Below are 57,671 nucleotides of genomic sequence, written 5' to 3'. Positions count from 1 at the left end.
AATGCAATTCCCATTCATGCAACATTTGAAATAACGCCTCGATGTGGTTTTAATTGTCGGATGTGCTATGTACATCTACCTGTAGACAGAATATCTAAAGTTGGAGATGGTAGAGAGTTAACTGGTGATGAATGGTTAGAAATAGGTCGACAAGCCGTTGAAATGGGTGTTTTTTCCATTTGTATAACTGGGGGGGACCCAGTGTGCCATCCAGATTTTAAAAAAATATGGATTGGCTTATCACAAATGGGATTTTTACTTACACTGCAAACAAATGCTTCACAGCTTAGTGGTGATATCCTGGATGTATTAGAAGAATATCCGCCTGAAACAGTTAAAATAACTTTATATGGTTCAAATGATGAAGTTTATCAAGATGTTTGTTGTATTGAAAATGGTTTTACTAAAACAAATGCTGGAATTCAAGCTTTAAAAGATAGAAACATGAATATTCAGCTTGTAACAACATTTATCAAAAACAATAAAAAAGATATTCAAAATATTATGCAATATGCAAAAGAAAATAACTTACCGTGGTATTATAGTGCATCTTGTTATCCATCATTGAGAGGTGTTCAAAGTGAAGCAAAAAAATGTGCAATAGAAATATGGGATCCAGAAGGTATTGAACAAACTTCAAAACTATGGAATGAATTACCGCCATCCAATGATGATATACCGGCTAAAAGATGCTCAGGTTATCATAAAGAATTTAATATTACTTGGGATGGTAATATGAGATTCTGTTTGTTTTTAGATGAGCCACATATATCTGTTGTCAATCAATCACTTGAAGAATGCTGGAAAGAACTTTTAAATTATCAAGAAAAACTAAGATGGCCAGATGAATGCTATACATGTGAGTATAAAAAACAGTGTAAAAAATGTTTAGCTCATCTAGCATGTTTCAGTGGTGGGCTAAACAAATTAGATAAAGAATATTGTAAAAAGATAAAAGAAATGATTGATATAAGTAGAAAAGTTAAGGAGGAATAGTTAAATGCAAGGTGAAACGTACATACCCTATACAGGTATAGGTGGTCAAAATATGGATTCAGGAATTATGCCTGCTGATTTATCGGGGTCTACTCAACCGGGAATTATAGAAGATGAATATGGAACAACGGTTAATGTTGTATGGACATTTCCAGGTGGTATTAATAACAAACAACCTGGAGGATATGGCTGGGGATATGCAGTATTAAAAGGTAAATCTTGTACAGATGACGATATAAAAAAATGGTTAACAGGTGAAATACTTAGTGATAGAAGTGGAGTAACGACTCCATCTATAGTCTTTACAGAAGAAGAAATAGCTGCAGAAGATCCTCGTATTGTTTTGGAAATTAATAACTTGATTCAAAGATATGCAAATGACGTTTTGATGCGTGGAGATTATAATGAATTTCGTGCTAACTATACAGGTTGTGTTTTTATTGGTAAATAATGTTAGTTAGTAATCGAATAATTGTTAATATTCAAATTGATTATCATAATCATTATTCTTTAATGGGACATTGGGAAAAATTTACAATATCAGATGATAAAGATATTGATTTATTTATACATGTGAGTTCTCATTTGATGCATAAATATGGTATTGATATTTTAGAACCGCAACCCGGATGTGCTGTGTTGAAGTGTAAAAATGCTTTGTTAAGTGCTAATGATGATTGGAGTAAAGCGAGTATCACGTTGCTTGATGGTCAAAGTGATGGCTTAGAGGGAGCGTTGATTGCAGCGATTATGACACATCTATCGACTCGTCATGGAATGATGATGCATAGCAGCCTTGTTGATGTGGGTGGTAAAGGAATCATGTTTATTGGACCTTCAGGTATTGGTAAGACAACGCAGGCAGAGTTATGGCATAAGTATCGTGATGCAGTAATTATTAATGGTGATATGGCGTTAGTTCATGATGATGGTCAAACGTATTGGGGATGTGGCTGTCCATGGCATGGATCATCACCATATTGTGAAAATAGACAAGTTGCACTATCGGGAATTGTAGTATTGCAGCAGAATTTAGAAAATACGATAGAAAAACTTGATGGTATTAGAATGGTTGAAAGAGTGCTGGCAAATGTCTTTTTACCACACTGGTATGAAATAGGGGTTGAAGCAGTAATGGCAACGCTTGATGGTTTATTATCTTGTGTGCCTGTTTATTTGTTGAAGTGTAGACCTGATGAAGAATCAGTTGAGTTAGTTGAAAGGGCTATATTGAATGACTAAAAAGATTAAACACTACATAAAAAGAATAAAAGAGGGGCGCTTAAAAGAGCTGGTTTCTCAATGGTTATGGATGGGAAGCTATATGAAACGCTATTGGTTTTTAATTGGAACATATACTCTTTTAGGGGCTTCGGGTTCTTTTTTAACGTTAGGGACATCGATGGTTTCTAGAGATTTGGTAGATGCAATTACTGGTCAGAATTCTTTAGGAATCGTAAGAGTTGTTGCTTTATATGTTGGTGTAGGGGTGTCACAGTTGTTTATTAATGCCTTTAAAACGCGTTTATCATTACGCATTAGTATGAAAGTGAATAATGAGATTCGAATTGATATTTTTTCTCAGATCTTACAGACTGATTGGGAAGAATTGTCTAAGTATAGAACGGGGGATTTAATGTATCGAATCAATGGTGATGCTGCAATGGTTTCTAGTAATATTTTAACGTATTTACCTAATGTGGTTTCAATCTTGATTTCATTTGGCGGTGCTTTTATTGTGATGGTACAAAATGATATTATTATGGCATTAATTGCTTTAGCAGGTGCTCCAATTTCGTTTATGAGCACCCGTTTTTCTATGAGAAAAATGCGTGATTTTCAGCGTAAACAAATGGAACTGCAAAGTCATAAGACATCATTTAATCAAGAAACATTACAAAATATGCAAATGATCAAAGCCTTTGGTTTGGTTGATTATTTTATTAAACAATACAAAGATGTTCAGGATCAATCGATTGATTATGCGATGCTCCAAAATAAATTTCAATCTAAAATGACGATCTTGACAGGATTTATTGGTCAGCTGATTGGTTATGCTTGTTATGGTTTTGCAGCATATAGACTATGGCAGGGAGATATTAGTTATGGAACAATGACATTATATGTGTCAATGTCTTCATCTTTAAAAGGATCGTTTTCATCGGTTTTAAATTTATTGCCAACAGCGATGCGAGCTGGTATTAGTGCTGGCAGAATCATGGAAATTATTCAATTACCTAGGGAGTCTCTAGAAGATGAGCAGGAAGCAAAAAAGCTTTTAGCTAAAGCTAAAGATGTAGGAATTACAGTAGAGATGAAAGATGTTAGTTTTCGATATGGTGATAATCCTTATGTATATCAAAATGCTAATATGATTGCTTCATCAGGTGAAATCATTGGTTTGATTGGACCTTCAGGTCAAGGTAAGACAACGACGTTAAGGATCTTGTTAGGATTATATCATCCTAAAGCAGGTGCAGTAACTGTGAGTAATCCTGGTTATGAAACTATTCCTATTAGTTCAGGAACGAGATGTTTATTTAGTTATATTCCTCAAGGTAATACTTTGTTTTCGGGAACAATAGCTGACAATATGAAAATGCTTAGACCTGATGCTAGCGATGAAGAGATCATCGAAGTTTTAAAAACAGCTTGTGCCTGGGAGTTTGTTACCCAATTAGAAAAGGGGATCCATACAGAAGTAAGTGAAGGAGGAAATCGCTTTTCGGAAGGTCAGAAACAAAGATTGAGTATCGCTCGAGCATTGATGGCTAAAGCGCCAGTATTATTGCTTGATGAAGCTACAAGTGCTTTAGATATGGTTAGTGAAAGAAAGGTTTTAAAAAATATTTTACGTCGTGATCCTTTACAAACGATTATTGTAACTGCCCATCGCCCTAGTGTTTTATCTATATGTGATCGTGTTTATAAAATTCAAGAGGGACGAATTGATGAAGTGAATGAAGAAGAAATAGAGGCTTTTTTAAATGAGGTTTAATGGAGGAAGATAGATGAAATTAATAAGATATACTGTTATCATAGTTTTCTGTTTGTCCTTAGGTGTTTTTTTAATAGCTAAGAGCAAGGAATTAATTAGTAAGGATCCTACTTTACCAACTATCACAAGTGATCGTGATGTTTTAGAGATTCCTTGTGAATATACTCAAGAACAATTATTAGATGGATTAAGTGCTTTTGATAAAGAAGATGGTGATCTAACTAATAAAATATTAGTAGGAAATATGACAAGATTTATTGATAAAGGTCTTTGTAGTGTTACTTATGTTGTTTTTGATTCCTCTAATCAATCAACAAGTCTTACTAGAAATGTTCGTTTCACAGATTATCATTCACCAAGATTTATAACAGCTAAACCTTTAGTGTATATAGAAAAAGAGGGGAATTATCAAAAAACGATATCGCAAATAACGGCTGAAGATATGCTTGATGGTGATTTAACAGAATCAATAATTCAAGGCACTAGCGATGTAAACTATACTACGGCGGGCAGTTATCATTTAACTTTAGAAGTAAGTAATAGTTATGGTGATGTTAGTACAATGGAAATCCCTATACATATAGTAAAAAGTGAAAATCAAAGTATTAATATTGAACTAACCGAAGGAATTGTTTATATTAACGCTGGAGAAACGATCGATCCATATCAATATATTGGAAGTGTTGAAACTATTTCTAAAAAGAAGGTTAACAAAAAGAATGTCACAATTGATTCTCAAGTTGATACCAATACACCAGGAATATATGAAATTCATTATAGTGCGGTTTCGTCTGGAGATAAAGGTGAAACCTGGTTAACTGTAGTTGTTGAATAAATTGTAAAGGAGAAGAAGAAATGAATCAGGATGAGATTGATTTAGATTCGATTAATTATCGAGGGGTTATCAAGGATTTATTAAAAAACTGGTGGATGATCATTCTTGCAGGTGCTTCTTTATGGTTAGCAGTTACCGGAGTTGGAGAATTAATTTATGTGCCTCAATACACTGTTTCATCGACTTTAGTAGTAAGTGCTAAAGGTGATAGTAGTACTTATACCTCACTTGCAATGGCTACACAAATGGCCGATGTAATCAAAGAAGTTTTTCAAAGTGATGTAATGAAAGAACTTGTAGAAAAAGAAACAGGTAAGACGATTGATGGTGTGATCAGCTGTGAGCAGGTTCAAGAAACAAATCTTTTGGTGTTGAAAGTAACAACCAATGATCCGCAAAACAGTTACCTTTTTATGAATTCAGCTTTAAAACACTATGACGAAGTATCAGATTATGTATTTACTAACGCATCTTTACAAATTTTACAAGAGCCGACGATACCAACATCACCATCTAATAGTCCGATATTAATGAATCGTCGTAATGAATTAGCCTTATTAGCAGCTGCTGTAATGGCGGGAATTATTGTTTGTTTATATTTATTTAGACATACACTTAAAACAAGTAAAAATGCTTCTAAACTATTAGATGGTAAGATATTAGGAGTTGTTCCTTTTGAAAAGAAGAAAGGGAAAACAAAAAAATCTAATCAGGCATTACTCATTAATTCACCTATCGTTAGTATGAGTTTTGTGGAATCAAATCGTAAAATAGCATCACGAATCGAGAATCATTTAAATAGACATCAGCAAAAAATAATTTTAGTCACTAGTATTAGTGAAAACGAAGGCAAATCGACAGTAACTGCTAATATAGCTTTATCACTAGTTGAAAAGAATAAAAAAGTATTGATTATTGATGGTGATTTTAGAAAACCAGCACAATATAAAGTATTTGATAAAGAAAAATCACAAAATAATTCATTAGTTGATATTTTAACTGGAAAAATATCTTTAGAAGACAATGTTTATTTTAATAAAAGAACTAATATTTGGGAATTGTTTGTTTATCAAGCAGTAGAAGAACCAGCTGGTTTGATGGATACAATAAAGTTAAAAGAGATAGTAAATAAATTAAAAGAACAATTTGATTATATTATTATCGACTGTTCACCATCAACTGTTTCTACAGATGCTGAAGTATGGATGGATGTCGCTGATACAACTTTATTGGTTGTTCGTCAAGACTGGTCAGATATCAGAGTAATCAATGACACTGTTGACCTTATTTGGCAAAGCAACTGTGATTTCACTGGTTTTATTCTTAACTTCTTCATCGAAGAAAAAAGTGATCAAGAAGCATATGGCTATGCCAATTATGCTTATAACAGGCATGAAAGTAGGTGAGATTATGGATGAACAAAAACTCAAAAAATCAATGACAGAAGAAGATTATGTCGAAATTGACTTACGAATTTTAGTTCATGATTTTCTCAAGATCATTCGTGAATACTGGGGATTATTTTTTGGAATCATTATTATTACAACGATAATTTATAGTACTTTTTGTTATTTGACATATGATCCTTATTATCGCTGTGAAGCTACATTTACTGTTGCTACCGGAGATGAAAATAGTGGCAGCTACAGTTACTATTATTCGCAAAATACTGCTGATCAATTATCAAAAACGTTTCCTTATATTCTTGATAGCAGTTATTTTAAGGGGATTTTACTTGAAGAACTAGGCGTAGATAAATTAAATGGGACATTAAGTGCAAGTACAGTTAGTGATTCAAATATTGTAACGATGGCAGTAGAAAGCCCTAAAGCTCAAGATGCTATTTCTATTTTAACTTCAGCAATTGAAGTATATCCTGATGCAGCACGTTTTGTTTTAGGCGAAATTCAATTTCATATGATCAATAATCCCCAAATGCCTACTGTTCCTTACAATAACTTATCATTTTTTAAAACAGTAAGTTTAGGTGTTTTGATCGGAGCTGCAATTGGTTTAATTATTTTGGGAAGTATGGCCTTTTTTAGAAAGACAATAAAAACAGTTGATGAAATGAAACGGATTACAAGTTTAAAATGTATGGCAACTATTCCTAAAGTTAAATTTAAAGCGCGTAAAACACAAAAATTAAAGCGGATTTCGATACTTGATCGGAGAATATCTTATGGTTATAAAGAAGGATTACGTTCTTTACAAATAAGATTAGAGCGAGCTTTTGATAAAGAAAGAAATAAAATTATTTTAATTACCAGCAGTGCTTCTGGAGAAGGTAAATCAACGATCTCAACTAATTTAGCCGAAACATTTGCTGTTAATGGTAAAAAAGTTCTTTTGATCGACGGTGATTTACGTAAACAGGCACTTGCGCATATTTTAAATTGTCCTAATAGTAAAGGAATTCAAGATGTATATAAAAATGATGATGTGTGGCTGGGAATTAGTGAATTAAAAGAAGAAAAGCTTTGGTTTTTAGGGGGGCAGGAATTAGTTGAAAATCCAATTGCAATTTTAAGTGATCCTAAGTTAGGAGAATATCTCAACAAAATCAAGCAGGAATTTGATTATGTTATTATCGATACACCACCTTGCGGGATATTTCAAGATTTTATGCAGCTTCAAGATTATGGTGATGCGTTATTATATGTTGTAAAATATGATTTCATACCACATCAAAAAATACAAGATGGTTTATCAATGTTAAAAGATGAAAGCTGTGTTAAAGGTTATGTCTTTAATTTTTATACTCAGAATATTCATGATTATGGTAGTTATGGTTATGGTAAATATGGCTATGGTTATGGGTATGGATATAAAGATAAGGGGTAATGATCTATGATCGATATCCATGTTCATATTTTGCCGGATTTAGATGATGGGGCAGATTCAATGGCAGAATCGATAGCAATGGCTAAACTTGCAGTTGAAAGTGGAGTTAGGGCGATGGTCGTTACCCCGCATAGTAATCAAATAAAGCGGTTTGAAAATTTCTATGATGCTAGTTTAATTAAATCTTTTGATAATTTTAGTAGAGAACTTGAAAAAGAAAAAATTGATTTAAAGGTTTATTTAGGAATGGAAATTTTTGCTTCTGATGATATTGTAGAAAAAATAATAAATCAAAGAGTTATTGGCTTAAATAAAACAAAGTATTATTTAATAGAATTTGCATTTGATGAACATCCCCAGTATATAACAACGATTTTAAAAGAAATTCTTAAAATAGGGAAAATTCCGATCATTGCTCATCCAGAACGATACATCTGTATTCACCAAGAACCATGGTTAGTTTATGACTGGTTAAAACTAGGATGTTTATCTCAAATTAATAGAGGAAGTATACTAGGAAGTTTTGGGACAACGGTAAAAATGACGGTAAAAAAATTATTGAAATATAATTTGGTGAGTATAGTTGCTAGTGATGGTCATAACAGTATTTATCGGCGAACTAATATGGACGAAATACAAGATTATTTAGAATTGAATTATGGGATTGATTATGCTAGAAGATTACTTTATCTTCATCCTAAAGCTGTGATTGAAGATAAGATGATTCCTTTTATTAAAGAGGAGGGAAAAAATGAATCAGATTTTTAAAGATATAAGAACATATTTTATGATTATTTTAGCAGGGATCTTAGGCTGGATTTTATATCTATTTAATAAATATCCTATTTTGTCATTTAAATATATGCTCATTATGATTATCATTTTTTTAGCTCTTGTAGTAATATTAGCATTGAGTCAATATAAAGCTAAAAGTAAAAAAATAAAAATAGCTGGAAAAACAGTAATTATCTTATTATGTGTATTAGTAATTCCGATAAATTATATTTTTGATAAAACTATGAATGCTTTAGTTCAAACAGAAAATCGCATTGAAACAGATACTGTTTCTGTAATTGTTAAAAAAAATAGTTCTTACCAGTATACGCAGGATCTAAAAGGAAAAGTATATTCAGTATTAGCAGCTGATGATGGTTTAGTTGATAAAACTATAAAAAAAATTCAAAGAGAAAATAAAGAAAATATCAAGCCTAAAATATATTCAGGAATAGTAACGTTGGTGAATGCACTATATTGTAATGATGTTGACTGTATTATTATCAATGAATCTTACCGTTCAGTAATTGAAGAAAATTATCCTTCTTTTTCAGATGATACAAAAGTCATTTATTCAAAACAATATATATCAGAAATGGAAGCCCCAGAAAATAAAGATGTTACTAAAGACACATTTAGTGTTTATGTTAGTGGTATCGATACATATGGCGCTATCACTACTAAATCACGTAGTGATGTTAATATCATCATAACTGTGAATCCGACAACTAAAAAAGTTTTATTAACAAGTATTCCGCGTGATTACTATATTCCTTTTAATATTCTTGATGGTCAGAAAGATAAATTAACTCATAGCGGATTATATGGAATCACTGAGACAATGGCTGATGTTGCTGCCTATTTTAATATTAATATTGATTATTATGTTAGAGTCAATTTTGATAGTCTTATCAAGATCGTCGATACAATAGGCGGTATCGAAGTTCAAAATCCACAAGCCTTTGGTAATTTTAAAGCTGGAACTATTTCTTTAAATGGTCAAGAGGCTTTAACTTTCTCTCGTGAAAGGTATGCATTTGAAGACGGTGATAAAGAACGAGGTCGGAATCAGATGCGTGTAATTACTGGAATCATCAATAAAGTACTTTCACCAACGATTTTAAATAGTTATGATTCATTGTTGGAAACATTAAATTCCTCATTTCAAACAAATATTTCAGAAACCCAAATGATAAGTTTAGTTCGAATGCAAATAGAAGACATGAGTGCCTGGGATATTCAACAGACTAGCGTTGATGGTAGTGGGGCAACACTTTACTCACCTATTTATGGGGATGATTTATATATGATGGTTCCTGATGATGAATCGGTTAAAGCGGCTAAAGCGCGAATAGAAGAATTATATTAATAAAATGTTGGTTTAGGGTCATGTTTAATTAGAAACATGACCCTATTTTAGTAACAAATAGTTTATTTATTAGACTTAAGTAAGAATTTAAATTTTAATTGCAGTTGACAAAATAGAATTAATGTATTATATTTAAAACAGTGTTACGTAACAATGTTTTAAATTGGAGGAGCTATGGCGAAATTAAAAGAAGGTGTTTATGAAAAAATCATAGACTGTGCAAAAAAAGAATTTTTAGAAAAAGGTTTTAAGGATGCGTCTTTACGTGTGATTGCTAAAAATGCACAAACAAGTACCAGTTCTATTTATACTAGATTCAAAGATAAAGAGGGACTATTTGATGCGATCGTGCAGCCGGTTATAAGTGAATTTGAAAATTATTTTTGTAACCAGCAGGAAATATTTCATGAAATCGATGCTACAAAACAAGATGCGTTAAAATATGATTTTACTAGTGAATGTTATGATGATATGATCGATTATATTTATGATCATTTTGATGAATTTACATTGCTTTTAAAGTGTTCTTATGGAACGAAAGCAGCTGATTTTATTGAACGGCTTGTTGATGTAGAAGTCGCATATACGATTAAATTTATCGAAGCAACAGGCAATGATGCAATTGAAAAAGGAAGAGCTAACCGTTCATTTTTACATGTTGTGACAAAATCGTATTTTACTAGTGTTTTTGAAATAGTTTTTCAAAGTATGAAAAAAGAAGAAGCTACACATTATATCCAGCGGTTAAGAAATTTTTATAGTGCCGGATATGAGACGATATACCATCCTGAAAAGATAGAGTTCTAACGAACTCTTACTTTTAAACCTTTGGGTTAGCCGTTACTAACTAAAAGGAGGATAAATATGGAAGAAAAGAAGACTTCACCATATATTCGATTATGGAATATGGGTAAAGAAGAACATGGAAAATTACTATTAGCAATTATATTAGCAGTTATTGGGGTAACAAGCAGTATGGCGGCTTATTATAGTGCTGCCAAAATGATTGTTGCGCTATTAAATGGAAATGAGAATTTTAATTTTTACTTAAATTGGTGTTTAATTGCATTTTTAGGTTATGCGATCAAAGCAATATTTTATGCTGTTGCTTTATCATGTTCACATCAGGCAACTTTTTCAATTATGAAAAATATTCGTATAGAATTTATGCATAAACTTGCAAAATTGCCGATGGGTACGTTATTAGATATCCCTAGTGGACAAATGAAACAAATCATTGTCGATCAGGTAGAGGGGATAGAGCGGCCTCTAGCACATCTTTTACCAGAAATGACAAGTAATATTCTAGCACCAGTGTTAGTTATTATTTATTTGTTTATGATCAACTGGAAAATGGCGTTGGTGTCGCTGATTTCATTACCAGTTGGTATGATTTTTTCGATGCTGATCATGAAAGATTATGCTAAAAAATATGAAGGATCAGTAAAAATAACTCAAAAAATGAATAATACAATTGTTGAATATATCAATGGGATCGAAGTTATTAAAGCTTTTAATCAAGGACAAAACTCATATCAAAAATATCATCAGGCCGTGATCGATAATGCAAGTTATTTTTATCATTGGATGAAAAGCTGTCAATTTCCCATGGCAGCATATACAGTAATTGCGCCTTCGACTTTAGTAACTGTTTTACCAGTTGGACTATATATGACGATGAATGGAAATTTATTAGTTAATGATTTTATCACGATCATGATTTTATCATTAGGAATCGTTGAACCGCTTTTAGCAGCATCAGCATTCATTGATGATCTTGCTAGGGTGAGCACGACTGTTGATACTTTGGATAGTATCTTAAAAAGTCCTGAACAAAATCATAAAACAACTCCAGTTACTATTAAAAATAGTGAAATTGAAATAAAAAATGTTTCATTTTCATATCATCAAGGAAAAGAGGTCTTACATGATATTAACTTGAAGATCCAGCCAGAAACAATGTGTGCATTTGTTGGTCCAAGCGGGAGTGGTAAATCAACGATCACAAAGCTGATTGCAGGTTTTTGGGATATCGAAAAAGGCAGTATTAAATTAGGTGGACAAGAATTGAATGATATTCCTTTGACCCAGCTAAATGATTGTATTGCCTATGTGTCACAAGATAATTATTTGTTTGATCAATCGATTCGCGAAAATATTCGTAATGGTAATGTATCTGCTAGTGATGAAGAAGTTGAAGCCGTGGCTAAAGCAGCTGGCTGTGATGAGTTTATTCGTCAATTGGAAGATGGTTATGAAACTAACTGTGGTGGTGCTGGTACTCATTTATCTGGTGGTGAAAGGCAAAGAATTGCGCTTGCTCGAGCAATGTTAAAAGATGCTCCAATCGTTATCTTAGATGAGGCGACAGCTTATATCGATCCTGAAAATGAAGCAATTATTCAAAAGGCCGTTGCTTCACTTGTTAAAAACAAAACTCTTATCATTGTTGCCCATCGTTTATCAACGATCATCGAGGCTGATCAAATCGTCGTTGTTAATGATGGTAAGATTGAAGCAGTTGGGACTCATCAGTCATTATTAAAAGACTGTCAGCTTTATCAAGATATGTGGCGAGCTCATATTGGAGCAAAGGAAGGTGAGAAGGATGATTGAGGTTTTTAAGAAAATATGGCTATTTGCTGGTGATGAACAGAGTAATATTAAAAAATCAGTTGCAATAGGTTTTATTTATGCTGTCTTTCATATGTTTCAAGTAGGTGCTATATTTTTTGCGATAAGTGCTATTGTTGAACAAAGTCAAGACCGCCGCTATATTTATTTGTCTTTATTAATGATGCTTTTAAGTATTATTGGAAGGATAATCTGCTTTTATTTTTCAAGATTGCAACAGACTCATGCTGGATATTTCATGTCGGCAAATAAGCGAATCGATATCGGTAATCGTCTAAAAAGCATTCCAATGGGATTTTTTAATGAAAATAGTATGGGGGAAATGACGGGAATTACGACTACTGTTTTAGATGAAGTGGAAAATACCGTACCAATGGTATTAGTTAATATATTAAGTGGTTTTATTAATGCGTTTGTTTTTATCTTGTATGTCTTGATTTTTGATTGGCGAATCGGTTTGATCGTCGTTATAGCAACGATCTTGTATTTATTTGTCACTGCTAAAATGGAGAAAAAATCAAGAAAATTAGCACCAAAACGTCAAGAATCTGAAGCTCAACTGGTTGATGCAGTTTTAGAAAATATTCGTGGAATGTTTATTGTTAAATCTTTTAACTTAACACGTTTGGATGATAAAAAAATAGATCGGGCGATTGAATATAATCGAGCTAGTAATTTTAATATGGAAAAATTATTTACACCATATACTGTTGCTCAGGAACTTGTATTGAAATTGTTTAGCGTCTTGATCATGGTAGCTGCAATTGCATTTTATTTTCAACATACGTTATCTCTAACTTATTGTTTAATGATGATCGTCGTTTCATTTATGATATTTGGTCAAATTCAATCTGCAGGAAGCGGAATGGCTATTTTGCGTGTGGCTGGAAGTTCGATTGAACATGCTAATAAAATTGATGAAACACCACTTCTTGATGAAAATGGTCAAAAGTTTGCTCCTGATCGTCATGATATCGTACTTGATCATGTTCATTTTTCTTATGGTGAAAAAGAAATACTTCATGATATTTCATTAACGATTCCTAACCAATCGACTATTGCGGTTGTTGGACCTAGCGGTTCAGGAAAAACGACACTTTGTCATTTGATTGCCAGGTTTTGGGATGTTGATCACGGAAAGATTTTGATTGGTAGAAAAAATATAAAAGATTATACATTAGAATCATTAATGGAGCAAATTAGTATGGTATTTCAAAATGTTTATTTATTTAATGATACGATTGAAAATAATATTAAATTTGGGGTTCCTGAAGCTTCTTTAGAAATGGTCAAAGAGGCTGCTAAAAAAGCATGTTGTGATGATTTTATCGAAGCTTTCCCTGATGGTTATCAAACTATTATTGGTGAAGGTGGTTCATCATTATCAGGAGGTCAAAAACAAAGAATTTCGATTGCTCGAGCAATGTTAAAAGACGCCCCAATTATTATTTTTGATGAAGCTACAGCTAACGTTGATCCTGAAAATGAAGATAAATTGCAAAAAGCAATGGAACAGTTGATGAAAAATAAAACGATCATTATGATCGCTCATCGCTTAAAAACAGTAAGAAATGCTGATCAAATCATCGTTATTGATCAAGGAAATATTGTTCAGCAGGGAAAACATGAGCAATTAATTCAAGAAGACGGTATTTATAGAAATTTTGTTTTAGAAAGAGAAAAGACTACAAATTGGAAATTATAAAAGAACTGGAAAACTTTCCAGTTCTTTTAACTATTTTTTTATCAATGGTTTAGTTGAATTAGCCGAAAAAACAAATGTTGAGACATTATGTAAAAGTGCACTTGTACTAGGTTGTAATAAACCAAATAAACCACTTAAAATAAGCAGGCTGTTGAATGACACGATTTGAGCATAATTTTTTTTGATTCGTTTCATAAGTAATCCAGATAGTTGTTTTAAAGCTACAATTTCTTGAAGCTGACTAGATACTAATGTAACATCCGCTAATTCTCTAGCAATATCAGAACTATCCTGCATCGAAATAGAAATATCTGCCACCGATAAAGCCGGAGTATCATTAACGCCATCACCAACCATAACAACTTTATGTCCGTTGTCTTTTAACATACGAATATATTTAGCCTTGTCTTCAGGCAATACATTGGCCTGATATGCTGTTATTTCTAATTCTTTAGCAATATGTTTAGCTGCATTTTCACAATCTCCAGTCAACATGACAATATTTTCAAAACCATTCATCTTCAACTCATGAATAACTTGTTTAGCTTCTTCTCTTAATGGATCATAGATGCTGATTATTCCCGCTAACTGTTGACCAATAGCAAGATAGATAAGAGAACTAGAGCCGCGGTTTTGCAAATCATGGATGAGGTTGACGATTTCATCAGTTTTTTCGATTTTTTCATCTTCAAAAATAAAATGTTCACTGCCAATAATTGCTCTTTGACCATGTAAATATGTCGCAATACCATGAGCAATAATATATTCCACTTTAGCATGTTCTTCATAATGGACAAGATTTTCAATTTCTGCTTGTTTAACAATTGCATTAGCAACACTATGAGGAAAATGCTCTTCTAAGCAGGCAGCAATCGATAAAACTTCATCACGAGAATAGTTTTGTAAAGGAATAACTTCTTGTACCGAAGGTGTAGCATGTGTCAATATTCCCGTTTTATCAAAAACAATTGTATTTGCATTAGCCATTGCTTCTAGATATTTACCACCTTTGACCATGATTGAATGCTTACTAGCTTCCTGCATCGCACTGATGATAGAAATTGATGTTGATAATTTAATAGCACATGAATAATCAACCATTAAGATCGATGTGGCTCTTGTTAAACTTCTTGTTAAAAGCAGCATTGTCAAAAATCCCATCAGACTGAAAGGGACGATTGAATCAGCAAGATGTTCAGCATTTGCTTGAATACTTGCTTTTAATGATTCGTTGGTATCGATCATATCAACTATTTTTGAAATTCTACTTTCTTGCTGTAGATTTCTAACTTTAACATAAATTTTTCCTTCTTCAACGATAGTTCCCGCAAAGACAGTATCATGTTCTTTTACATGTTTGCTTAAAGGTTCACCAGTAAAACTAGATTCGTTGACCATTGCTTCACCACTAGTGATTTCACCATCAATTGGAATCATCGCTCCTGTTTGGATAATGACAATATCACCTTTTTTTAATTGTGGCATAGGAATTTCTAATTCAGTTTCATTTTCTAAGATCCATACTTTATTTAAGTGATATGATAAACTTTCTTTAAGCTGTAAAGTTGTCTTCTTTTTAGTATAGTCTTCTAATAATTCTGAAATCGATAATAAAAACATGATATTTCCTGCAGTATTAAACTGACCGTTAATCATGGAAACCCCAATACTTGTAGCATCTAATACTGGGACATTTATTTTTCCTTTTTTCAACGAATGGAGTCCTTTTTTAAAGTACTGACAGGCCATGATAAAACAAGAAATTCGCTGAAATGGTAGTGGTAAAAGCCACTTGACAAAATATCTTTTAAAAAGCAAAATACTAAAATTTTTAATATAATGATCTTTAATATTTTTTTGCATTAATTCATAACTTTTATCATTTTCTGTCAATGGTATAACTGGTGTAAATTCATCAATGGATAACTGTTCAACAAGTTGGAGTAAATCATCACGTCTTTGTTTATCATAAATAAATAAAATACTGCCTGTAATATGATTGACTTCGATTTGAAAAACCATCTGCCATTTTTTTAATTCATTACAAAGACTAGGTTCAATATTTTTTGAAAAAGCATAACGTCCATAACGAATTCGCATTCTACCAGGAATATCATGAACGATTTGATAGGTTAGCATTTACTATTCACCATCTTTTTTATTTTTAGCTTCATTGACGATATCAAGTGCATCTTCTTTCATTGTTTCATAGCTTGCAACAACATCGTCTTTTATTTTCATTCCTGTTGCTAGCGAATTAACAGCAATTGTTCTTGCCTTATCAGTTTTAATAAAATGATTTCCTACAAGCGCTGTAATCACGCCTCCAGCAAATGATGCAATTATTTTTTTCATACAAGATCCCCCTTATTAAAATTTTTGATAGCTGATTGCTATCACAATATAACAATACGCCATTTTTATTTTGAATTCAAACATTTAGATCAAAATGATTAAATATTTATCGAAAAAAGAAAAAAATATGATATTATTTAATTAGTTATTGCTAACTTATATTTATAATCAATGAAAAGAGGAAAATAATGAGAGTTCTTATATATGGTGCTGGTGTCTTAGGATGCCAATTAGCACACACTTTACAACAAACAAAGCATGATATAACCCTTCTTGCTAGGGGAAGCTGGAAAGAAAATATTGATAAAAATGGTTTGCTTATTCGTCATTATATTCAAAGAAAAACATCTGTTGATCGAATTTGTACCATTGAAACATTACTGCCAAATGATCGATATGATTTAATTTTTGTTGTGATGCAATGTAATCAATTGGCCTCAATCGTGCCTATTTTATCAAAAAATACTAGTTCAAGAATCATCTTAGTTGGTAATAATGGTGATGCTCCAGGTATCGAAGAAAAAATACAAAAGCTATCACAAACAAAAAAAGAAATTGCATTTGCTTTTCAAGGAACAGGTGGTCGTAGAGAAAAAGAGCGGGTTATTAGTATTTATAAAAGTTTATCGATGACGATTGGAAAAGCTAATGGTTCATTATCACCATCTTTTCAAAACCAGATAGAAGAACTTTTTAAGTCTACTGCTTATAAACTCACTTGGCAGATTCAAATGGATGCATGGTTGAAATGTCATTTAGCATTTATTTTACCGATTTGTTATGTCTGTTATAATGTTGCTGGTAAATTACCTAAAGCAACGAGAAAGCAGCGAAAAATGATTTTAGATGCTACTAATGAAGGCTATGAAGTTATAAAAAAATGTGGTTATCCAATCTGTCCTAAAGATGATGATCGATATTTTCAACCAGGGGCAAAAAGATTTTTAATGGTAATGATGATGTTTATTATATGTAAAACACCATTAGGCCGTTTGGCAGCTAGCGATCATGCCATGCATGCTGTAGCTGAGATGCGTTTGTTAGATCGGCAGTTTGATGTTTTATGTAAAGAGGCTGCAATATCTATGCCTTTTTGGCAAGAGTTAAAAGATGCGATGGGTGATTGGCAATTATTATAAATAACGATAAAGCATATTTGATTGATAGTACTTTAAAGTGTAGTTGATATAATTTTGATAGCTTGACATTTAATAATTCATTGATTAGTATATAACATATACCCTTATAGGTATAAGGAGGAATATGATGAGAAAATGTATGGATGCTGACAATCTGCATAGAAGATTGAAAAAGATTATTGGACAAGTTCAAGCAATCGATAGAATGGTTGATGAGGATGTTCCCTGTGAAGATGTATTAGCACAAATCAATGCTGCAAAGTCAGCCTTGCACAAGGCTGGACAGGTTGTCTTAGAAGGGCATATCAAACATTGTGTGCGTGATGGTATTGAACATGGTGATGCTGATAAAACGATCGAGAGTTTTACTAAGGCGGTTGAGCGTTTTGCAAATATGCGATAAATGAAATTGTGAGTAGAATTTTATTAAATGAGGTATAGTCATTTTTGACTATGCTTTTTTGCATTAATTAGATTATTGGGGCAGGAATTTTTTATCTTTTTTAGATCGTGAGGATAAGGAAGCTAAAAAGATATATAGTATTACAATAATTGTAGGAGTTGTCATTTTGAAAGTATCACTGTTGATGTAAAATCATATCGTTTATGATATGATTTTTATTTACTTTTATTTTTAATAATCGTTATAATATAAATAAATTAGAGGTTTTGAATTGACAAATAAGAAATAAAGGTTATACTGATAATTAGATTATCGATAATCTAATTATCAGTTGAAAGGAGTAAGTATGGCAAAACCAGATGAATCAATAGATCCTAGAATCCTGAAAAGTGCAAAAGAAGAATTTTTAAAAAACGGCTTCGAAAAAGCCTCATTAAAAACAATCTGTACTAATGCTAATGTGACGACAGGAGCATTATATAAACGTTATAAAGGAAAAGAAGAATTGTTTGGAGCAATCGTCCAGCCAACCCTTGATGATTTAAATGAAATTTTAGAATCTAAAAAAATAGAAAATCGCGGTTATTTGACAGATGAGCAATTAAAGCTTGCCTGGAATATGGATGAAGCAGCAATGCTTTGGTGGTTCGATTTTCTTTATCAAAGAAAAGATGGTTTTGTTCTTCTATTAAGCTGTAGTGAAGGAACAAAATATTCGAATTTTGATCATGACTGGGTTCAATTAATGACGATAGAAACTTATCCGTATTATTTAGAACTTGTTAAGCGGGGAAAATGTCATAAAGATCTTTCCCAAAAGGAATTACATGTTCTTCTATCAGCCTTTTGGGCAACTATTTATGAGCCGTTTATTCATGATTTTTCATGGGATGAAATTGTTGAACATAGTCATTTTGTTTGTTTGCTTTTCGACTGGTATCAAGTATTAGGTATTTAAACTCCCGTATGGGAGTTTATAAAAACACCGATAGTTAGCTTTTGCTAACCCAGAAAGGGGAACTTATGTTTAAAAAAGTACTGGAATATGCTGGTAAGTATCGTAAAATTACTTATTTAGCAGTTATTACTTTAATTATTAGTGTAGTATTTAGTGTTATTCCTTACTATTTTGTCTATCAAATTATTGACAGTCTGTTAAGTTATCAGACGTTGACTTTTTCTTATTTGATCAATCGTCTTATTTTGATTGCGGGAAGTCTTGTGCTATATGGAATCTTATATGTATTAGGACTAACTTTATCACATCAAAGTGCTTATCATACACTAAAAAATCTACGTATTTCTTTACAAAAAAAGCTAGAAGCTAAACCCTTAGGAACGATCGAAAATAAAGGTGTTGGGGCATTAAAAAAGATGTTTATCGATGATATCGATTCAATTGAATTAATTCTTGCACATGCTTTACCAGAGGGAATAGCTAACTTAATGATACCAATTATTGTTTATATAGCGATGTTTTTAGTTGATTGGAAATTAGCTTTATTATCACTTTGTTCATTACCGCTAGGAATGTTTGCAATGGGGGCAATGTTTAAGATCGGAATGAAAGAAATGAATAATTATTATGCAGCAGCATTAAAAATGAACAATACCATCATCGAATATATCAACGGTATGGAAGTAGTCAAAGTTTTTAATCGTGATGGAGAATCTTATCATCGCTATGAAAAAGGTGTTATGTCTTATCGTGATTTAACGCTTGCCTGGTATAAGCTTTGTTATCCGTATATGGCTTTATATAGTAGTCTTATTCCATGTGTGGCAATCGTGACTTTGCCTTTAGGATCTTATTTTGTTTTATGTGGTTATTCTACTTTAAGTCATCTAGTACTTGTTTTATGTATGTCTTTTGCAATTGGGGCTCCATTACTTAAAGCAATGTCATTTGGAGGAACTTTACCACAGATCAATTATAAAGTTGAAGCACTGGAAAAGATGATGGCTTCAGCGCCATTAAAACAAAGTCAGAAAGGTTTTCAAGGAAAAAATTATGATATTGTTTTTGATGACGTTTGCTTTGCCTATGAAAAAGATGAAGTACTTCATGATATTAATATTAAGATCAAACAAGGCAGCACAGTAGCGCTTATTGGTGAGTCGGGAAGCGGGAAATCAACGCTAGCTAAATTATTAGTCCATTTCTATGACCCAACGAAAGGAACAATTAAAATTGGGACGCAAAATATCCAAGATATGAGCATTGAAGCGCTAAATCAGCAAATTTCTTATGTCTCCCAAGATCAATTTTTATTTAATACATCATTAAAAGAAAACATTCGGATTGGAAATTTAAACGCTAGTGATGAAGAAGTAAAAGAAGCAGCTAGAAAAGCACAATGTAATGAATTTTTAGATAAATTAGAAAATGGTATTGAAACATTAGCAGGTGATGGCGGAAAACAGCTTTCTGGTGGTGAAAGACAACGAATTTCATTAGCACGAGCAATATTAAAAGATGCTCCTATCATTATTTTAGATGAAGCGACGGCTTTTATGGATCCTGAAAATGAAGACAAAATGAATCAGGCAATAAGTGAAGTGATTAAAAATAAAACAGTTATTGTAATTGCTCATCGTCTGCAAACTATTATTCATGCTGATCAGATCTGTGTTTTAAATAATGGTTATTTAGAAGCAACTGGAAAACATGAACAATTGTTGCAGGTTTCACCAAGTTATCAAAAATTATGGCAGGCTGCTCTAGGCAGTGAAAAATGGAAAATAGCTGCGAAAGGAGAACATATATGATTGCACTAATTAAACGTCTTCTTAATATTTCTGGAAAATATAAGAAAAAGATCTATCAGGCATTTATTTTCTCGTTTTTAAAATCGATGTTGTCAAAAGCTCCGCTATGCTTTGCGTTTGTTGTTTTTCAAGCTTTTTATTATCAGGAAATGAATAAGCAGCTATGTCTGCAAATAGCAGCAGGTCTGGTTATTTGTGTCATTTTAGAAGCGTTATGTCAAAATTTCAGTGATCGCCTTCAATCTTTTGCAGGACTTAATATCTTTGCGAAGATGAGGATGGATTTAGGAGCACATTTAAGAAAAATGCCGATGGGATATTTTACAGAGGGTAATATTGGTAAGATCAGTTCGGTTTTATCAACGGATATGGTTTTTATTGAAGAAAACTGTATGACACAGATTGCCAATATGATGAATTATCTTTTTACTCAGGGAATCATGGTTGTTTTTATGTTCATTTTAAATATTTGGTTAGGTTTGGTTTCATTAATTTTAATTGGCATTATTTTATTGATCGCTAGAAAGATGAATGTAATAGCAATGAAAAATTCCGATATGCGTCAGCAGCAAAGTGAAAATTTAACTAATGCGGTATTAGATTATATTGAAGGAATGAGTATCATTAAAACATATAATCTTTTAGGTGAAAAATCACAGGAATTAACGAATAACTTTGTTAAAAGCTGCCAGGCAAATCTGCATTTTGAAGAAGAACTGGCACCAGCACATCGTTATTTGTCAATAGCCTGTGGATTGGCATCGGTCGTTATTTTAGGATTATCGCTGTATTTAAATCAAAAGCAAATAATCTCAGTGCCTTACTTGATGGGAGTTATTTTATTTGTATTTGATTTATTTACTCCGGTTAAGGCCTTTTATAGTCAAAATACCAGATTAACAGTCATGAACAGCTGTATGGATCGAATCGAAGAAATATTTGCCCAAAAAGAATTATCAGATGATGGTAGATCATCAGTAAATAATGATGATTTAGAAATCGCGTTTGAACATGTGCACTTTGGCTATGGTAAAAAAGAAGTACTTCATGATATTTCATTTACAATAAAGAAGAATCAGATGTTTGCATTAGTAGGAGCATCTGGAAGTGGTAAATCGACACTTGCTAATTTATTAGCCCGTTTTTGGGATATTCAATCTGGAAGTATCAAAATAAATGGTGTTGACATCCGAGATATTCCATTATCACAGTTGATGAATTCAATCAGTATGGTTTTTCAACGAGTTTATTTGTTTCAAGATACGATTTATAACAATATTGCCATGGGTAGGCCCGAGGCAACGAAAGAAGAAGTTATTGAGGCTGCTAAAAAGGCCCGATGTTATGATTTTATCATGGCTTTACCAAATGGTTTTGAAACCGTCGTTGGTGAAGGTGGGGCTTCTTTATCTGGTGGTGAAAAGCAAAGAATCGCGATTGCGCGATGCATTTTAAAAGATGCCCCAATCGTTATTTTAGATGAAGCAACGGCAAGTGTTGATGTTGATAATGAAAGTTATATTCAAGAAGCGATTTTGCAGCTTGTCAAAGGAAAAACACTATTAGTAATTGCGCATCGTTTAAATACGATTCAAGAAGCTGATCAGATTCTTGTAATCGATCAGGGTAAGATCGTCCAACAAGGCAAACATGGCCAGTTGTTACAAAGTGAAGGTATTTATAAGCAGTTTGTAACTTTGCGTCAATCAAAACAAATGTTAGATTTAAAATCAAGTGGTTAGTCAATATGACTGACCATTTTAAATAAGAAATTTTATTAATGATATTCTTGACTTTTTTAGATAAACATGATAATTTTAATATAAGTTAGCTAAGGCTAACCTATAAAATAAAATATTAGTTAGTCTAAACTAACCAAGGAGGAAGTTATGAAATTTGTATATGCATCAAGAACAGGTAATGTTGAATCAATCGTTGAAAGATTAGGATTAAGTGATCCTTTAAAAATCGAAACCGGAAGTGAAAGCTGTGATCAAGATTTTATTCTTTTCACTTATACTGATGGTTATGGAGATGTACCTGCAGAAGTAGAAGATTTTTTAAATGGTAATGGTAGTTTGTTAAAAGGGGTCATTGTCAGCGGTGATCTTGGTTATGGTGAGGCTTATTGTCAAGCTGGAGATACGATCAGCGAGCAATATCAAGTCCCATGTTTATATAAGGTAGAGAATGAAGGAACTGATGAAGATATTGTAAAAATGACAGAGATTATTAATAAACTTTAATAATGCCTACTAATGGTGATATTTTTCAAGAAAAGTTAGCGCTTTATAGTGCGCCAACTTTAGCTAATCTAAAAACAGCTAGTCTTTTTCGAATCACGAAAAAAGATTTCCCTAATTGTCATGAATGTTTGCAATATTTTAATCAAAAGTTTCGTCAGTATGGTTTGCAGATCTGTATTTTAAAAGAATATCAAACTAGTTTTTTGATTTATGTGTATCAAAATGATAAACTTTATCATACTTTAACTCATTTTCCGATTCAGAGTTTTTTAAAGCAGTATCAATATCCCTGTGATAGTGCTTTAAAAGCTATAGAACATTTGAAAATGCGTTTATTAGACGATGATTTTCCTCATGAAATTGGTATTTTTCTAGGATATCCTCTTTGTGATGTGATCGGGTTTATTAATGATAAAGATCATTATCGATATGCGGGACATTGGAAAGTTTATAGTCATGTGAAAAATAACATCAAAACTTTTAAACGTTTTGATTCTTGTACAAGAACAATTAAAAATAAAATATCTTGTGGTGAGTCAGTTTTTGATATTATGGCAAAAGTTTTTTAAAAATGATGAATTGATCTTCATCATTTTTATTTTAGATAAATATTGAGTATTTATCTTGACATCAGCAATATAAGTGGTAAAATAAAATTAACAAATGAACAATTGTTCAAATGAATAATAAAGGAGATATAAAAAATGAAAAAAACTTATAAGATTGATGTAGATTGCGCAAACTGCGCTAATAAAATGGAAGAAGCTACTAAGAAAACAGCTGGAGTCAAAGATGCCGTTGTCAACTTTATGACTTTAAAAATGACAGTTGAATTTGAAGATGGTGCAGATGTAAAAGCTGTTATGCAGGATGTTATTAAAAATTGTAAAATTGTTGAAGATGATTGTGAAATTTTCTTATAATGATTCAAACGCTGCATGACTGTAGCGTTTTTTAATGGAGGGACGAATATGAATAAGAAACAAAAAAAGGTTTTGCAAAGAATTATTATTGCATTGATCTGTATTATCGCTTTAGAATTTATTGATGTTGAAGGATATTTAGAATTTGGATTATATATGATACCTTATTTGGTTATCGGATATGATATTTTAAAAAAGGCAATCAAAGGAATTTTAAATCGTCAGGTCTTTGATGAAAATTTCTTAATGGCAGTTGCAACAGTAGGGGCAATTGCTCTAGGTGAATATAAAGAAGGCGTTGCGGTCATGCTCTTTTACCAGATCGGAGAGTTGTTTCAAAGTTATGCTGTTGGTAAAAGTCGTCGCAATATCAGTGATTTAATGGATATTAGACCCGACTACGCAAACATTGAAAATGAATCTGGAGAAGTTGAAAAAGTGGATCCTGATGAAGTAGAAATTGGAAGCATCATCGTTGTAAAACCAGGTGAAAAAATACCTCTTGATGGAATCATCATTGAGGGAAAAACTACTTTAAATACTAGTGCGCTTACAGGAGAAAGTTTACCACGTGAAGTTAGTATAAATGATGAAGTAATGAGTGGCTGTATTAATTTAAACGGTCTAATAAAGATCAAAACAACAAAAGAGTTTGGTGAATCAACAGTATCTAAGATATTAGATCTAGTTGAAAATGCCAGCTCTAAGAAATCAAGATCAGAAAATTTTATTTCTAAATTCGCTAAATATTACACACCGGCCGTTTGTTATGGTGCTGTGGCTTTAGCTTTTTTACCACCAGTTATTTCCCTATTATTTTTAAATATTGATGCGAATTGGGGTGAATGGATCTCAAGAGCATTAACGTTTTTAGTTATTAGCTGTCCTTGTGCTTTAGTCATTAGTATCCCATTAAGCTTTTTTGCGGGAATTGGTGGTGCTAGTCATGAAGGGGTTTTAGTTAAGGGATCAAATTATTTAGAAACGCTAGCCCAAACGAAATATGTTGTCTTTGATAAAACGGGAACAATGACACAAGGTGTGTTTGAAGTAACAGGAATTCATCATGCCAGTATCGATAAAGATAAATTATTGGAATATGCGGCTTTAGCAGAAAGTTATTCAACCCATCCAATTAGTAAAAGTTTACAAAAAGCATATGGTAAAGAAATTGATCAGCATCGTGTTTTAGATGTTCAGGAAATCAGTGGTCATGGAATCATTGCTAAAGTTGATGGTCAAGATGTTGCTGTTGGAAATATTAAATTAATGAAAAAATTAAATATCTCATGTCAACAATGTCATAGTGTTGGAACCGTTGTTCATGTAGCTATCAATAATGAATATGCTGGTCATATTTTAATTTCTGATTTAATGAAACCGCATGCTAAAGAAGCAATTCAAGCTTTGAAAAAAATTGGTATTAAAAAAACGATCATGTTAACTGGTGATATAAAAAGTGTTGCTGATCAAGTAGCCGAAGAATTGAAAATAGATGCAGTATACAGTGATTTATTACCATCTGATAAAGTTGACAAAGTAGAGGAAATATTGCAAAATAAAGGAAATAAAGAAAAAGTTGCTTTCGTTGGTGATGGTATCAATGATGCTCCAGTTTTATCAAGAGCAGATATTGGAATTGCTATGGGTGCTTTAGGAAGTGATGCGGCAATAGAAGCAGCTGATGTTGTTTTAATGGATGATGATCCTTTAAAAATTGCTAAAGCAATAAAAATATCGAAAAAATGTATTCGAATCGTTTATGAAAATATTTATTTTGCAATCGGCGTTAAAGTAATTTGTTTGATTTTAGGCGCTATTGGTATTGCTAATATGTGGATTGCAATTTTTGCTGATGTTGGAGTTATGGTATTAGCAGTTTTAAATGCTATTCGGGCTTTACGGGTCAGTCATTTATAGAAAGTGAGGAATATTGTGAGTAGTCAAAAAGTAGAATGCTGTGATACAGTTGAAGTTCATGAAGATTTATTAAAGATAGTCGAAGAAAAGATGCCGCCAGAAGAAGAGTTATATGATTTGGCTGAGCTGTATAAAGTTTTTGGCGATTCAACTAGAATTAGGATCTTATTTGTTTTGTTTGAAGCTGAAGTATGTGTGTGTGATTTAGCAGCAGCGCTTAACATGACGCAATCGGCAATATCACATCAGTTGCGGATTCTTAAACAAAATAAACTAGTAAAAAATAGACGAGAAGGAAAATCAATGTTTTATTCGCTTGCTGATGAACATGTTAGAACGATTATCAATCAAGGTTTGGAACATCTTCAAGAAGACTAAAAATGAGCTATTTAAGCTCATTTTTTAGTATATTGGCATATAAATGTAATTGTTGTAATGAATGGATATGGTCATTTAACTGATGCAGCTGGATCTGTCTTTCTACTGGTAAGGAAAGAAAGTAATTTCTAGAACTTGTGCTTGATTGAATTAAATGGTTTAGATTTTGATATTGCATGGTTTCACCTCACTATAGTATGGATAGAAAAGAAAAATATAGTCTTATTTTTGATGATTGAAAGAAAAAAATAGATATGATAAGATAGTTAGTATAAGCTAACTAGATGATAGGAGTATTGTGATGAGTGAAAAAATGATAATTAAAAAAGATACAGTTCAAGAAACTTTGCTTTTACCTTTGTATGGAAGAGCATATTGTGCCAAAAAATATCCCCATATTTTTAATGATCCAATTTCATTAAAAATAATAGATCAGATTGATTATGATTTCGAATCATTAAATCTAAAGGAATTTCAAATTACGACATGGGCGATTCGGCAGCGAATGTTGTGCGATAGAGTTAAAGTATATTTAAAAAAATATCCTAATGCTACGATCGTTGATTTAGGATGTGGATTAGCTACAGGATTTGGAAGTGTTGATAATGGATCATGTCATTGGATCAATATTGACTTACCAGATGTAATAGCGATTCGAAATCAATTGATTTCCTGCCAGGAACGTGAAAGTAATCTTGCTTATGATGCTTTTGATTTTACTTGGATGGAAAAGATCGAGAAGGAGCAGGGAGTTTATATTATTTGTGGAGGTTTACTTTATTATTTTCAACTAGAAAAGATCAAAGATTTAATGATTGCACTAGCAAAACATTTTCCTCAGGGCGGTATTTATTTTGATTGTGAGAGTTCCTATGGGGTAAAAAAATCTAATAAATTAGTAGAGAAGAACGGAAATAAAGGGGCAATGATGTATTTTGCTGTAGATGATGAAACGATGTTTTTAAAATGGAGCCCGTTATTTAAAAATATTCAGATCGATGCCAAGCTGCCTGATGATATTCAAAAGGCTCAAGAAATTCCTTTGATGATTCGTTTTATTTTAAAGCTTGGATGTAAAATGGGAATTATGAAGTTTGTTGAAATTTTATTTTAAGATACATTTTATTGAAGATAGAATATTCACTTAAATAATAGTATTTAAGATAAAAGTTTGTTATCCTGATTGTGATATAATATTTATGATCATGAAAAGGAGCAGAAATAAAATGGAATTAAGAACGCTTTATTATTTTTTTATGGTAGCAAGAGAAGAAAATATTACTCGAGCAGCCAAACGCCTGCATCTAGGACAGCCAGCATTGAGCCGTCAATTAATGCAGTTAGAGCAAACAGTTGGAAAACAATTATTGATAAGAGGAAAAAGGAAGATCGAGTTGACCGAAGCAGGAGTTCTGTTAAAAAGAAGAGCCGAAGAAATCATTGATCTCATTGAAAAAACAGAAAAAGAACTTATTAGCGATAATGATAATCTGACTGGTGAAATTATGCTGGGAATGGCTGAATGTTTGTATACCCATTTATTTTTACCAGATATTATTAAAAAGTTTTCTAATAAATATCCTGAAGTAACTTACGATTTTTATACTGGAAACGCAGATTTAGTTAAAGAAAAGTTAGATCAGGGTATTATAGATGTAGGAATTCTTTTGGAACCAGTAGATTTAGAAAGATATGAATATATTAGATTACCACAAAAAGAACGCTGGGGAATCGTTGTTTCTAAGGATAATCATTTAGCTAATAAAGCATCTGTAACAGCTAAAGATCTAATAAATATCCCGTTATTAAATACTAAGCGTTCGCTTGTTCAAAATGAAATAGCAAGCTGGTTTAAAAGTGATTATGAAAAACTCCATTTTATTGCAACTTATAATTTTTTATCGAATATAATTCCACTGATCACTCAAGGAATTGGCAGTGCTATTACGATTGAAGGGGCTTTTTATAATCAGTGTCATGATAAAATCAAATTTATTCCTTTTTATCCTGAATTATTGACGGGTACAGTTTTTGTTTGGAAAAAGCATCAAACTTTATCACCGCTGATTACTAAATTTATCGATGAAGTTTATCATGCAATTAATGAATGATAAATCATTAAAAATAAGTATTAGACATAATAATAGAAGAACGTTAGAATGTAGATGTTAAAGGATATCTACATTTTTTGTTGATTGAAGATATCTGATGATAGATTAAAAATATGTGGAGGTAGATAAAAATGGAAGAATTCAAACCGTTATTTGCAATTGGTGAAAAAAATGATGCTTATGCAAAATATTTTGTAGGCCAAAGTTATTTAGCACTGCTGGCTAATAATCAAGGCGTGGGGGTTGCTAATGTAACATTTGAACCAGGCTGTCGTAATAATTGGCATATTCATCATAAAGGGGCACAAATCCTACTTTGTGTAGATGGTAGAGGATATTATCAAGAGTGGGGTAAAGAAGCAATTGAACTTCATCCTGGCGATGTTGTAAGTATTCCCACAGAAGTAAAACATTGGCATGGTGCTGCTAAAGACAGCTGGTTTTCCCATATTGCAATTGAAGTTCCGGCAGAAGGCGCATCTAATGAATGGTGTGAACCAGTAAGCGAAGAAGAGTATCAGCGTTTAAAATAAATTTGATATAAGAGAAAAATAATATGAAGCGACCTTATATATTTTGTCATATGTTGACTTCACTCGATGGAAAAATCATGGGAAATTATATGAATCTTCAAGAGTGTGATGAACCGAGTGATAAATTCTACGATATTGCATTTGGTAAAAATGCTTATTATAAACATCAAGGCTGGCTGTCAGGAAGAATAACAACAGATGATAATTTTACATTATACAAAAAACCGCTATTAGACAAAAATGCTCCGTTAGTACCAGAGGGAGATTTTATTGCAACTGGCAATTATCAGATGTATTATGTTTCTATTGATTTATCAGGTAAATTAGGATGGCAAGAGAATACTCTAACTTATCAGGATACTTCAGCCCATATTATTGAAGTATTAAGCCAAAAAGCAAGTAATTCCTATAAAGCAATGTTACAAAAATTAAATATTTCATATATCATTGCGGGAAAAGACCAATTAGATTATGAACAGCTACTGGATAAATTATATCGAAAATTTCAAATTAAAACTTTAATGTTAGGCGGTGGTGGTGTACTTAACTGGTCATTTATTCAGGCGGGATTATGTGATGAATTAAGTATTGTTATTGCCCCAGCAGCTGATGGTTCGGCTACAGCACCGACTTTATTTGAAACTAAAGCTGGATTGACGCAAAATAATCCAATTGGTTTTAAATTAAAGAATGTCGAAGTTCTGACTCATGGTGGTATATGGTTACGTTATGAAATCAATCATAATAAAAAGTGATTCTGGTTTAAGTTAATATTTTAAAAAAGAGAGAAGAATGATGAATTTTATTTCATCATTTTTATTAGTTGATAAAAATAGTTAATAATGTTGATGAAAGCTGAAAGTATAATACATTGACTTGTAACGCTTGCAAGAGCCGATTGAATTTTTATTTTTGATCAAGCCGGTATTTATCGAGATTTGAAAAAATAAAAACAGCTTAAGTTTTTATTATTGTAATAATTGACATGACAATAATAGAAGACTAAAATATATTTTGAATAAAAGATAAATAGGTTGGAGGGAAATATGCAGATTTCTAGTAGATTTACTCTTGCAATACATATATTTGCATGTATTGATACATTCGCTAAAGATAGAAAGATAACAAGTGATTTTTTAGCGTTAAGCACAAATGTTAATCCTGTCATTATTAGAAAAATATTAGGACAGCTAAAAACAGCAAAGTTAGTAAATGTTGTAAGGGGCAGTGGCGGGGCTTCTATTGCAAAGCCATTAGATGAAATTACATTTTTAGATATATATAAGGCAGTTGATTGTATTGGAAATGGTGAATTATTTCATTTTCATGAAAATCCTAATCAAGAATGTGAAGTAGGAAGAAACATTCATGATGTATTAGATGATAAGCTTTTAAGAGTACAAAATGCGATGGAAAGAGAATTAGCGTCAATTACTTTAAAAGATGTTATTGAAGATACTAAAAAATGTATTGCAAATGAACGAAATAATCAAAGGTAATCTAAAAAATTAGATTACCTTTAATATTAATTGCGTTTATTATATATTTAAAAAAAACGGTTGTAATGATTGACATTACAATAAAGGTGTGATATATTTTTTATTGTAATAAAAAAAGTTACAACAAGGAGGAAATAGTATGGATAAAGTTGTAGAATTTTTAACTAATAACCCAGTACAATATTTAGCTACAGTAGGAAGAGATGGCAAAGCAAAATGCCGACCTTTTATGTTTAGTTTTGAAAAAAAAGGGAAATTATGGTTTACAACAGGAAATCAAAAAGATGTTTATAAAGATATGCAAGAAAATCCTTATATTGAAATTTGTATTTCATCACCAGAATTTGCATGGCTTAGAATCAATGGGAAAGCTGTATTTGAAAATAATTTAGAAATTAAAAAGGCAGCTTTAGAAAATCCCATCGTTAAAGAGAATTATCAGACACCTGATAATCCAACATTTGAAGTCTTTTATTTAGCAGATCTGCATGGTGTTATTGCTGATTTCAGTGGTAATCCACCATATGAATTTTAATCAATAATAAAGTGATAAGCAGCTTGATAGTTTCAAGCTGCTTATTTAGTAGAAAATTTTTGTAAAATAGATATAAGATTTATTGTTATCGTAATATTAATATATAAATCATGATGAATGATAGGATAAAGAGGCTTGTCGGTGTGAGGGTAAAATGATAAACTAAAGTTAGTTAAAGCTAATCGAGGTACTGATATGAAAGATATATATCATAAAGAATGGTTTAGTAAACAAGCCTTTATAACAAAAATTGAAAAAGATTATCTTAAAATTGATTATGGATGTATGGGTAAAGGAGACGTTTATTATTTTTTGATTTGTAAAGGGATGCAAATCGTGATAGTCGATGTTGATACCGATGATCTTATTTTTACGCAAACTTATGATCATGATGTTTTATGTCTTACTTATACATTAGAAGGACGTTATGAGTGTGAATTTGCTAATCATCAGATCGTTTATATTCCTGAAGGGTATTTTAGTATCTGCAGCTCTAAATATCTTCCGATTTCAACATCTTTTCCTTTAAACAGCTGTAAAACAGTTTCCTTAGTAATTGAGCAAGATCATTTAGATCAGTCATTTGTTGATGCTGTTTTTGAATTATCGTTAGATATTAAACATTTAGGCAAACATCTTGATTTAGATAAAAACTGGTATTTATCTAAAGCTAGCAATAGTATGCGACAATTATTTATCGATATTTATCAAGGAATCGATATTCATAATTTAAATTATTATAAAATCAAGGCATTAGAAATTTGTTATTATCTTGAACAGCTTTGTCAAAATCATGGTTGTAGTTTTCAGTATTTTGATAAAGGCAAAATACAAATAGTCAAAAAGATTCATGATCGAATGATCGAGGATCTGGAAAATAGAATTTCATTAGTGCAGTTAATTAATGAAAATTCTATAAGTATGACAGTTTTTAAAATGATTTTTAAACAAATTTATGGTGAAACACCGTATAATTATTTAAAAAAATATAAAATGAATATTGCTGCAAAGCAGTTGAAAGAGACAGATAAAAATATTAGCGATATTGCGCTTTCATTAGGTTATGCAAACCCGAGTAAATTTTCAGCAGCCTTTACTGCAGTTTATGGAATCTTACCCAAGGAATATCGAAAAAGAAAATGACTTTTTGGGCTATTTTATAAGGATAGTAGACGTATCAGGGTAGAAGAAAAGAGAATAAATTTTTATAATTAACACAAGTTAGTTTTAGCTAACTTGTGTTTTTTTGAAAGGAGAAAATGTATGAATGAAAAAAAATTGAAACCCAAAAAGGGCTTATCAAGATGTTTAGAACTAGCTGCAGATAAAAAAGGATTAGTAATCGGATCAATGATTTTATCTTCTTTAGCAGCAATAGCTTCTTTTGTTTCCTATTTAGCAATTTATTTGATCATTAGAGAAATTATTCAAATTTATCCGGATTTTTCTTTATTGGATGTCAAGGTGATCATGTCTTATGCCTGGTTTGCTATAGCTGGTATCTTTGCAAATATCCTAATTTATTTTTTAGCGTTACTATGTTCTCATTTAGCTGCATTTGGAACACTCTATGAATTAAAAATAATCTTTGCAAAACATCTGACAAAAATTCCTTTAGGTTATCATTATTTAATTGGCAGTGGTCGAATGCGAAAAATTATGGATGAAAATATTGAAAGTATAGAAGGATTTATTGCTCATCAATTACCTGATCTAGTTGCTTCATTTACAGCTGTGGTTGTTATGATGATCATTTTATTGGCAATCGATTGGCGTTATGGACTAGTTTCAATGCTTGGGATCGTTTTGGCAGTTTTAACACAATTTCTTGGTTATGGCGGGAAAGAAGCGAAAAAAAACATGCAGAATTATCAAACGGCTTTAGAAGACATGAGTAGTGCATCAGTAGAATACATTCGGGGAATGAGTGTTATTAAAGCATTTAATCAAGGTGGCGGATTTTTTAAAAAGTTAGATGCAGCATTTGAAAGATATACGCAGTTTGCAATTGCTTTTTCAATGGGCTGGAAAAACTGGATGCCAGCATTTACGACGATCATTAATAATATTTATTTATTTTTAATTCCTTTAGGTATCTATTTAGCGAAACATACGACAAATTATCCTGCCTTTGTAACAACATTTATTTTTTATTTAATTTTCGTTCCTTCGATTGCAGGAGTTCTAAATAAGATCATGTATATTTCAGAATCATTTATGAAAATTAATGGTGACGTAGCTAGAATGGATGAAATTTTGAATATTCCTGAAAATAAAGAAGCGCTTCATTCATCGTCAATCAAAGATACCGCGATAATATTGGATCATGTAAGTTTTGCATATGATAAAAAAGAGGATATCAAAGCATTGGATAATGTCAGTTTTAAGATTCCTCAAGGAAAAATTACGGCAATTGTTGGCCCTAGTGGTGGTGGAAAGAGTACGATTGCTAATTTGATTTGTCGTTTTTATGATGTGGATGCAGGAAATATTAAAATTGGTGATGTTGATATTAGAGATCTTAAAACAGCAGCGTTGATGGAGACGATCAGTTTTGTTTTTCAAGATACATTTTTATTTAAAATATCGATAAAAGAAAATATTAGAATCGGTAAACCAGATGCTACTGATGAAGAAATTATTAGAGTTGCAAAATTAGCACAATGTCATGATTTTATTATGAAATTGCCACAGGGCTACGATACTTTGATCGGAGTGGCAGGAACATATCTTTCTGGAGGAGAAAAACAACGAATCACGATTGCTCGAGCAATGATCAAAAATGCTCCTATATTAGTATTGGATGAAGCGAGTTCATTTTGTGATATTGAAAACGAATATTTGATTCAAAAAGCGCTTAGACAGCTAATGAAGAATAAAACAGTTATAATGATTGCTCATCGCCTTTCAACAGTTCAATATGCCGATCAAATCATTGTCTTAGAACAGGGACGTTTAATTGAAAAAGGAAGGCATGATGAATTGCTTAAAAACAATGGCCGTTATGCTGCGATGTGGCATGATTATACTGAAGCGAAGCAATGGAAAGTATATAGAAAGGCGGAATTAATGTGAAAAGGTTAAAGAAATATTTATTATTAAGCGAAAAAGGTTATCAAGATTTAAAGAAAGCTATTATTGCTTGTACAATAACTAATATCACGATGTTATTACCCGTTATGATCGCAGTAGGTATTTTTGTTGAAATATTAAATCCTCTTAATGGAAAACCTTTAAACCAAACTAAATTATGGCTAATGTTTGTAATGGGAATTGTTTTTGCTGTAATCGTTTTTCTGGCGGCAAAAAATGATTATAAAAAGACATATCTTGTTTCTTATCTAGAAGCTAAAAATATAAGAGTTCGGCTGGCTAAACAGCTTGAAAAACTGCCAATGAGTTTTTTTAATACTAAAAATCTTTCAGAATTAACAACTAATATGATGGCTGATTGTCGAAGTATGGAATCAATGCTTAGCAGTACGCTGCCCCCGCTCATTGCTAATGTAGTGTCGATGACGATCACTTGTATTGGGATGTCATTTTTCGATTGGCGAATGGCTTTAGCAGTTTTTAGTACACTACCAGTTTCTTTTTTGGTTATTTTATTAAGTCGAAAAAAACAAAGAAGTTTATTTGAAAAACAGGTAGCAACAAATTTAGAAGCTTCTAATCAGGTTCAAGAATATCTTGAAGGAATCAAAGTTATTAAAGCGAATAATTTAGCGGGACAGCAATTTCAAGCTTTAAATCAAGCCTTACTTGCAATGAAAAAAATAGCAATCAAAGTTGAATTGATAGTGGGGATGTTTATTTCAAGTGCTAATATTATTTTACAGGCTGGACTAGGAATATCGATTTTTATAGGGGTTTCGCTTTTAAGTGAAGGTAAAATAGAGTTTATAAATTTATTGATGTTTTTAATGATTTCTACTAGAATTTATGGACCAATCATTGCATTGATGGGACAGCTTTCAACGTTATTGCATTTAGAAACAGTTACAAAACGTATGCGTACTGTCTTAACAGCTGTACCAATGGCCGGAAAAAAGGCGACAGTCGATAATTTTAATATTAATATCGATCATATTTCTTTTGCTTATCAAAAGAATCTCGTTATTGATGATGTTAGTATGCAGATTCCTCAAGGCTCAGTTATTGCTTTTGTTGGTCCTTCTGGTAGCGGAAAAAGTACTTTAGTTAAATTGATTTCACGATTTTTTGATGTTGATAAAGGGATGATTACGATCGGTAATAAAAATATTAAAGAAATTCAGCCTGATAGTTTGATGCAGTATATGTCATTTGTCTTTCAAGACGTAATTTTGTTTAATGATACGATATATAATAATATTCATATTGGCAATATGAAGGCCTCAAAAGAAGAAGTGATTGCTGCAGCAAAAGCAGCAATGATTCATGAATATATTGAACAGTTACCAGGGGGATATGATACTGTTTTAGGAGAAAATGGGGCAACATTATCGGGAGGACAGCGACAGCGGCTTTCTATTGCTAGAGCTATTTTAAAAGATGCTCCGATTATTTTATTGGATGAAGCTACTGCAAGTCTGGATCCTGAAAATGAAGTTTTGATCCAAAAAGCAATTTCTAAATTAGTCCGTGGAAAAACGGTAATAATGATTGCTCATAGATTAAAAACGATTACTGAAGCAGATCAGATATTTGTTTTAAATAATGGAAAAATCGTTGAACAGGGAACCCATAAACAATTATTAATGCAACAGGGTCTATATCATAAATTATTTTATCTGCAAAAAGATAGTGCCAATTGGGCTATCTAATAAAAGGGTGTTTTTAGTGAACACCTTTTTATTAAAAGCAAAATTTAAGGCCTCATCAAATTTTTATTCAATATAGTTTTGAGCCTCTTTGAGATAATCAAGAATATGAGCAGTTAATTGTTCTGGTACATTGCGTGAATTCTCTTTGATCCAGTGAACAAGGATATTCCAAAGACCACCTTGGGTAAAATAGTAAGCATATTTTGAATAATCTAAAGCAGCTTCTAGAGTTTCAGGAATTTCAGGTTGAATGTTTTTTCCAACGTGTTGATATATAAGATCATCTTGGAGGTCTCCTAAAAAGTGCAGCAGATGATTTTTTTCTAAAAGATATAAGAAGTCGATGTGTTTATCCCAAAATTCAAAATATGAAAGAATATATGTTTTAAAAGTCAAAGAACCTCTGTTTTTTATTGAAGTTGACATTTCTTGTAAAATATGACCACAGTATAATTTCAAAATATCTTCTTTTTTTGTAAAGTGTCGATAGAATGTTTTTCGGTCGTAATCAGCTTTTTTTGCAAGTTCTTTGATCGTTATCGTATCAAAACTTTTTTTCTCTAATAGTTCCAACAAAGCTTTTATAAAGCATTGTTGGCAACGGCTTAGATTTTGGATATTTATTATTGTCATTGTTTTATTACTCCTTTCATGCCCCAAAATTTGATATATGTAGCACTTGTTTGGGTTTTATTGAATTTTTTATGTTGATATTATATCATTGATTTAAAGATGTCACTAGTGTGACATTTATTTAAAAAAATGATGTTAGATAGTTCTAACTTATTGGAGGTAAAGATGGAAAAAGAACAAGACCGTGTTAAATCAAAATATCTTTTTCAATTAACTGATAATAATCAGAAAATTTCACTGTATATCGCAATCATTTTAAGCATCATATCAGGACTGATGACTTTTGTACCGTATATCATGATTTTTAAAACGATCTTATTTTTATCTGATGATAATGGTGAAATAAAAAGTGTTTTGCTATATGGATCTATAGCTGCTTTAGCAATTGTTTTAAAATTTGTATTTTTGGCATTTTCGATGGCAATCACACATATTGGTGCTTATAATCTGCTTTATGTTGTAAGGAAAAAAATGTGTAAACATCTTGGAAAGGTGGAATTAGGCTTTTTTACTGATCATAATACTGGTGAGATCAAAAAAATATTAGTGGAGGATGTTGAACGATTAGAAAATTTTTTTGCACATCAAATTCCTGATATAACAGTAGCTGTTGTGGTTCCTATTATTGTTTTTATTTATTTGTTTTATGTAAATTATCTTATGGCCTTAATATTAGTCGTGCCTATTTTAATTACTTTAATTATTCAAATGCTGGAGATGCATATTGCTAAACCGATCATGAAAGACTTTTCGACTATTTTAGGAAATTGTAATTCTGGAATCATGCAGTATATTAGTGGCATGTCAGTTATGAAAGCTTATAATTTAACAGCAGATGCGTATAAAAACTATGCTCATGCTATTTATGATTATAATGATTTATGGATAAGATTCAGCAAGATCTTAGCTCCGCTAAGTGCTGTGATGAAGGTCGTGATAGAATCGGGGATCTTTTTTGTTTTGCCAATAGGAGGATACATGTATTTAAAGGGAAATTTGGGGTTAGAACAATATATTTTTTTCATTATTATGAGTATTGTTTTTTTATCTTCATATAATAATTTATTGAATTTTGCCCAGATTTTTAGTCAAATTTCTTCGGGGTTGGCAGAAATCAAGCGAGTAATGGATATTCCGGAAATAAGATCAAAGCACCAGCATATAGAGGTTACCAAAACACATGCAATTCAATTTGAAAATGTAAGTTTTGCTTATAATAAAAAGATGGTTTTAAAAAATGTTGATCTAGAGATAGAAAAAGGTAGTTTTACAGCTTTGGTGGGAGCATCAGGGGCGGGAAAAACAACAGCAGCTCAGTTGATTCCCCGTTTCTTTGATGTTGTCGAGGGAGCTATTAAAATTGATGGAATTGATATAAAAGATATTGCCACTGATAATCTGATGGAGCTTATTTCTTTTGTATTCCAAGAAACTTTTATGTTAAATGATACGATTTACCAAAATATTGCAATTGGCAAAAAAAACTGTTCTCAAGAAGAAGTGGAAAAGGCTGCTAAAGCTGCACAAATACATGATTTTATTTTAACTTTACCGCATGGATACCAAACCAAAACAGGAGAAACGGGAATAAAGATGTCGGGAGGACAAAAACAGCGCATATGCATTGCTAGAGCTATTTTAAAAAATTCACCTATTATTATTTTTGATGAAGCAACCAGTTTTACAGATCTCGAAAATGAACATAAAATACAGTTGGCTTTGGAAACGCTATTAAAAGGAAAAACAACGATCATGATAGCTCATCGTCTACATACGATAGTAGAAGCTGATCAGATCTGCGTCTTTGAAAATGGACGATTGAAAGAAAAAGGGACTCATAGCACTTTGTTACAGCAAGATGAAAGATATAAAAAAATGTGGGATATTTATTGCAAAAGAGGTGATTTTAAATGATCAAAGTGATTTGCTGGATTAAAGAACTGTCAGGTAAAGAAAGTAAAAAACTTATTTTACCAGTTGTTTTATCGATCATTGATTCTTTATTAAATTCATATATGTATGGAATTATGCTGTTTTTGTTACTGGATCTATTAAATAAAACATTTACTTATCAAAAACTTTTATTATATACTACTGTTTTAATTATAGTTTTTGTTGTACGGTGTATAATACAAGCGATCAGTTTTACAAAAGCTCAGTGTACGGGTTCAAAAATAACTTATCATCTAAGATTGCAAATAGCAAATCATTTACGCCGCTTAAATTTGGGCTATTTTGATAACAATAGTATTGGAAAATTAACAGAAGTTTTAATTACTGATGTCAGTGATTTTAATACGATCATCACACATTGTTTATGTGATCTAGTTAAAGTTATTTCTTTTACGATTATTTCTATAATAGTTGCTTTTTTGATAAATTGGCAATTTGGTCTTGTTTTAATGATATTAGTCATTATAGCAATGCCTTTGCTTATTATATCGGGAAAGATTTCAGCAAAAAATTCTGTAAAATTAAAAAGAGCAAATCAAGATGTTACAGCCCAGATCATTGAATATGTAACAGGAATGAAAACATTTCGCTTATATAATCTGATTGGGAGTCATTTTAAAAGATTAAATCAAGCTTTACAAAATTTAAAAGCGGCATCGATTAAAGCTGAAGTTTCCCTCTTACCGTTAGCATTAGGATTTTCTACTATTACTTCTTTTATCATTCCGATAACTTTAATGTTAGGCGTGTATTTATTTTCAAAAGGAATAATAAGCAGAGTTGATTTTTTGATTATTATTTTATTATCAGTTTCAATTTCTAATATAATGAGTGTATTAAGCTCGTTATATCCACAAGTTCGTGCGATTTTAAAAGCATCAGAAAATATTTTGTTGATATTACATGAAAAACCATTACCTTATACAAAGGATACTGTTTGTTTCAAGAATTATGATATTAAATTTTCACATGTATTTTTTCAATATTCAGATCGTCTAAAAGTACTGCAGGATGTTTCATTTCTTGCTAGACAAGGAACAATGACTGCTTTGATTGGTCCGTCTGGTTCTGGAAAAACAACAATTGCAAGTTTGATAGCTCGTTTTTGGGATGTGCAAAAGGGAATGATCACGATTGGTGGAGAAAATATAAAAGAAATTGCCCCAGATACTTTAACCAAATATATATCAATTGTTTTTCAGGATGTATATTTATTAAATGATACAGTGTTTAATAATATATGTTTAGGTAATTTGAATGCGACTAAAGAAGCTGTTATTGCTGCTGCAAAAGCTGCTAATTGTCATGAATTTATTAAAGAAATGGAGCATGGATATGATACGATCATCGCAGAGGGTGGTTCTACTTTATCTGGAGGTCAGAAACAAAGAATTTCAATTGCCCGAGCTTTACTAAAAGATGCGCCAATTATTTTATTGGATGAAACAACTTCAAATCTTGATGCCGATAATGAATTTGAAATACAGGCAGCTTTTAAGAAATTAATGAAAAATAAAACGGTTTTAGTTATTGCCCATCGTCTCAATACGATCATCAATGCCGATAATATTATTGTTTTAGATGATGGCGTCATTATTGAAAGTGGAAGACACCAGGATCTTTTACAACAAAAGGGCTGGTATGCTGCCATGGTTGAAGCCCAACAAAAAGCTCAAGATTGGAAAATATCTAGTGATTAATTTTTGATAGAAGGTGAAAAAATGAAAAAGATTGCGATTATTTCTGATACTCACGATGTTTTAAGAGATGAGGTCATTAAAGAATTAAATACTTGTGATTTGATTTTTCATGCTGGTGATTTTGTTAAAGAAGAAATTTATCAACAATTACAAAAAATTGCCCCAATTATAGCGGTAAAGGGGAATAATGATAAATTTGATTTGCCTGAAGAGCTTAATTGTGAGATAGCAGGTCATAAATTTTATTTAACGCATCAAAAGAAGGATGTTCAAAATGTCGATTTTTATATTTTTGGACATTCTCACCGCTATTTAGAACAAAAGATCGATAACACTTATTATCTTAATCCTGGCAGTTGTGGCAGAAGACGGTTTTCATTACCGCTGACATATATGATTTTATATATTGATAAAAATAATTATTATGTTGTACGTAGAGAAATAAAACGATAATATCTGATTAAATCAATATAATTTAGAGATTTCATGAATTGATGATAATGATTTTAATAAAAAATCAAAAAATATATTGCAATATAAGTCTAAACATGATATTATAAGTAGGCAGTCGAGGAAACGGAGACATACTCAAGAGGCTGAAGAGGCGCCCCTGCTAAGGGTGTAGGTCGGGAAACTGGCGCGAGGGTTCAAATCCCTCTGTCTCCGCCATTCAATTGGTCTGGTAGTTCAGTTGGTTAGAATGCCGCCCTGTCACGGCGGAGGTCGCGGGTTCGAGTCCCGTCCAGACCGCCAATTAGATGATTAGTTCTGTTCAACAGAACTTTTTTGTATTTAAAAAGCAAATCTTATGATTTGCTTTTGTTGATATAGGCGTGCATAATCGCGATCATTGTTTTAGAATCAAAGATTTCACCACAAACAACTTTTTGATATGCTTCATCGATATCCATGGCAATAACTTCAATTTCTTCATCCTCATCACAAGCACGAGGATTTTCAACTTTAAAAACATCTTTAGCTTCATAGATATATAACCATTCATCACTATAACCAGGAGTTGGTAAAAATTTTGCAATTTTATCGATACTTTTAGCACTGTAACCAGTTTCTTCTTCTAATTCACGCAAAGCACAAATTTCTGTATTTTCATTTAATTCTAATTTACCAGCAGGAATTTCTAAAGTATCTGTGGCATTAGGGTAGCGATATTGTTTAACAAGCAGAATTTTATTTTCAACGACTGCTAAAACGCCCACACCACCATGATGTCTGACAACTTCTCGAGTAGCTTCATTACCATTTTCACAAATTACTTTATCTTTATAAACTTTAATGATTTTGCCATCATAAATCAATTCACTAGCTATTTTCTTTTCCATTAGTTTCACCTCAAATAAAATTATAACAAAAAAGTATGCGGGGGTGCATACTTTTTTATATTATTTCACGTAAGGGTGATAATAGGGGGTATGTAAAGTGAATCATCTTCACTTGACAATAATATTATAGCATTCAGATTTAAAAATGTAAAGGGTTTCATTAAAATAGTTGCGGAATTATTTGGGAAATTTGTTATAATAATCTATGGTGATAAATATGAAAAAGATAAAGATTAATGAAAATGATGCTAATCAAAGAATTGATAAATATTTGAAGAAACTTTTAGTGAATGCACCAGCTAATTTTATTTATAAAATGTTTCGTAAAAAAGATATTAAGGTGAATGGAAAAAAAGTTGATGAAAAATATATTTTAAAAAATAATGATGTTGTAGAGATGTTTTTATATGAAGATAAATTTCAGGAATTTACAGCTGCTAAAAGTATCTATGATGTCGAAAAGACATTTAAAGTACTTTATGAGGATAAACATGTTTTGATTGTTTATAAACCGACAGGTTTATTAGTTCATGAAGATATTAATGAAAGTGTTAATACTTTGACTAATCAAGTATTAAGCTATTTAGCTAAAAAGAATGAGTTGGATCTAGGGCGGGAAAATACTTTTATGCCAGGACCAGTTCATCGTTTAGATCGTAATACGAGTGGAATCGTTATCTTTGGTAAAACTTTAGCGGCTTTACAATGTTTAAATGAAATGATCAAACAAAGACATTGTATTGAAAAAAGTTATTTGACGATTTGTAAAGGAAAATTAAATCAAAAACGTAGTTTAAAAAACTACATGATAAAACTTGAAGATCAGGCGCAGGTAAAATTAGTGAATAAAGATCATCCCGGAGCTTTAACGATGGAAACGCTGGTAAAACCATTGAAAAGTAATGATAGTTATAGCTTAGTAGAAGTAACTTTAGTAACGGGACGAATGCATCAAATTAGAGTTCATCTTGCTAGTATCGATCATCCTGTTATTGGTGACCGTAAATATGGAGATTTTGAATTAAATAAAATAATTAAAAAAAGTTTTGGATTGAATAATCAGCTTTTGCATGCTTATAAGATCAGGTTTGTCAAAACATTTGGGGTATTGGATTATTTACAGGATAAGGAAATAATTTGTCCTGTGCCAGAGCTGTTTAAAAAAATAGAAAAAAGTTTATTCTAGATATCTTTTAATACTAGCAGCTTTATTGTATAATTATTTATATGCTTACAGGAGGAATAAGATGAGATATTTTATTGGAATTGATTTAGGTGGGACAAATGTCCGTACTTTACTAGTTGATGAAAATGGGACAACATACAGTGAAGTAAAAGATAATACTGAAAGAGACAATGGTCCAGATTACGTGTGTGCTAAAATCATTCGGCAAATTGAAAGTTTGGATACTACTGTTTGTGGTGGGATGAAAGGTGTCAGTGGAATTGGAATTGGTGTACCAGGGCCAGTTGATACGGTAAAAGGAGCGATGATCATGGCTACTAATTTACCGGGATTTGAAAATTATCCAATTTGTGATAAACTGGCTGATCGTTTTAATTTACCAGTATTTATTGATAATGATGCTAATGTGGCAGGGTTAGCCGAAGCCTTATTAGGAGCTGGAAAAAATTATCCAACTTGTTATTATGTGACGGTTTCTACAGGAATTGGTGGAGCTTTTATCGTTGATGGTAAATTAGTATCTGGTGGCCGTGGACACGCTGGAGAAATCGGTAATATTATCGTTAAAAATAATGGCTATAAATTTGGTGCTTTGAATCCAGGTGCTGTTGAAGGTGAGGCAAGTGGAACGGCAATTACAAGAAAAGGTAAAGAATTATTAGGTGAAGATATAGTAAATCATGCTGGCGATGTTTTTAGATTAGCTGATGAAGGTGACTTGAAGGCTCAAAGCATCGTTGAAGAATGTGTATCTCAGTTAGCTACTTTATTTGCAAATATTGCTCATACTGTAGACCCTCACTGTTTTATTATCGGTGGTGGGGTAATGAAATCAAAAGATTATTTCTATGATAAATTAGTTGAACAATTCAATTCAAAGATTCATGTTGGAATGCAGGGACATATTCCTTTATTGACAACTAAATTGGAAGACTGTGGGGCAATCGGAGCGGCAATGCTGCCAATGTCAAGACTAAAATAAGAAAGAATTAATTTTCTTTCTTTTTTTTTATAGAAATGTTATTATAAGCAGGTGAGGTGACGAGAATGTCAAAAAGAGTAGTATTAGGATTAAGTGGTGGTGTTGATTCGGCAGTAGCTGCTTATTTATTAAAAAAACAAGGTTATGAAGTCATTGGCGTTTTTATGCGTAATTGGGATAGCCAGTTGAACAATGATATTTTAGGTAATCCTACTAATGACAATGATATTTGTCCTCAAGAAGAGGATTATAATGATGCTAAAGCTGTTGCTAAATGCTTAGATATTAAAATAAAACGAGTAGATTTCATCAAGGAATACTGGGATCATGTTTTTACTTATTTTTTAGATGAGTATCGTAAAGGGAGAACGCCAAATCCAGATATTTTATGTAATAAGCATATTAAATTTAAAGCGTTTTTAGATTATGCTAAAACATTGAATGCTGATTATATCGCAACAGGACATTATGCGCGAGTGATTCATCAGGATGGTAAAGATTCGATCATGCTTAAAGGATTAGATAATAATAAAGATCAAAGCTATTTTTTATGTCAGTTAAATCAACAACAATTGCAAAATTCTTTATTTCCGCTAGGTGAAATTGATAAGCAGGAAGTACGCAGACTTGCGCATGAATTAAAATTACCAGTAGCTGATAAAAAAGATAGTACCGGAATTTGTTTTATTGGAGAGCGTGATTTTAAAAAGTTCTTACAAAATTATATTCCAGCTCAGCCAGGGAAAATGGTGGATATCGAAACTGGTGATGTGATTGGTGATCATTCAGGTATCATGTATTATACGATCGGTCAGCGTAAAGGTTTAGGAATTGGAGGACCTGGAGCTGCCTGGTTTGTAGTTGGCAAAGATTATGATAAAAATGTTTTATATATATGTCAGGGGGATCAAAAAGACTGGTTATATTCTTCAGGCGCTTTAATTACTGATGTAAACTGGATTGCATCAAATAAGCCAACTGAAAAGATCAACTGTAATGCTAAGTTTAGATATCGGCAAATGGATAATCCAATTCAATTAGAGTTTGTTGATGAAAAGACGGTCTATTTAACTTTTGATAAGCCGGTAAAAGCAGTGACTCCAGGACAGGCCGCAGTCTTTTATGATGGTGATGTTTGTTTGGGAGGAGGAACGATCGATACTGTCTATAAAGATGGTGAACCGATCAAATATTTATAATGATTGAATATACTGGTTATATTAGGAAGATTCGCTTTTATAGTGAATCTTCTAATTATATTGTAGCTCTAATTGAAGTTGAGCAGGAAGATAAATTAATTACGATGAATGGCTATATGAATAATTTTAATGATTATGATAAATATCTATTTATTGGTGATTATGAGATTCATCCTAAATATGGAAAACAGTTTAAATTAAACGAGTATCGAATTATTTTAGCTAAAGAAAATGATGAAATTGTAAAATACTTGTCAAGTCCATTGTTTAAAGGAATCGGTAAAAAACTTGCTCAACAGATCGTTGATAGTTTAGGTGAAGACTGTTTAACGAAGATCAAAGCAGATAAGCATAGTCTCGATCTTGTGATTGGAATGACGGAAAAGCGTCGCGATATCATTTACGATACTTTAACTAATGCTGATTATGATCAAGAAGTGATGCAGTTTTTTATGGGCCATGGGATCAGTTTAAAAAATTTAGGTTTGATTCAGGCTTTTTATCAAGAAAAGACCCTGGAGATCCTTCAAAATAATCCTTATCAATTGATTGAAGATATTGATGGGATCGGTTTTAAGACTGCAGATGATCTAGCTTTAAAAACTGGTGGAACTTTAGATGATCCCAATCGAATCAAGGCAGCTATTGTCTATAGTATTAAACAGTATGGTTTCAATACTGGAAGTACCTATTGTTTACTTGAAGAAATCATAAAGATGTTTAAGAAAATCATCTATAATCTTGAAGAAACGATTTTTTATGATTATTTAGAACAATTGATTGATGAAGGATTGATCATTAAAGAAGATGAACGATATTATTATCATGAGATGTATGAAGCCGAAACAAATATCGCAAAATATTTAAAAGCACGAATTAATCGACCTGATGAATTATTTGATGAAGATGAAGTAGAGCGTCTTTTAAAAAATTATGAAAAAAAACAAGGGATAACTTATGCGTTAAAACAAAAAGAAGCATTAAATTATTTCTTAAAATCATCAGTGATGATTTTAACTGGTGGTCCCGGAACCGGTAAGACAACGATCGTTCAAGCCTTATTAAAAGTTTATACGACTTTATATCCAGAAGATCGTATTGGTTTAGTAGCACCTACAGGAAGAGCCGCTAAACGTTTGATGGAATTAACAGGAATCAATGCTTGTACGATTCATCGTTTATTAAAATGGGATCTACATAGTAATACTTTTGCAATGAATAAAAATAATCCTCTAGATATCGATGTTTTGATCATTGATGAGTTTTCGATGGTTGACTGCCTGCTTTTAAGTAAGTTATTTGAAGCGGGACGAAAGATCAATAAAATATTATTTATTGGCGATCATCATCAGTTACCGTCTGTAGCCCCAGGAAATGTTTTACAGGATCTAATTGAAGCCGGGATAAAAACGATTGAACTAGATGAAATTTTTAGACAAGCTAAAGATTCGGGAATCATCCAGTTAGCTCATCGTATTATTAATGATGAAATAGAAGATATGGCGATTTTTAATCAGTATCGAGATATAAATTACTTTCCCTGTTTAAATTATGATGTTGTTAAAAATGTTAAAACAATCGTAAAGAAGGCTTTGAATGAAGGATATGATGTTAATGATATTCAGGTGCTGGTTCCAATGTATCAAGGTGTTGCCGGAATCGATGCATTAAATGATGCTTTACAGGATGTTTTTAATCCTAAAGATGAATTTAGTGAAAGTTACAAAGTTGGCCGTGTCGAATATCGAATCAAAGATAAGATCCTACAATTGAAAAATCGTCCCGATGATGATGTTTTTAATGGTGATATCGGCACTTTGATCGAAATCTGTCGAAAAGATAACTTTGAGTATCTTCAAGATACTTTAGTAGTTGATTTTGATGGTAATATTGTCGAATATACTTCACAAAATTTTAATACGATCACTCATGCATACTGTATGTCGATTCATAAATCGCAGGGAAATGAGTTTAAGATCGTAATTATGGCAGTATTATCTGATTATTATGTTATGCTAAGACGTAATCTATTGTATACAGCAATAACTCGTGCTAAACAATCTCTCTTTATTTTGGGGAATTCTAAAGCATTTATGCATGGTCTTAATAATTATCAAGATGGTCGTCGTAAAACAACTTTAAAAAAACGTTTTGAAAATAGTAAAGAATTAAGTGTGTATGATTTTTTAGAATCATGACAAACTAAACTGAGGTGAGAATATGTTAGCAAGAAATAAATTACTGATTGGTTTAACTGTTGCTTCACTGATGATTTTATTTAGTGAGTGTGAATGTGTTGAAGATATGATGGATAATTTAAAAGCAAAGATGTAAGATGAGACTTGAAAAATAAATATGGATAGTTTATAATTTGGTAAATCGTTGAAAAAGAAGAGTACTGTAAAGATGTTTTAAGAGATAGTATGGCTGGTGAAAATACTAAGCATGTTTATAGGAAAGCTACTTTGGAGAGTAATTAATAATTACCGTGTAAGCTGCGTTACTAGCTAAATGAGGGCATGATTTATTCATGAACTAGGATGGTACCGCGATCAAAGTCGTTCCTAGAATTAGGAGCGGCTTTTTATATTGGATAAGGAGAAGAAAATGAAACAATTAACTGGAAATCAAGTAAGAAAAATGTTTTTGGATTTTTTTGAAAGCAAAGGTCATAAAGTTGAACCAAGTCATTCATTAATTCCAAATGACGATCCAACATTACTTTGGATCAATGCTGGAGTAGCAGCAATAAAAAAATATTTTGATGGAACTATAAAACCTGAAAATCCCCGCATTACCAATGCTCAAAAATCAATTCGTACTAACGATATTGAAAATGTTGGTAAAACAGCACGTCATCATACTTTCTTTGAAATGTTAGGAAACTTTTCAATTGGTGACTATTTTAAAAAAGAAGCTATTGATTTTGCTTGGGAACTATTAACAGATGAAAAATGGTTTGCTTTTGAAAAAGATAAACTATATATTACTGTTCATGATCATGATGATGAAGCATATAACTATTGGGTCGATGTTAAAGGTGTTGATCCTAGTCATATGTTAAAAACCCCAGGAAATTTCTGGGAAATTGGTGAAGGACCATGTGGACCAGATTCAGAAATCTTTTATGATCGTGGTGAAAAATATGATCCTGAAGGTTTAGGATTAAAATTATTTTATGAAGAATTAGAAAATGATCGTTATATTGAAATTTGGAATCTTGTTTTTTCACAATATAATTCACAAGAAGGAATTGCGCGAGAAGATTATCAAGAATTGCCACAAAAAAATATTGATACAGGAATGGGCTTAGAGAGAATTACAAGTATCATTCAGGATGGAGAAACTAATTTTGATACTGATTTCTTTTTACCGATCATTCATGAAGCTGAAAAACTAGCAAATGTAAGTTATCGTGAAAATAAGATGGCATATCGCGTGATTGCTGATCATATTCGTACAGTTACTTTTGCTTTAGCTGATGGAGCATTATTTGATAATGCTGGAAGAGGTTATGTATTAAGAAGAATTTTAAGAAGAGCTGTAAGATATGGTAAACAAATTGGTATTGAACAAGCTTTTATGTATAATTTAGTAGCTGTTGTTAGTGATGTAATGAAAGAATTCTATGATTATTTACCAGAAAAAGTTAGTTATATTAGTGATTTAGTTAAGAAAGAAGAAGAAGCTTTTCATAAGACGTTATCAAATGGTGAAAAATTATTAAGCAGTTTAATTGCTAAAAATAGCGATGGTACTATTAGTGGTAAAGATGCTTTTAAATTATATGATACATATGGTTTTCCATTTGAGTTAACATTGGAAATTGCTGAAGAGTCAGGTTTAAAGGTTGATGAAGAAGGATTTAAAGAAGAATTAAAGATTCAGCGGGAAAGATCTCGTGGTGCTCGTGAGGATAATGAATCAATGGCTAGTCAAAAACCTGATTTAATGGCTTTTGATCTGCCTTCAACTTTTGAATATGATCAGACAAATATTAACGGTGTAGTTATTGGGATATTTAAAGATGGTGTTAAAACAGATGTTTTAGATGATTATGGTGAAATTATTTTTGATGATACAACTTTTTATGCTGAAATGGGTGGTCAATGTGCAGATACAGGAATAATTTATAATGATAATTGTAAAGCAAGTGTAATCAATGTGTTAAAAGCTCCTAATCAACAGCATTTACATTTTGTTAAAGTTGAAGAAGGGACAATTAGTGTTGGTGATGTTTTAACATTAGAAATCGATAAAGTAAAACGTAATAAAATTATTGCTAATCATACAGCTACGCATTTATTACAGGCAGCTTTAAAAGAGGTTGTTGGTAGTCATATCAATCAAGCTGGTTCATATGTTGATGATAATCGTTTGAGATTTGATTTTACTCATTTTGAAAAGATTTCAAACGAACAGATCAAAGCAGTTGAAGAAAAAGTAAATAATGTTATTTTCCAAGGAATAGATGTCGAAATCGTCAACATGTCTAAAGAAGAAGCTTTATCAAGTGGAGCAATGGCTCTGTTTGATGAAAAATATGGTGATACTGTGCGTGTTGTTTCTGTAGGTGATTTTTCAAAAGAGTTATGTGGAGGCTGTCACGTAGCTAACAGTGCTAATATTGGTTTATTTAAAATTGAAACTGAAGAAAGTGTTGGTAGTGGCGTACGCAGAATTGAAGCAATCACTGGTAAAAGCGCTTATGAAGCTTTAGTTCAAGAAAAGGAAACAATAGATACTATCAGTAATCTTTTGAAATTAAAAAATCGTAAAGAAGTAGTAAATAAAGTTAGTGCTTTAAATGAAGAATTAGCTGCTGTTAAAAAAGAAGTAGAGACTTTAAATGCTAAATTGAATGCTTTAAATGCAGCTAGTAAAGTTAATGATATTCAAGAAATCAATGGGGTCAAAGTATTATTTGTCGAAGAAACTTTAGAAAGTGCTAAAGCAAAACAGTTAACTTTTGATTTTAGGGATAAAATTGATTCGGGAATAGTAATTTTAGTATCACAGTTTGAAGATAAATGTTCATATTATGTTGGGGTGACTAAAGATTATGTTGCTAATGGTTTCAAAGCTGGCGATATTGTTAAAAAAATAAATGCTGTAGTAGCAGGACGTGGTGGCGGAAAACCGGATTTTGCTCAAGGTGGTTGTCCAATCAATAAAAAAGTTATTTGTATTAAAGAAGAACTTAAAAATTTCTTTTAATTTACTTATAATTAGTGTAAAATGATGATATAGGTGTAACCTTAAAAGGAGGTCGAATAATATGCATGATTTAACAAAAACAAAAGTATTTAGTTCTGAGGATATGCGTCGTGAGATGATTCGCAGCAATCTTCAAACGGTAATAGATGCTTTAAACGAAAGAGGATATAATGCAGTACATCAGATTGCAGGTTATTTAATCTCTAATGACCCTGCGTATATCTCTAGTCATAAAAATGCTAGAAATATCATTCAACAAATCGAGCGTGATGAAATCATCGAAGAATTAGTTAAATCGTATTTGGAGAAATAGGATGGAACGTGTATTAGGATTAGATTTAGGCTCAAGGACATGTGGTATTGCCATGAGTGATGCATTAGGAATGATAGCTCATGGCGTTGAAACATATCGTTTTGCTGAAGATGAATATGAAAAAGCAGCTGATTATATTAAAGATATAATTGACAAAAATAACATCAAAACTGTAGTGTTAGGATTACCAAAGCATATGAATGGTGATTTAGGAATAAGAGCTGAGATTTCAATTAAATTTAAAGAAATGTTAGAAAAAAAAGTGGCGGGGTTAAATGTTGTTTTAGTTGATGAGCGTTTAACTACAAAAATAGCGCAGGATCAATTGATTTTTGCTGATGTTTCTAGAAAAAAGAGAAAAAAAGTAATTGATAAAATGGCAGCGGTAGCAATATTACAGGGCTATTTAGATGCTAATTAGAAAGGAAATTTAATGGAAGCAAATAAAATCCAAGTAATTGACGATCAAGGAAATGAAAAAGAGTTTGAAGTATTATTTACTTTTAATAATGATGAATTAGGTAAGCAATACGTTTTATACTATGATTCGTTAGCTGAAGAACCAAGTGTTTTTGCATCGATTTATGATGATGAAGGAAAATTATACCCAATTGAAAGCCCTGATGAATGGGAATTAGTTGAAGAAGTTTTTCAAAGTTTCATGGCTGAAAATCAAGATGATCATGAATGTTGTAATGGACATGGTGAAGGTGGCTGCTGTCATGAAGATGATCATGGGTGCTGTGGTGAACATAATCATAATGATCATGAATGCTGTAAAAATAAATGTGATTAATAATAAAAAGCTAAAATATTTAGCTTTTTTATTATTAATGGATAAAGGGGATAAATGATGGCAATATTGGGAATTTTTGGAAAAAAAAGAATAACAGAATCTTTTTTTGTTAATTCATTTGGTAATAATCAAACACGCGGTATTTATACTTTTCAAATAGATATTGATAATGGTGAAATTTTATTTAGAAAATATTTTAATACACCTTCTGATCCTATATATAGTTTTAATTATGGGCGATTTGTTTGTATTACATACAAAAATAAGACGGGTACAAATGTTGATGGCGGAATTTGTTCTTATGCGGCAACTGCAGATATATTAGCTTTAGTTTCTCGAGTCAGTGATCATGGAAAAACATATATTCATGCCTGCACTAATGGTGATCATGAAACGGCAGATAAATTATTTGCTGTAAATTATTATAATGGAGAAATCATAGTAATTAAAATAGAAAAGAAAAAACTGGTTGTACCAATTTTTAGCTATAAATTGAAAGAATCAAGTGTTGATTATGCAAAATCAAATCCTGTTTTTATTGATTTTACGCCAGATAAAAGACGTTTAGTTGTGATTGATCTAGGAACTGATAAAGTATGGCTCTTTAAAGTTGGGGAAAAAGAAATTTTTCTTGATGAAGAACATTCATTTGTTTTAGAACCAGGCTCTGGCCCAAAGAAAATAATGTTTAGTAACTGTGGTAAATATGCCTATATTTTATATGAATTATCAAGCACGATAGGCGTTTATAAATATCATGATCTAAAATTTGATTTAATTCAAATGATCGATACATATCCTAAAAATGAATTTGATGAAAAAAATTATGCAAGTCAAATGATTTTTAGTGAAAACGAGGAGCGAATCTTTGTTACGAATCGAGGTCATGATAGTTTAACGCTGCTGAATCGTGATTTAGAAACTGGAGAACTTACTTATCAAGAATTTGTGGACACAGCTGCAAATCCTGGTGATTTAGCGTTGTTTAAAGATCGCTGGATCGTAGTTACTTGTCAAAAAGGTGGTGTTATAGAAAGCTACGAATTTAGAAATGAACGTGGCGGAATGATTTTTGAAACAAATTTTAGTTATTTAGTAAATGAACCAGTTTGTATTACTAAATTTAATAAAGATTACTAGAGATGATCTCCATCTCTTTTTTTTGAAAGAAAAATGGACATACTAAATGTAGAATTGTCAATTTTTGTTATATTTACAGATAAGTTGAATAAGTGAGAAAAATATCTTATAATGTAAAAAACGGAGGAGATTATGAAAAGAAAGCAAAAAATTATTATAGGTACGATTATAGCTGTTTTAATTATTGTTTTTAGTTTGTTATTTTTTTATTTTGATGGACAAAAAGCAGTATCTGCAAAAAGTGAAGAAGTTGTTGTTGAAATTTCTGGATCAACAAGCACAGTAATAAATCAGTTAGATCAAGCAGGTTTAATAAAGAATAAAATGGTTGCTGATGTTTATGCAAAATTACATAAACATGATCTTATTGCAAATGTTTATGTTTTAAATAAAAATATGGATTTAAAGACGATTTTAAAGATTCTTGAAGGAGATAAAAATTATATTTCTACTGCAAAGATTACTATTTTAGACGGCAATACGATTCCTGAATGTGCTAGTCAAGTCGCAAAAGCATTAGATATTGAGGTTGATACAACTAATTTAAATGATGAACAAATCTTGGCAGCAAAGACACAAAAGGTATTGGAAAAATGGGCTGATAAAGAATATTTGCAAACATTAGTTGATAAATACTGGTTTTTAGATCAATGTATTTTAGGAAATGAAATCATGTTTCCTTTAGAAGGATATTTTGGACCAGAAACTTATGTGATAACATCTAAAAAAACGACGATTGAGGATGTTACGAAAATGATGTTAGATCAGATGGATAAGAATTTAAGTGCAATTAAAGATAAAATTGCAGAATTTAAAATAAATGGTAATAATGTGACTGTTCATCAGTTCTTATCATTAGCATCAGTAGTTCAATGTGAGGCTTCAGGGAATAAAGATGTTCAAACTAAGATTGCGGGAGTTTTTATGCATCGTTTAGAAATAAATATGCGTTTACGTAGTGATGTTACGGTAAATTATGCAAATCAGATTAAAACTGTTGCAGTTACATATAATCATTTAGAAGTGGATTCTAAGTATAATACATATAAGTATGAAGGTCTGCCAATTGGACCAATAAGTACGGTTTCTAATGAAATTTTAGATTCATGTCTGAATTATCAAAAAACTGATGATTTGTTCTTCTTTGCTTTAAAAGATGGAACAGTAATTTTTTCAAAGACATATGATGAACATCAGCAAGTAGTAAAGGAAAATAAGTGGTATTAATAATGAAGTATTTTAAAGAGTTGGAAAAAGATGCGATTGAACGAAATATTCCCGTTATGCAACGTGAAGGATTAGAATTTATGATCAATGTTTTTAAAGAAAATAATTGTCGTAACTGTTTAGAAATTGGTAGTGCAATCGGTTATTCAGCGATGATGTTAGTTAGTAATATTTCTGATTTTAAAGTTGAAACGATTGAATTGAATGATGAAAGGTATTTAGAAGCATTAAAAAATATAAATGATAATGAATTAGATGAAAAGATAATTATTCATCATGGTGATGCTTTGGATTTTGAGTTGAATGATCTTGTTTTGAAAAAATATGATTGTTTGTTTATTGATGCAGCTAAAGCTCAGTATCAAAAATTTTTTGAAAAGTATATGCCTTTAGTAGTTGATAAAGGAATCTGTATTGTTGATAATCTTGATTTTCATGGCATGATCTTTGATATTGATAATATTAGAAATCGCAATACTAAACAATTGGTGAAAAAAATCAAACGTTTCAAAGATTGGATCTTTAATAATGACCAATATGATGTTGAGTATTATCATATTGGTGATGGGATATGTGTGATAAGAAAAAAGGTGGTATAATGGAGTTAGTAGTACATTTAAATAGCGATAAATTTATTAATGATTTTATTGATATAGGGGTTAAATATTTTGTTGTCGGAACAAAATATTTTTCTTGTCGCCAAGCTCTGGCACTTGATTATGAAGAGTTAGGCCGTTTAAAACATCAGTTAGGTTTAACTAAGCTGTGGGTGCTGGTAAATGCTTTGATCGAAGAACATGATCTGGATGCTTTAATGGACCATTTAGCAAAGTTACATGAGTTAAAAATAGATGGTATTTTGTTTCAAGATTTTGGTGTTTTAGAGATTTGTCAGGAAAATGATTATCATTTTGAAATGATTTATAGTCCGGATACTTTAAATACTAATCAAGCAACGTTAAATTATTTATCTATGTTAGGAATTGATAGTGCTTTTTTAGCACGTGAAATTCCTCTTGATGAAAAAGTTATTATTGCTAAAAATAGTAACTTGAAAACAATGACACAGATTCACGGTGTTGAGTATATGGCTTATTCTAAACGAAAATTATTATCTAATTATTTTAAAGAAATTAAACTGAATAAATCTGTTTCGATGAATGATGGAATTGTTATTCAAGCTAGTGGTGTAGATTATGGCTGTCATATATATGAAGATAAATTTGGCTGTCATATTTTAAGTAAAAAACAGCTATGTTGTTTAGATATTTTGAGTAGTTTTATGGATTTTGATTATTTATATATTGAATCTTTGTTCATTGATGATTTGAAATTAGTAGAAATAGTAAATTTATATCAGGATGCTTTAAAAAGTATTGGTAATGGAACATATGGTAAAGTTAGCAAAGAATTATTGCCACAGCTTTATCGTTTAGAAAGTGATGTTAATTTTCATCATAGTTTTATGTTTGATGCCACAGTTTATAAAATTGATGATGTAAGAAAGCGGGAAGAAAATGAGAAATGTAAGTAAAATAATAAATGGTAAACGAATTATAATAAAAAAACCGGAATTATTAGCGCCAGCGGGGAATCTTGAGAAACTTAAAGTTGCAATTAGATATGGAGCTGATGCTGTTTTTGTTGGTGGCAAAGAATTTTCTCTTCGTTCAAGTGCATCTAATTTTACTTTGGAAGATATAAAAGAGGCTGTTAGTTTTGCAAATAAGTATAATGCGGCAATTCATGTAACGTGTAATATTATTTTACATCAAGATAATTTGGAGGGAATCAAAGAATATTTAGCAGCTTTAGATGATGCTGGCGTTAGAGCAATCATTGTAGCTGATCCATATATCATGAAAATTGCTAAAGATATGAAATTAAATTTAGAAGTTCATGTTTCAACACAACTTTCCACTTTAAATACTAAAGCAATTAAGTTTTATCAAAAACAGGGGATGGATCGTGTTGTTTTAGGACGTGAAGTTTGTTTTGATGATTTAAAAAATATTTTAGATAAAACAGATATTGATATTGAATATTTTATTCATGGTGCAATGTGCATTCATTATTCAGGACGTTGTATGTTATCAAACTATTTTTCACATCGTGATGCTAATCGAGGCGGATGTAGTCAATCATGTCGCTGGTACTATGATATTTTTGAAAATAATCAAAAACTTAATGAAGGGCAAATTCCTTTTAGTATGTCTAGTAAAGATATGGCATTAATAAATCATATTCCTGAATTAATTGAGATTGGAGTTAATTCATTTAAAATTGAAGGGCGAATGAAATCGTTACATTATATTGCAACAGTTGTTTCTACTTATCGTAAATTAATAGATGATTATTGTAATGATCCTGATAATTTTGTTTTAGATGATAAATATTATCAAGAGTTACTTAAAGCTGCTAATCGTGCTTTATGTACTGGTTTTTTTGATAACCAAGCTGATAATTCAAAGCAGTTATATAATCAGCGTGATGAACATCCAACTCAAGAATTTTGTGCCCGAGTGATTAGTTATGATAAGGAAAATAAGTTAGCGGTTATTGAACAGCGCAATTATTTTAAAATAGGTGATAAAATCGAGTTTTTTAGTCCTTTTCATGATAATGTGCTTATTTTAGTAACCAAGATTATTAATGAAGATAATATTGAGGTTGAAGTTGCTAATCATCCGATGGAAATATTACGGATTCCTGTAAGTATTGAATTAGAAAAAGATGATATGGGAAGAAGGGTTATTTAGGTGGAAAAATATATCAATTAATATTTTGTAGAAAATCAATGATTTGTGATAAAAATTATGGAAATATTAGGACTAGATATTTAATCTAATATATGCTATATTAGAGACTACGAGGTGAGATTATGGAACAAGAAAAAGTATTGTTAACTCAAAGTGGGTTAGAAAAATTAGAACAAGAAAGAGATAATTTAATTAATGTCGAAAGACCTAAGGTTATTGAAGAATTACAATTAGCACGTTCTCAAGGTGACTTATCAGAAAATGCTGATTATGATGCAGCAAGAGAAAAACAAGCTCACTTAGAATCAAGAATCAAAGAAATTGATTACATGTTGCAGCATGCAGAAATTATATCTGAAGATCAGATGGATTTAAAAGTGGTTAAACCTGGAACTACTGTAACTATTTTAGATTTATCTGAAAAAGATGCCGAACCAGAAAGTTATCAAATCGTAGGGTTTACAGAAACTGATCCTTTAAATGGTAAGATTTCAAATGAATCACCACTAGCTAAAGCGGTTTTAGGGCATGGGGTGAATGAAATTGTTACAGTTGGGGTAGCTGAACCTTATGATGTAAGAATTGTTAATATTGAATTTAAGAATTAGTTAAATCAAACTAATTCTTTTTTATTAACTAAAATATAAAAAGGCCAAAACACCGATTATAATGTTTTTTGGCTTCTTTTTTGGATTAATGTTAACAGATTTTCTATAGTTCTTTGACAATTTAATAAAATTACTTACACAAATTTCTTGACATTCCCCAGATTTTTAGGAAATCAATTTCAAAGAAATAATCGTAATTTAAACTAGGTTTGAATATATTTTCAAATCATTAATTGAAAAATTATTAAAGGTATAAATACTAATATATATTTACACGCTTTACTTGACAAACCCATCAATAATACTTATCAGCTTTCTATCCTTTGTTTAAATACTTCAAAATCATCTTCTTCAAATATATATTCATATATTAATTCTAATTGCTTTTCACTCAAGCCTTCTACCCATTCCTGACAGTCTTGATGATATTGCTTTTTTAATATCTTGATGCATCTTTGTTTTTCTTTTTTTAAAGTTTCTTTTTTGCCTATTTCAACTCCTTCTTCTCGTCCAATCTCAATTCCCTGCTCGATACCTTGTTCAATACCTCGCTCAATTCCTTGTTTGATTCCTTGAGCTATACCCTGCTCAATCCCTTGTTCGATACCTTTTTTGATTCCTTCTTCGATCCTTTTGGCTGTCTTTTCTTCGCGCTCCATCTCTAAGGATTCGGTTCTAAGCTTCGCTAAGGCTAACTGGTTCGCTAATGACCATATCGGTTCATTGCTTCTAAACTTGTCATACATCTTTATCACCATCTCCACTATATCTTCTTCTCTTTCCTTCATTATAGCAGTGTATTCATTTTTTATAAACAAATAACATAATCTTTCTAGATCATTTAATC

The 57,671-nt window shown here is 31.5% G+C and carries 52 protein-coding genes, 2 tRNA genes, 1 pseudogene and 1 other annotated feature (1 of these 56 running past the window's edge); of the genes and pseudogenes, 50 read left to right on the top strand and 5 right to left on the bottom strand.

The window, feature by feature from the left end; translation table 11 throughout:
* The 12 genes from OC535_RS14035 to OC535_RS13980 all read left to right on the top strand — a co-directional run.
* On the top strand, positions 1-996 hold the 3' portion of the coding sequence (locus OC535_RS14035; protein ID WP_498824099.1) for a radical SAM protein. It extends 60 nt beyond the left edge of the window; only the last 996 of its 1,056 coding nucleotides appear in the window; the start codon falls outside the window, past its left edge; it ends in the stop codon at positions 994-996.
* A gap of 4 nt (positions 997-1,000) precedes the next feature.
* Positions 1,001-1,447 (top strand): hypothetical protein, encoded by a 447-nt coding sequence (locus OC535_RS14030; RefSeq protein ID WP_498824098.1) that lies wholly within the window; start codon positions 1,001-1,003, stop codon positions 1,445-1,447.
* Positions 1,447-2,238, top strand: coding sequence for a hypothetical protein (locus tag OC535_RS14025; RefSeq protein ID WP_498824097.1), 792 nt, complete (start codon positions 1,447-1,449; stop codon positions 2,236-2,238). The genes OC535_RS14030 and OC535_RS14025 overlap by 1 nt, the downstream gene beginning before the upstream one ends.
* Positions 2,231-3,994, top strand: a complete 1,764-nt coding sequence (locus OC535_RS14020; protein ID WP_498824096.1) for an ABC transporter ATP-binding protein — start codon at positions 2,231-2,233, stop codon at positions 3,992-3,994. The genes OC535_RS14025 and OC535_RS14020 overlap by 8 nt, the downstream gene beginning before the upstream one ends.
* Before the next feature lie 13 nt (positions 3,995-4,007).
* Positions 4,008-4,829, top strand: a complete 822-nt coding sequence (locus OC535_RS14015) for an immunoglobulin-like domain-containing protein (RefSeq protein WP_227052559.1) — start codon at positions 4,008-4,010, stop codon at positions 4,827-4,829.
* Between the two features lie 20 nt (positions 4,830-4,849).
* On the top strand, positions 4,850-6,235 hold the full coding sequence (locus OC535_RS14010) for a polysaccharide biosynthesis tyrosine autokinase (protein WP_498824095.1): 1,386 nt from the start codon (positions 4,850-4,852) through the stop codon (positions 6,233-6,235).
* Between the two features lie 4 nt (positions 6,236-6,239).
* On the top strand, positions 6,240-7,673 hold the full coding sequence (locus OC535_RS14005) for a polysaccharide biosynthesis tyrosine autokinase (protein ID WP_498824094.1): 1,434 nt from the start codon (positions 6,240-6,242) through the stop codon (positions 7,671-7,673).
* A 6-nt stretch (positions 7,674-7,679) separates the two neighbouring features.
* Positions 7,680-8,441 (top strand): tyrosine-protein phosphatase, encoded by a 762-nt coding sequence (locus tag OC535_RS14000; protein WP_498824093.1) that lies wholly within the window; start codon positions 7,680-7,682, stop codon positions 8,439-8,441.
* Complete coding sequence (locus OC535_RS13995) at positions 8,425-9,816, top strand: LCP family protein (RefSeq protein ID WP_498824092.1); 1,392 nt, start codon at positions 8,425-8,427, stop codon at positions 9,814-9,816. The genes OC535_RS14000 and OC535_RS13995 overlap by 17 nt, the downstream gene beginning before the upstream one ends.
* A 174-nt stretch (positions 9,817-9,990) precedes the next feature.
* A complete protein-coding gene (locus OC535_RS13990) occupies positions 9,991-10,623 on the top strand; it encodes a TetR/AcrR family transcriptional regulator (protein WP_227052564.1) in 633 nt (210 codons plus the stop codon).
* A gap of 57 nt (positions 10,624-10,680) precedes the next feature.
* Positions 10,681-12,432: an ABC transporter ATP-binding protein gene (locus tag OC535_RS13985; RefSeq protein WP_498824091.1), complete on the top strand. Its 1,752-nt coding sequence runs from the start codon at positions 10,681-10,683 to the stop codon at positions 12,430-12,432.
* Positions 12,425-14,155 carry an ABC transporter ATP-binding protein gene (locus OC535_RS13980; RefSeq protein ID WP_498824090.1) on the top strand — a complete coding sequence of 577 codons (1,731 nt, stop codon included), beginning with the start codon at positions 12,425-12,427 and terminating at the stop codon, positions 14,153-14,155. Before OC535_RS13985 ends, OC535_RS13980 begins: the two co-directional genes overlap by 8 nt.
* A gap of 30 nt (positions 14,156-14,185) precedes the next feature.
* On the opposite strand, the gene OC535_RS13975 is transcribed toward OC535_RS13980, so the two are convergent.
* Together OC535_RS13975 and OC535_RS13970 are read right to left on the bottom strand one after the other, a co-directional pair.
* A complete protein-coding gene (locus OC535_RS13975; RefSeq protein ID WP_498824089.1) occupies positions 14,186-16,294 on the bottom strand; it encodes a heavy metal translocating P-type ATPase in 2,109 nt (702 codons plus the stop codon).
* Between the two features lie 3 nt (positions 16,295-16,297).
* Positions 16,298-16,510 carry a hypothetical protein gene (locus OC535_RS13970; protein WP_027089744.1) on the bottom strand — a complete coding sequence of 71 codons (213 nt, stop codon included), beginning with the start codon at positions 16,508-16,510 and terminating at the stop codon, positions 16,298-16,300.
* A gap of 188 nt (positions 16,511-16,698) precedes the next feature.
* On the opposite strand from OC535_RS13970, the gene OC535_RS13965 reads away from it, so the two are divergent.
* The 19 genes from OC535_RS13965 to OC535_RS13875 all read left to right on the top strand — a co-directional run bounded on the left by OC535_RS13965 (position 16,699) and on the right by OC535_RS13875 (position 35,771).
* Complete coding sequence (locus OC535_RS13965) at positions 16,699-17,649, top strand: ketopantoate reductase family protein (RefSeq protein WP_227052568.1); 951 nt, start codon at positions 16,699-16,701, stop codon at positions 17,647-17,649.
* Positions 17,650-17,776: 127 nt separating this feature from the next.
* Complete coding sequence (locus OC535_RS13960) at positions 17,777-18,052, top strand: metal-sensing transcriptional repressor (RefSeq protein WP_227052569.1); 276 nt, start codon at positions 17,777-17,779, stop codon at positions 18,050-18,052.
* Positions 18,053-18,398: 346 nt separating this feature from the next.
* The gene (locus OC535_RS13955; protein ID WP_227052570.1) at positions 18,399-19,010 is read left to right on the top strand and encodes a TetR/AcrR family transcriptional regulator; all 612 of its coding nucleotides are present in this window, start codon (positions 18,399-18,401) and stop codon (positions 19,008-19,010) included.
* A 65-nt stretch (positions 19,011-19,075) separates the two neighbouring features.
* A complete protein-coding gene (locus tag OC535_RS13950; protein WP_498824088.1) occupies positions 19,076-20,821 on the top strand; it encodes an ABC transporter ATP-binding protein in 1,746 nt (581 codons plus the stop codon).
* Positions 20,818-22,563 carry an ABC transporter ATP-binding protein gene (locus OC535_RS13945; RefSeq protein ID WP_227052572.1) on the top strand — a complete coding sequence of 582 codons (1,746 nt, stop codon included), beginning with the start codon at positions 20,818-20,820 and terminating at the stop codon, positions 22,561-22,563. Before OC535_RS13950 ends, OC535_RS13945 begins: the two co-directional genes overlap by 4 nt.
* Positions 22,564-22,710: 147 nt before the next feature.
* Positions 22,711-23,067 carry a class Ib ribonucleoside-diphosphate reductase assembly flavoprotein NrdI gene (nrdI, locus tag OC535_RS13940; protein WP_498824087.1) on the top strand — a complete coding sequence of 119 codons (357 nt, stop codon included), beginning with the start codon at positions 22,711-22,713 and terminating at the stop codon, positions 23,065-23,067.
* Between the two features lie 2 nt (positions 23,068-23,069).
* On the top strand, positions 23,070-23,636 hold the full coding sequence (locus OC535_RS13935) for a DUF3793 family protein (RefSeq protein ID WP_227052574.1): 567 nt from the start codon (positions 23,070-23,072) through the stop codon (positions 23,634-23,636).
* 135 nt (positions 23,637-23,771) lie between these two features.
* Positions 23,772-23,990 (top strand): cation transporter, encoded by a 219-nt coding sequence (locus OC535_RS13930; protein WP_024720694.1) that lies wholly within the window; start codon positions 23,772-23,774, stop codon positions 23,988-23,990.
* A gap of 48 nt (positions 23,991-24,038) precedes the next feature.
* Positions 24,039-25,910: a heavy metal translocating P-type ATPase gene (locus OC535_RS13925; protein ID WP_498824086.1), complete on the top strand. Its 1,872-nt coding sequence runs from the start codon at positions 24,039-24,041 to the stop codon at positions 25,908-25,910.
* A 12-nt stretch (positions 25,911-25,922) separates the two neighbouring features.
* Positions 25,923-26,288 carry an ArsR/SmtB family transcription factor gene (locus OC535_RS13920; protein ID WP_498824105.1) on the top strand — a complete coding sequence of 122 codons (366 nt, stop codon included), beginning with the start codon at positions 25,923-25,925 and terminating at the stop codon, positions 26,286-26,288.
* 301 nt (positions 26,289-26,589) lie between these two features.
* Positions 26,590-27,402, top strand: coding sequence for a class I SAM-dependent methyltransferase (locus tag OC535_RS13915; protein ID WP_498824085.1), 813 nt, complete (start codon positions 26,590-26,592; stop codon positions 27,400-27,402).
* A gap of 112 nt (positions 27,403-27,514) precedes the next feature.
* A complete protein-coding gene (locus OC535_RS13910) occupies positions 27,515-28,399 on the top strand; it encodes a LysR family transcriptional regulator (RefSeq protein WP_498824084.1) in 885 nt (294 codons plus the stop codon).
* 131 nt (positions 28,400-28,530) lie between these two features.
* The gene (locus tag OC535_RS13905) at positions 28,531-28,932 is read left to right on the top strand and encodes a cupin domain-containing protein (protein WP_227052579.1); all 402 of its coding nucleotides are present in this window, start codon (positions 28,531-28,533) and stop codon (positions 28,930-28,932) included.
* Positions 28,933-28,955: 23 nt separating this feature from the next.
* On the top strand, positions 28,956-29,687 hold the full coding sequence (locus OC535_RS13900; RefSeq protein WP_024720691.1) for a dihydrofolate reductase family protein: 732 nt from the start codon (positions 28,956-28,958) through the stop codon (positions 29,685-29,687).
* A 291-nt stretch (positions 29,688-29,978) separates the two neighbouring features.
* Positions 29,979-30,431 carry an Rrf2 family transcriptional regulator gene (locus OC535_RS13895; RefSeq protein ID WP_227052580.1) on the top strand — a complete coding sequence of 151 codons (453 nt, stop codon included), beginning with the start codon at positions 29,979-29,981 and terminating at the stop codon, positions 30,429-30,431.
* 139 nt (positions 30,432-30,570) lie between these two features.
* On the top strand, positions 30,571-30,966 hold the full coding sequence (locus tag OC535_RS13890; RefSeq protein ID WP_498824083.1) for a pyridoxamine 5'-phosphate oxidase family protein: 396 nt from the start codon (positions 30,571-30,573) through the stop codon (positions 30,964-30,966).
* Between the two features lie 195 nt (positions 30,967-31,161).
* The gene (locus tag OC535_RS13885) at positions 31,162-32,109 is read left to right on the top strand and encodes a helix-turn-helix domain-containing protein (RefSeq protein ID WP_024720688.1); all 948 of its coding nucleotides are present in this window, start codon (positions 31,162-31,164) and stop codon (positions 32,107-32,109) included.
* A 120-nt stretch (positions 32,110-32,229) separates the two neighbouring features.
* Positions 32,230-34,041: an ABC transporter ATP-binding protein gene (locus OC535_RS13880; RefSeq protein ID WP_498824082.1), complete on the top strand. Its 1,812-nt coding sequence runs from the start codon at positions 32,230-32,232 to the stop codon at positions 34,039-34,041.
* On the top strand, positions 34,038-35,771 hold the full coding sequence (locus OC535_RS13875; RefSeq protein WP_498824081.1) for an ABC transporter ATP-binding protein: 1,734 nt from the start codon (positions 34,038-34,040) through the stop codon (positions 35,769-35,771). The genes OC535_RS13880 and OC535_RS13875 overlap by 4 nt, the downstream gene beginning before the upstream one ends.
* A gap of 63 nt (positions 35,772-35,834) precedes the next feature.
* Here the strand turns inward: OC535_RS13875 and OC535_RS13870 are convergent, their stop codons facing one another.
* Positions 35,835-36,404 (bottom strand): TetR/AcrR family transcriptional regulator, encoded by a 570-nt coding sequence (locus OC535_RS13870; protein ID WP_227052584.1) that lies wholly within the window; start codon positions 36,402-36,404, stop codon positions 35,835-35,837.
* 165 nt (positions 36,405-36,569) lie between these two features.
* On the opposite strand from OC535_RS13870, the gene OC535_RS13865 reads away from it, so the two are divergent.
* The 5 genes from OC535_RS13865 to OC535_RS13845 all read left to right on the top strand — a co-directional run bounded on the left by OC535_RS13865 (position 36,570) and on the right by OC535_RS13845 (position 40,810).
* Positions 36,570-38,318: an ABC transporter ATP-binding protein gene (locus tag OC535_RS13865; protein WP_227052585.1), complete on the top strand. Its 1,749-nt coding sequence runs from the start codon at positions 36,570-36,572 to the stop codon at positions 38,316-38,318.
* Complete coding sequence (locus tag OC535_RS13860) at positions 38,315-40,057, top strand: ABC transporter ATP-binding protein (protein WP_498824080.1); 1,743 nt, start codon at positions 38,315-38,317, stop codon at positions 40,055-40,057. The genes OC535_RS13865 and OC535_RS13860 overlap by 4 nt, the downstream gene beginning before the upstream one ends.
* Positions 40,058-40,078: 21 nt before the next feature.
* Complete coding sequence (locus OC535_RS13855; RefSeq protein ID WP_498824079.1) at positions 40,079-40,510, top strand: metallophosphoesterase family protein; 432 nt, start codon at positions 40,079-40,081, stop codon at positions 40,508-40,510.
* A 125-nt stretch (positions 40,511-40,635) separates the two neighbouring features.
* Positions 40,636-40,726 (top strand) — tRNA-Ser (locus OC535_RS13850).
* A 7-nt stretch (positions 40,727-40,733) separates the two neighbouring features.
* A tRNA-Asp gene (locus OC535_RS13845) sits at positions 40,734-40,810 on the top strand.
* A gap of 53 nt (positions 40,811-40,863) precedes the next feature.
* Here OC535_RS13845 and OC535_RS13840 read toward each other — a convergent pair.
* The gene (locus tag OC535_RS13840; protein WP_498824078.1) at positions 40,864-41,397 is read right to left on the bottom strand and encodes an NUDIX hydrolase; all 534 of its coding nucleotides are present in this window, start codon (positions 41,395-41,397) and stop codon (positions 40,864-40,866) included.
* A 217-nt stretch (positions 41,398-41,614) separates the two neighbouring features.
* On the opposite strand from OC535_RS13840, the gene OC535_RS13835 reads away from it, so the two are divergent.
* From OC535_RS13835 to greA, 14 genes are all read left to right on the top strand, one after another.
* Positions 41,615-42,583 carry an RluA family pseudouridine synthase gene (locus tag OC535_RS13835; RefSeq protein ID WP_498824077.1) on the top strand — a complete coding sequence of 323 codons (969 nt, stop codon included), beginning with the start codon at positions 41,615-41,617 and terminating at the stop codon, positions 42,581-42,583.
* Positions 42,584-42,644: 61 nt separating this feature from the next.
* Complete coding sequence (locus OC535_RS13830; RefSeq protein WP_227052590.1) at positions 42,645-43,565, top strand: ROK family protein; 921 nt, start codon at positions 42,645-42,647, stop codon at positions 43,563-43,565.
* Between the two features lie 65 nt (positions 43,566-43,630).
* Complete coding sequence (mnmA, locus tag OC535_RS13825; protein WP_498824076.1) at positions 43,631-44,764, top strand: tRNA 2-thiouridine(34) synthase MnmA; 1,134 nt, start codon at positions 43,631-43,633, stop codon at positions 44,762-44,764.
* Positions 44,764-46,962: an SF1B family DNA helicase RecD2 gene (gene recD2 / locus OC535_RS13820; protein ID WP_227052592.1), complete on the top strand. Its 2,199-nt coding sequence runs from the start codon at positions 44,764-44,766 to the stop codon at positions 46,960-46,962. Before mnmA ends, recD2 begins: the two co-directional genes overlap by 1 nt.
* 175 nt (positions 46,963-47,137) lie before the next feature.
* Positions 47,138-47,333, top strand: a binding site (T-box leader).
* 38 nt (positions 47,334-47,371) lie between these two features.
* Positions 47,372-49,981, top strand: coding sequence for an alanine--tRNA ligase (alaS, locus tag OC535_RS13815; protein WP_498824075.1), 2,610 nt, complete (start codon positions 47,372-47,374; stop codon positions 49,979-49,981).
* Positions 49,982-50,042: 61 nt separating this feature from the next.
* The gene (locus tag OC535_RS13810) at positions 50,043-50,294 is read left to right on the top strand and encodes an IreB family regulatory phosphoprotein (RefSeq protein ID WP_024720679.1); all 252 of its coding nucleotides are present in this window, start codon (positions 50,043-50,045) and stop codon (positions 50,292-50,294) included.
* 1 nt (position 50,295) lies between these two features.
* Positions 50,296-50,715 (top strand): Holliday junction resolvase RuvX, encoded by a 420-nt coding sequence (gene ruvX, locus OC535_RS13805; protein WP_024720678.1) that lies wholly within the window; start codon positions 50,296-50,298, stop codon positions 50,713-50,715.
* A gap of 12 nt (positions 50,716-50,727) precedes the next feature.
* Positions 50,728-51,090 carry a DUF1292 domain-containing protein gene (locus OC535_RS13800; protein ID WP_227052594.1) on the top strand — a complete coding sequence of 121 codons (363 nt, stop codon included), beginning with the start codon at positions 50,728-50,730 and terminating at the stop codon, positions 51,088-51,090.
* Positions 51,091-51,147: 57 nt separating this feature from the next.
* On the top strand, positions 51,148-52,230 hold the full coding sequence (locus OC535_RS13795; protein ID WP_227052595.1) for a beta-propeller fold lactonase family protein: 1,083 nt from the start codon (positions 51,148-51,150) through the stop codon (positions 52,228-52,230).
* A gap of 132 nt (positions 52,231-52,362) precedes the next feature.
* The gene (mltG, locus tag OC535_RS13790) at positions 52,363-53,457 is read left to right on the top strand and encodes an endolytic transglycosylase MltG (RefSeq protein ID WP_227052596.1); all 1,095 of its coding nucleotides are present in this window, start codon (positions 52,363-52,365) and stop codon (positions 53,455-53,457) included.
* A gap of 2 nt (positions 53,458-53,459) precedes the next feature.
* Entirely contained in the window at positions 53,460-54,056 is a 597-nt protein-coding gene (locus OC535_RS13785; protein WP_227052597.1) for an O-methyltransferase, read from the top strand.
* Positions 54,056-54,991 (top strand): peptidase U32 family protein, encoded by a 936-nt coding sequence (locus OC535_RS13780; RefSeq protein ID WP_227052598.1) that lies wholly within the window; start codon positions 54,056-54,058, stop codon positions 54,989-54,991. Before OC535_RS13785 ends, OC535_RS13780 begins: the two co-directional genes overlap by 1 nt.
* Positions 54,975-56,216 carry a peptidase U32 family protein gene (locus tag OC535_RS13775; RefSeq protein WP_024720674.1) on the top strand — a complete coding sequence of 414 codons (1,242 nt, stop codon included), beginning with the start codon at positions 54,975-54,977 and terminating at the stop codon, positions 56,214-56,216. Before OC535_RS13780 ends, OC535_RS13775 begins: the two co-directional genes overlap by 17 nt.
* Before the next feature lie 122 nt (positions 56,217-56,338).
* Positions 56,339-56,824 carry a transcription elongation factor GreA gene (greA, locus tag OC535_RS13770; RefSeq protein WP_024720673.1) on the top strand — a complete coding sequence of 162 codons (486 nt, stop codon included), beginning with the start codon at positions 56,339-56,341 and terminating at the stop codon, positions 56,822-56,824.
* A 308-nt stretch (positions 56,825-57,132) separates the two neighbouring features.
* Here the strand turns inward: greA and OC535_RS13765 are convergent.
* Positions 57,133-57,671 (bottom strand): annotated as a pseudogene (locus OC535_RS13765) (hypothetical protein); the annotation flags it as partial.

It is taken from the genome of Clostridium sp. Marseille-Q5894 (genome assembly GCF_946902305.1).
Classification (GTDB): Bacteria; Bacillota_I; Bacilli_A; order Erysipelotrichales; family Coprobacillaceae; genus Thomasclavelia.
This window is presented reverse-complemented; position numbering and strand designations above follow the sequence as displayed.

Excerpts from the sequence above, each read along its gene's own strand:
- mnmA (WP_498824076.1), top strand. The coding sequence starts at position 43,631 with ATGTCAAAAAGAGTAGTATTAGGATTAAGTGGTGGTGTTGATTCGGCA.
- OC535_RS13990 (WP_227052564.1), top strand. The coding sequence starts at position 9,991 with ATGGCGAAATTAAAAGAAGGTGTTTATGAAAAAATCATAGACTGTGCA.
- OC535_RS13890 (WP_498824083.1), top strand. The coding sequence starts at position 30,571 with ATGGATAAAGTTGTAGAATTTTTAACTAATAACCCAGTACAATATTTA.
- OC535_RS13885 (WP_024720688.1), top strand. The coding sequence starts at position 31,162 with ATGAAAGATATATATCATAAAGAATGGTTTAGTAAACAAGCCTTTATA.
- OC535_RS13910 (WP_498824084.1), top strand. The coding sequence starts at position 27,515 with ATGGAATTAAGAACGCTTTATTATTTTTTTATGGTAGCAAGAGAAGAA.
- OC535_RS13775 (WP_024720674.1), top strand. The coding sequence starts at position 54,975 with ATGAGAAATGTAAGTAAAATAATAAATGGTAAACGAATTATAATAAAA.
- OC535_RS14030 (WP_498824098.1), top strand. The coding sequence starts at position 1,001 with ATGCAAGGTGAAACGTACATACCCTATACAGGTATAGGTGGTCAAAAT.
- OC535_RS13945 (WP_227052572.1), top strand. The coding sequence starts at position 20,818 with ATGATTGCACTAATTAAACGTCTTCTTAATATTTCTGGAAAATATAAG.
- OC535_RS14015 (WP_227052559.1), top strand. The coding sequence starts at position 4,008 with ATGAAATTAATAAGATATACTGTTATCATAGTTTTCTGTTTGTCCTTA.
- OC535_RS13860 (WP_498824080.1), top strand. The coding sequence starts at position 38,315 with ATGATCAAAGTGATTTGCTGGATTAAAGAACTGTCAGGTAAAGAAAGT.
- OC535_RS14000 (WP_498824093.1), top strand. The coding sequence starts at position 7,680 with ATGATCGATATCCATGTTCATATTTTGCCGGATTTAGATGATGGGGCA.
- OC535_RS13855 (WP_498824079.1), top strand. The coding sequence starts at position 40,079 with ATGAAAAAGATTGCGATTATTTCTGATACTCACGATGTTTTAAGAGAT.
- OC535_RS13955 (WP_227052570.1), top strand. The coding sequence starts at position 18,399 with ATGGCAAAACCAGATGAATCAATAGATCCTAGAATCCTGAAAAGTGCA.
- OC535_RS13960 (WP_227052569.1), top strand. The coding sequence starts at position 17,777 with ATGAGAAAATGTATGGATGCTGACAATCTGCATAGAAGATTGAAAAAG.
- OC535_RS13985 (WP_498824091.1), top strand. The coding sequence starts at position 10,681 with ATGGAAGAAAAGAAGACTTCACCATATATTCGATTATGGAATATGGGT.
- OC535_RS14025 (WP_498824097.1), top strand. The coding sequence starts at position 1,447 with ATGTTAGTTAGTAATCGAATAATTGTTAATATTCAAATTGATTATCAT.
- OC535_RS13880 (WP_498824082.1), top strand. The coding sequence starts at position 32,230 with ATGAATGAAAAAAAATTGAAACCCAAAAAGGGCTTATCAAGATGTTTA.
- OC535_RS14010 (WP_498824095.1), top strand. The coding sequence starts at position 4,850 with ATGAATCAGGATGAGATTGATTTAGATTCGATTAATTATCGAGGGGTT.
- OC535_RS13900 (WP_024720691.1), top strand. The coding sequence starts at position 28,956 with ATGAAGCGACCTTATATATTTTGTCATATGTTGACTTCACTCGATGGA.
- OC535_RS13905 (WP_227052579.1), top strand. The coding sequence starts at position 28,531 with ATGGAAGAATTCAAACCGTTATTTGCAATTGGTGAAAAAAATGATGCT.
- alaS (WP_498824075.1), top strand. The coding sequence starts at position 47,372 with ATGAAACAATTAACTGGAAATCAAGTAAGAAAAATGTTTTTGGATTTT.
- OC535_RS13935 (WP_227052574.1), top strand. The coding sequence starts at position 23,070 with ATGCCTACTAATGGTGATATTTTTCAAGAAAAGTTAGCGCTTTATAGT.
- OC535_RS13870 (WP_227052584.1), bottom strand. The coding sequence starts at position 36,404 with ATGACAATAATAAATATCCAAAATCTAAGCCGTTGCCAACAATGCTTT.
- OC535_RS13840 (WP_498824078.1), bottom strand. The coding sequence starts at position 41,397 with ATGGAAAAGAAAATAGCTAGTGAATTGATTTATGATGGCAAAATCATT.
- OC535_RS13780 (WP_227052598.1), top strand. The coding sequence starts at position 54,056 with ATGGAGTTAGTAGTACATTTAAATAGCGATAAATTTATTAATGATTTT.
- ruvX (WP_024720678.1), top strand. The coding sequence starts at position 50,296 with ATGGAACGTGTATTAGGATTAGATTTAGGCTCAAGGACATGTGGTATT.
- OC535_RS13795 (WP_227052595.1), top strand. The coding sequence starts at position 51,148 with ATGGCAATATTGGGAATTTTTGGAAAAAAAAGAATAACAGAATCTTTT.
- mltG (WP_227052596.1), top strand. The coding sequence starts at position 52,363 with ATGAAAAGAAAGCAAAAAATTATTATAGGTACGATTATAGCTGTTTTA.
- OC535_RS14005 (WP_498824094.1), top strand. The coding sequence starts at position 6,240 with ATGGATGAACAAAAACTCAAAAAATCAATGACAGAAGAAGATTATGTC.
- OC535_RS13980 (WP_498824090.1), top strand. The coding sequence starts at position 12,425 with ATGATTGAGGTTTTTAAGAAAATATGGCTATTTGCTGGTGATGAACAG.
- OC535_RS13800 (WP_227052594.1), top strand. The coding sequence starts at position 50,728 with ATGGAAGCAAATAAAATCCAAGTAATTGACGATCAAGGAAATGAAAAA.
- OC535_RS13970 (WP_027089744.1), bottom strand. The coding sequence starts at position 16,510 with ATGAAAAAAATAATTGCATCATTTGCTGGAGGCGTGATTACAGCGCTT.
- OC535_RS13915 (WP_498824085.1), top strand. The coding sequence starts at position 26,590 with ATGAGTGAAAAAATGATAATTAAAAAAGATACAGTTCAAGAAACTTTG.
- recD2 (WP_227052592.1), top strand. The coding sequence starts at position 44,764 with ATGATTGAATATACTGGTTATATTAGGAAGATTCGCTTTTATAGTGAA.
- greA (WP_024720673.1), top strand. The coding sequence starts at position 56,339 with ATGGAACAAGAAAAAGTATTGTTAACTCAAAGTGGGTTAGAAAAATTA.
- nrdI (WP_498824087.1), top strand. The coding sequence starts at position 22,711 with ATGAAATTTGTATATGCATCAAGAACAGGTAATGTTGAATCAATCGTT.
- OC535_RS13835 (WP_498824077.1), top strand. The coding sequence starts at position 41,615 with ATGAAAAAGATAAAGATTAATGAAAATGATGCTAATCAAAGAATTGAT.
- OC535_RS13925 (WP_498824086.1), top strand. The coding sequence starts at position 24,039 with ATGAATAAGAAACAAAAAAAGGTTTTGCAAAGAATTATTATTGCATTG.
- OC535_RS13865 (WP_227052585.1), top strand. The coding sequence starts at position 36,570 with ATGGAAAAAGAACAAGACCGTGTTAAATCAAAATATCTTTTTCAATTA.
- OC535_RS13830 (WP_227052590.1), top strand. The coding sequence starts at position 42,645 with ATGAGATATTTTATTGGAATTGATTTAGGTGGGACAAATGTCCGTACT.
- OC535_RS13810 (WP_024720679.1), top strand. The coding sequence starts at position 50,043 with ATGCATGATTTAACAAAAACAAAAGTATTTAGTTCTGAGGATATGCGT.
- OC535_RS13950 (WP_498824088.1), top strand. The coding sequence starts at position 19,076 with ATGTTTAAAAAAGTACTGGAATATGCTGGTAAGTATCGTAAAATTACT.
- OC535_RS14020 (WP_498824096.1), top strand. The coding sequence starts at position 2,231 with ATGACTAAAAAGATTAAACACTACATAAAAAGAATAAAAGAGGGGCGC.
- OC535_RS13965 (WP_227052568.1), top strand. The coding sequence starts at position 16,699 with ATGAGAGTTCTTATATATGGTGCTGGTGTCTTAGGATGCCAATTAGCA.
- OC535_RS13995 (WP_498824092.1), top strand. The coding sequence starts at position 8,425 with ATGAATCAGATTTTTAAAGATATAAGAACATATTTTATGATTATTTTA.
- OC535_RS13895 (WP_227052580.1), top strand. The coding sequence starts at position 29,979 with ATGCAGATTTCTAGTAGATTTACTCTTGCAATACATATATTTGCATGT.
- OC535_RS13785 (WP_227052597.1), top strand. The coding sequence starts at position 53,460 with ATGAAGTATTTTAAAGAGTTGGAAAAAGATGCGATTGAACGAAATATT.
- OC535_RS13930 (WP_024720694.1), top strand. The coding sequence starts at position 23,772 with ATGAAAAAAACTTATAAGATTGATGTAGATTGCGCAAACTGCGCTAAT.
- OC535_RS13975 (WP_498824089.1), bottom strand. The coding sequence starts at position 16,294 with ATGCTAACCTATCAAATCGTTCATGATATTCCTGGTAGAATGCGAATT.